The sequence below is a fragment of the Streptomyces sp. NPDC047315 genome, from assembly GCF_040643215.1.
Classification (GTDB): domain Bacteria; phylum Actinomycetota; class Actinomycetes; order Streptomycetales; family Streptomycetaceae; genus Streptomyces.
On sequence record NZ_JBEYTZ010000042.1, the window covers coordinates 1 to 56,452 of the forward strand.

A 56,452-nucleotide genomic window follows, 5' to 3' on the forward strand; every position below is an offset into this window, starting at 1 on the left:
TGCAGGTCGCCGAAGGACTCCACGGCCGCGTCGACCAGCGTCCGGCCGACGGCCAGGTCGGCGACGCTGCCCTCGACGGCCACCGCCTCGCCGCCCGCGGCGGCGATCTCCTTCACCACGCCCTCGGCGTTGGCGAGGTCGTTGACGACGACCTCGGCGCCCTCGCCGGCGAACAGCAACACGTGCTCACGACCTAGTCCGGCGCCGGCGCCGGTGATCACCGCTACACGGCCATCCAGCTGTCCCAGGGGGGTGACCACTTCCTGTCTGACCACGGGGATGCCCTTGATCCCCACGCCGTAGAGCGCCGCCTGGCCGCTGGGCGAGTCGCCGTACACATATCCGGCGCCTGCTGGACGAGGCCGTAGTCGATTCCCGCGTCGTCGACGGCGGCGCAGGCGGTTGGGCAAGGCGTTCGGGCAGCCCGGGAAGAACCCGATGACCGAGAGGCTGGGAACGTGGGCCGACACACGCACACCAACGGCCAGCCGGCGATGTTCGCCCAACGGAGCCCGTCGGCGGGGGGCGGTCGCGGGCTGGTCCTTGCGGACGTCTGGAGCCGGGACGGCCGCCTGTTGGCCAGCGTCGTCCAGGAGACGGCCCTGCGACACAGGTCATGACGAGGGCGCGGAGGCGTGGCCTCGGTTCGTCGGGCCGGTGCGCCCGGCCCGACGAGATCACTGAGCGGCGTAGGCGCCGTCGACATGGTGGGCGCTGCCATGGGTGAAGGATGCGCGGTCCGAAAGGAGGAAGGCGGCCGTCTCGGCGACCTCCTCCGGCAGCCCCAGTCGGCCGGCCGGGTGCAGCCGAATCAGGCGCTTGCGCTGGTTTTCGTCGGCATCGGCAAGCAGGGGGGTGTCGATGAAACCCGGCACGATCGCGTTGATGCGCACTCCGCGCGCCGCGTACTCCAAAGAAGCTGTCTTCGTCAGGCCGATCACCCCGTGCTTGGCCGCAGCGTAGGCGGCCACCCCCGCGAATCCGTTGACCGCGCATGACGAAGCCATGTTGACGATCGCCCCGCCGCCGGATGCGAGGATCGCCGGGAGTTCATGACGCAGGGAATGGAAGACGCCGTCGAGGTTGGTCGCGATGACCCGGTGCCAGGCGTCGGGCGGATAGGTGGCTGTGGGCTCCACCGGGCCGCCGATGCCCGCGTTGTTCACGGCCAGGTGCAGGGCTCCGAGCCGGTCCGCGGTCGACTGGACCGCGGCCTCGACCGATGCCGGGTCGGTGACGTCCAGGGCGACGGCGACGGCGCGGGCGCCCTGTTCGGTCAACTGGTCGGCGGCCCGCTGGGCACCGTCTTCGTCGAGGTCCGCGAGGCTCACGGCGGCGCCGCCGGCGGCCAGGCGGCGGGCGATGGCCAGACCGATGCCGGAGGCGGCTCCGGTGACCAGGGCGACACGGCCCGCGAACTCGGTGGCGTAGTCGGGTGCGGGTTGCATACGGCTCTCCTCATGCGATGCGGTAAGTGGGCGCGGGTGGCCGGAGTCGGGCAGCGCCACTCGGCGGGCCGTGGACCAGGCTCTCCGGTGTGCACGGCGCTGTGGTCGCCGGCGGCGTCAGGCCATGACGTTGACGTCGGGGTCGAGCTTCACGTCCAGCACGAACGGCCCGTCCATCCGCCGGGCCACGTCAGCCACGGCGTCCAGGTCCCGCAGGTCGCGTACGGTCGCGCCGTGTGCCCCCATCGCCTCGGCCAGCGGAACGAACTCGGGCCACGCGGTCAGTGAGCGGGCGGGGTCGACGCCGAAGTGGGCGAGTTTGTAGTGCTCGGCTCCGTACGCTCCGTCGTTCAGGACGACGACCAGCAGGGGCAGCTTCTCCCGGACGGCGGTAGTGAACTCCGCGAGGTTCATCATGAATCCGCCGTCCCCCACGACAGCCACCGTCAGCTCCCCGGGATGGGCCACTGCGGCACCGATCGCGCCCGCGAGCCCGAGCCCGATGGATCCGAAGCCGCCCATCGACGTGAAATGCCGTGCATCGGCGACACGCAGATAGGGCCATACTCCGACCACGAACCGACCGACGTCGCTGACCAGGACTCTTCTGTCCGGCAGGAGTTCGTCCAGTCGCAGCATCGCCGTGCGGACATCCACGGTTCCGTTGCCGGTACGGTCCTGGAACTCCTCTGCCAGCCGGTGCGCGCGCAGACTTCGCCGGACCCTCTCCAGTCGGCCGCGCCCCGGTGCGTGACCGGCGTCGACGAGGGCGGCGTCCAACGCTGCCGCGACGGCCCGTACGTCACCGTGCACCGCCTCGTCGACGCGGGTGTACCAGCCGAAGGCCCCGGGGTCGTCATCGACCTGCACGACCTTCTTGTCCCGAACCAGGTCGCCGCGGACGGTCGTCACCGAGTTGAGACTGGCGCCGAACGCGATCACGCAGTCCGCTTCCGCGATCACGGAGCTCGCGAGGCTGTGGGACAGGTTGCCGAAGAGACCCAGGTCCGCCGGGTGGCCGCGGAAGAAGTCCTTGGCCAGCCCGGTGACGGCCACCGGGGCTGCCAGCCGGTCGGCCAGCGCCTCCAGTTCGGCTCGCGCGCCCGAGGTCACCGCACCGCGCCCGGCGAGCAGCACCGGCCGTCGGGAGGCAGCGATGAGCCCCAGGGCGCCGTCGAGTTGCTCGGGGGCGGGCACCGCCACCGTACGCGCCGTCGGCCGGACGACCGGTGGCTGGGCGCCGATGTCCTCGCGCAGCAGACCGATCGGGACGTCGAGGAGGACCGGGCGGTTCTCCGCGACGATCCTGCGCAGCGCCCGGTCCAGGTCTCGCCGGAGGGAGGCCGGGCCGTGGACCTTCTCGTAACCCGCTTGCGCCATGGCGGCCGTGGCTGCCAGGTCCAGCCGCTGGAAGTGCGTGGGCTCGGGCGGCGTGTCACCCGTGAGCAGCAGGACGCGGCTGCGGCTGCGCACCGCCTCGATCAGTGCGGTGACGGTGTTGGACACCGCCGGTCCATGGGTCACCGACGCGATGCCCACCCGACCGGTCATGCGCGACCAACTGTCCGCCATGCTCACCGCGCCGCCCTCGTGGACGGTGGGCACGAAACGGCCCCCTCGGTCCTCGTAGTCGCAGAGCGCGAGCATGTTGGCGTCGCCCATCAGCCCGAAGACGACGTCCGCGCCGTGGTCGAGCAGTGCGGCGGCGAGCGCCTGGTAGACCTTCATGATGCTGTCCTCGTCTCGTACGGCCGCAGACGGCCTCGCGATGACTCGCCGCGGCGGGTCCGGTGGCGACAACGGCGTCCGGTCCGGGCGGGACCACCGCGCCGTGCCGGCCCCGGAGTCCGGGCACTCCCCGCTCAACGCATGGGATCCACCAGGACCTTCGCGTCTGCGGGCGAGGACGCGAGGCTCTCGAAGACGCCGGGGACATCGGCGAGGCCGACCGTACGGGTGATGAGGGGCGCGACGTCGAACGCTCCCTCCGCCAGTAGTTCGAACGTCTCGGCGAACTCGGCGACGGAGTACATCATCGCGAAACGCAGTTCCAGCTCCTTGAGGACGGCCTGCGCGGGCTCCAGGACGTCGGGGGTCATGCACAGGCCAGCCACGACGATCCTTGACCGGGCCGGGGCGCCTGCGACGATCCGACCGATCACTCCGGGGGCGCCCACGCATTCGAAGGCGACCGTGGGCCGTGCCCGACGCCCGTCCGCGATCGCCGCATCGGCCCAAGCCGCGTACGGGGAGGCCGTGGCCGGATCGACGACGACGTCGGCGCCGAGGGCCTTGGCCAGTGCCCGTCGCTCGGGGGAGAAGTCCGCGGCGATGATCGGCCCGGCACCGCGTGTGCGCAGGACCGCCACGACGGCGAGTCCGATCGGTCCGCACCCGACGACGAGGGGTACGTCCTCTGTGCCGAGATCGCCGCGGGCCACCGCGTGGTGGGCGACGGCGAGCGGTTCGGTGAGCGCGGCGAGCTCGGTCGGCACATGGTCGGGTACCTCTATGAGCAGTTTCTCCGAGAGGACCATGCGCTCCGCGAGACCTCCGGGGGTCTCGGGTCCGGCGAACCCGATCGGGGCGCGGTCGGGCCTGCCGGAGGCGGGCACGCTGACCACCCGGCTGCCCGTGCGGATCCGGCCCGTGGTGCCGGGTCCGTGCGCGATGACCCTGCCGACGAATTCATGGCCCAGGACGATCGGCCGGGTCAGGTCGAAGGCGCCGACGCCGCGCGCGTTGCGCATCGCCTCGTTGAGTTCCTCGCCGTGCCGGACGCAGTGCAGGTCGGTACCGCAGATGCCGCAGGCCAGGACGTCCACGAGGACTTCGCCCTCGGCGGGCACCGGGTCGGGTAGGTCGGTCAGCTCCAGTCGGCCGTCCGTGAGGACGACGGCACGCATGCTCAGCCCGCTTCGACGACGCCCGCGGCGCCTGCAGTGATGTAGCGCAGCTTCACACCCTGTTCGCGGGCGAACTTGGAGAGCCAGTACTGCAGGCTCACGGCGTCGATCACGGAGTGGAACCGACCGTCCTCGGTGAAGTTGACGTTGGCCCCGGTGACCATGACGAGCATCACGGTCTCCTCGGTGTTGTCCTCCGGGGTGTAGAGCGTGTGCACCGAGCCGCCCGGCTCGAAGAGGTAGGAGCCCGCGGTCTGCGGCTGGTCGGGGTACTCCCGGTAGAACCACCGGCCGCGAAGCGTGTACACCTCCGCGGTGCCGGTGTGGTAGTGGATCGGCACGGAGGCTCCCGGCCCCATGTGCACCATCACCACCCAGCGACCGGCCTCCGGATCCAGGCGCAGCAGCCGCACGCTGGTGCCGGGCCCGAAGCCGCTCTCGACCAGCGGAACTTCCTCGGTGTTGAGTGAGAGCAGTTCCGTTTGGGGGAGGGCCAGCAGTGGCAGCCGGGCCCCGCTGCCAGTGGTTGCGAAGTCGGGTGAAGGGACAGTGGACACGGGTGCTCCTTGGGTTCTGGCTGTGCGCGCCGTGGTCCCGCCGGGCCGGGAGCTCCCGGCTGCCGCCGGTGCCACGCCGGCCTCCGCCGAGAGGCCGGCGTGTGCGGGGGACGGGACTGTTCCGCGGTCGCCGAACCGCGGACGCCTCCCATGGTGGAGCGCCGTGCCGCCCCACATCTTGACACCAGACGACAATTATTTGACTCTGGGCGACATGTCGCTGATCCGGGGCGCGTCCTTGCAGGGCTACTCCGAGCTGGTTCGCCTCCTGGGCGCCGATCCACAGCCACTGCTGGAGGCTGCCGGTGTCCCGCCGACAGCCATCGGCGAGGCCGACGCCTTCATCGCCTACCGGGCGCTCATCGACGCCGTGGAGTCGGCGGCACGCGTCACCGGCGCGCTGGACTTCGGGCTACGCCTCGCGTTGCGCCAGGGCATCGAGATCCTCGGGCCGGTCGGCGCCGCCGCACTCAGCGCCCCCACCGTCGCCGACGGGTTGCGCGCCGTGGGGCAGTACCTCGCGGTGTACAGCCCGGCGATCAAGGGACACGTGTCCGCGCCTCCCGACTCACGCCACGCCCGCTTCGAGTTCCGCGTCGTGGGCGAGCGGATGCCCCCGCACCGCCAGGTCACCGAGCTTTCCCTCGGCGTCTCCCTGCGGGTGCTCCAACTGCTGATCGGACCCGACTTCCGGCCGGTGGGTGTCCATCTCGCGCACGACGCGCTGTCTCCCCCCAAGGAGTACGAGAGGTACTTCGACTGCCCGGCGCGGTTCGCCGAGCCCTTCAGCGGTTTCCGTATCCGCCGGGCCGAACTGCGCCGCCCGCTGCACGCCCACGGCGCCGTCCACGACGTCGTGCGGGAGTATCTGAACTCCATCGCGTCGACGGCCGCACGCGGCACGCCGGCCGAAGCCGCCACGGCCCTGGCGCGGCGACTGCTGCCCACCGGGGGACTCTGCCTGGAACTGGTCGCCGCGCACCTGGCAGTCCACCCGCGCACGCTGCAACGCCACCTGGCCGCCGAAGGCGTCTCCTTCGGCGACCTGGTGGACACCGTGCGCAAGGAGGAGGCCGACCGGTACCTGCGGGACACCGACATGCCGCTCAGCCAACTCGCGGGACTGCTCGGCTACAGCGAGCAGAGCGTGCTCACCCGGGCCTGCCGACGCTGGTTCGGGTCCAGCCCAAGGAACCGCCGGCAGGAGCTGCGCCAGCGTTGAACGGGCCGCACGAGCCGCCAGCACACGTGAACAGGTATTCAATTGTGTTTGCGTTTCTCCTGGCTCCTACCTCTTGATGTAGGAGAAGTGCGAGATGCATTATTGGGGCCCCGGTCCCCTCTGCGACGCCGAACGCACAGCTGGACGGGTTCTCCCCCTGCACCGTCATTGCGGCGGCCCGCCGCCGCGGCCGTCGACAACCGCTTTGGTGAGCGGAGCGACTGTGCCACGCGCCACCCAACGATGCTGAGGTGTTCCCATGTCGACCCCCGCTTCCCGACCGTCCGGCACGCCCGCGCCCAAGCCCGCCACTGAGGCGACGGTTCGCGCCCAGCAGGCGTTCGCTGCCGGGCTGCCCTTCGGTGACCTCCGGGACTTCGAGGACGCGGAGCGCGGCTTCCTCGGCACGATCGACCCGCCGGTGATCCACCGTGCCGACGGCCGCCCCATGATCGACCTCTCGCAGTACGCCTTCCTCGCCTCCGACGAGGCGCCGCCCACGGTCAACCCGAGCCTGTGGCGCCACGCCCGCCTCACGGCGCACCACGGGCTGTACAAGGTGATCGACGGCGTCTACCAGATCCGCGGCTTCGACCAGGCCAACATGACGGTCGTCGAGGGCGACACCGGAGTGATCGTGATCGATCCGCTGATCTACGCCGAAACGGCCCGGGCGGCTCTCGACCTGTACTTCGCCCATCGTCCGCGCCGCCCCGTCGTCGCGGTCGTGTACACCCATAGCCACGGCGACCACTTCGGAGGCGTCAAGGGAGTCGTCGACGAAGCCGATGTCGCGGCCCGTCGCGTCACCGTGATCGCACCGGACGGCTTCCTCAAGGAAGCCGTCTCGGAGAACGTCTACGCGGGCAATGCCATGACCCGCCGCGCCCTCTACATGTACGGCCCGGTCCTCGGCCGGGGTCCGCGGGGTCAGGTCAGCGCCGGCCTCACCGCCACCCCGGCCCACGGCGGCACCTTCACCCTCGTACCGCCCACGGACACCGTGCGGGAGACCGGCGAGCGACGCACCGTCGACGGCGTCGAGATGGTCTTCCAGATGGCCAACGGCACCGAGGCACCCTCCGAATTCATGATCCACTTCCCCGGGCTGCGGATGTTCTGTTCGGCGGAGGACGCCGTACACACCATGCACAACCTCTACACCCTGCGCGGCGCCGAAGTCAGGGACGCCTCCGCGTGGTGGAAGAAACTCGACGAATCCATCGAACTGTTCGGCGCCGACACCGACGTGATCATCGCCCAGCACCACTGGCCCCGTTGGGGCAACGCCGATGTGATCGTCTTCCTGGAACGTCAGCGGGACCTCTACAAGTATCTGCACGACCAGTCGCTGCGCCTGGCCAACCACGGCCTGACCATGACGGAACTGGCCGAGCGCGTCGAACTCCCGCCGGCGCTGACGCAGGAATGGCACCTACGAGGGTTCTACGGCACGGTCAACCACAACGCCAAGGCCGTCTATCAGCGCTACCTCGGCTGGTACGACAGCCACCCCGCCCACCTGCACCCTCTCCCCGCCGCACAATCCGCACCCCGCTACGTCGCCGCGATGGGCGGACCGGACGCCCTCCTGACCTCCGCCCGTGAGGCGTTCGACGCCGGGGAGTACCGATGGGTCGCCGAACTCCTGACTCATCTGGTGTTCGCCGAGCCGGACAACGCAGAGGCCCGCCACCTGCAAGCCGACGCCCTGGAGCAGCTCGGCTACCAGGCCGAGAGCGCCGTGTGGCGCAACGAGTACCTGATGGGCGCCCTCGAACTGCGCGAAGGCGTACGCGACCTGGGCGCCGTCAAGCTCACCACCCCGGACGTCCTGGCGGCGATGACGACGGACATGCTCCTCGACTACCTCGGCATCCGACTCGACGGCCCGGCGGCATGGGGGTGCGACAGCTCCTTCGACTGGGTCTTCCGGGAGGCCGACGGCAGCGAGGTCCGCTACGCGGTCCGACTCCGCAACGGCACCCTCGTCCACACCCCCGGCAAGGAGCTGAAGCACCCCGACGCCACGGTCGTCTGGGACCGCGACGCGTTCGAGCGGGTCGTCTTCGCCGACGGAGATCTCGGGACGGAGATCGAGTCCGGCACCGTGCGGGTGGACGGAGACCGGAAGGTCCTGATCGAACTGTTCGACCTGCTCGACGACTTCCCGTTCTGGTTCCCGATCGTCACTCCCTGACGCCGCCACAGTTCTTCCGGTCTCCTACGCGAGCAGTTTGCCGCATCGCGGCGAATCCGGCCCGGTCCTCGCTGCCGCGGCCGGACCGCCGCCGCCCAACCGCCTTCCCGGACCCGCCGAAGCCGTCGGGCCGCCCCCGGAGGATGTCGTGTACCTCACCCAGCCCCTGCACAGAGCTCTCGACCAGTTTCCCCAACGGACCATGACCATCTGCGGCGACCGGACGCGGACCACGCGCGAGGTGGCGGACCGGGTAGCCCGGCTCGCCGGCGCGTTCCGAGCCCTTGGCATCACCGAAGGTGACCGGGTGGGCATGCTCGCCCTCAACTCCGATCGCTACCACGAGTACTTCTACGCCACCTGGTGGACGGGCGGCATCGTCACTCCGCTGAACATCCGCTGGTCACCCGCTGAAATGGCGTACGCCCTGACCGACTCGGGCACAGAGGTCCTACTGGTGGACGACGCCTACGCCCACCTGGCGCCCGAACTGCGTAGACGCTGCCCCGGCCTCCGTACCGTCATCCACTGCGGCGACACCCCGACTCCCAACGACATGCTCTCCTACGAGGACCTCCTCACCACGGCCGACGCCGTCGAGGACGTCCGCCGAGGAGGTGACCAGGTCGCGGCTCTCCTCTACACGGGCGGCACCACCGGGCTCCCAAAGGGCGTCATGGCCACCCATCGTTCCCTGACGACCTCGGCCTTCGGTTCCGTACTCGTCGACGAAGCCGTCGAACGGGGCGGGACAGTCCTGCTGACGGCACCCATGTTCCACGTCGCCGCGTTCCTGAGCTGGTTCTCGCAGTCCCTCATGGGCGGCACCCTGGTCTTCCTGCCCACCTTCACCCCGGACGGGTTCCTCGACGCGGTGCAGCGCCACCACGTGTCCACCACCATCCTGGTACCCGTCATGGTGCAGGCCGTCTGCGAACACCCGGACTTCGCCGCCTACGACACGTCCAGCCTCCGGTCCGTGATCTACGGCGGCGCGGGCAGCCCCGAGGCGCTCCTCCACCAGACGATGGAGGCGTTCCCCCGGGCCCGCTTCACCCAGGGCTACGGCATGACCGAAACCGGGGTCCTGACCATGCTGACACCCGGCGACCACGTGACAGGCGGCTCCCGCCTGCGCTCCGTGGGCCGGGCGACCCCCGCGGTCGAACTGGCCGTCTTGGCCCCCGGCGGAACGCGCCTGCCGCCGGGCGAGGTAGGCGAAGTCGCCGCGCGCGGCGACAACCTGATGCTCGGCTACTGGGGACAACCGGAGGCTACCGCCGAGGCACTGCGCGACGGCTGGATGCACACGGGCGACGGCGGATACCTCGACGAGGACGGCTACCTCTACATCGTCGACCGCCTGAAAGACATGATCATCACAGGAGGTGAGAACGTGTACTCGGCCGAAGTGGAGAACGCCCTGGCATCCCACCCATCGGTCGCCTCCTGCGCCGTCATCGGCGTCCCCGACACACGATGGGGCGAACGCGTCCATGCCGTCGTCGTCCCGCGCCCGGGACAGTCCCCGTCCGCCGACGCCCTGCGCGCCCATGTCAAGACCCTGATCGCCGGATACAAGGCACCCCGCTCCTTCGCCTTCGTCGAATCCCTGCCCCTGACCGCCACGGGCAAGATCCTCAAGCGCTCCTTGCGCCAGGCGCACGGACCGGCATGAACGGGTGGCGACCCAACCCGGGACACCTTGGACCTCCCGCAGGATCGGCGCGCGCGGACGGTAGCCGACCACCGCCCGGCGTTCGCACGCGATGAAGCGGAGCCGGCACGCTACCGGCCCGCGGGCGGTGCGCACCATTCAGTCGGCACGGCTGCGCTTCCGCTCCGCGGTGCCGCCGAAGCGACTCAACAACCCAGGAAGCTCAGCCGCACCTGACGGTCGGCGTTGTCGACGTTCGTGTCGACGAGGCAGACCGACTGCCACGTCCCCAGTTCCAACCGGCCTCCGATCACCGGCAGCGTCGCATGCGGCGGTACCAAGGCCGGGAGGACGTGGTCGCGGCCGTGGCCGGGGGTGCCGTGGCGGTGTTGCCAGCGGTCATCGCTCGGCAGGAGGGTGTGGAGCGCGGCCAGGAGGTCGTCGTCGCTGCCCGCGCCCGTCTCGATGACCGCGATGCCCGCCGTGGCGTGCGGGACGAAGACGTTCAGCAGGCCGTCGCGGCCGTTCGCGGACTGTTGGAGGAAGCGTTCACAGGCGGCGGTCAGGTCGGTGACCGTCTCGGTCGAGCCGGTGGTGATCTGGAGCGTCGTCGTGCTGAAGGATCCGGGCATGGGGTCATTGTCCCCGGCCGGTCGGCGGGAAGAATCCCGCCGGGCCGCTAGTTGGTAGAAGCATGAACAACTTCGGGGCGCGGGACGTGGACGTGGTCGTCGTCGGCGCCGGACAGGCGGGGCTGTCCGGCGCCTTTCATCTGCGGCGCGTCGGGCTGGTGCCCGGGCGGGACTTCGTGGTGTTCGACCACTCCCCCGAGCCCGGTGGGGCCTGGCAGTTCCGTTGGCCGTCCCTGACGTACGGCAAGGTGCACGGCATGCACGCGCTGCCGGGGATGGAGCTGACCGGTGCGGACGACGCGCGGCCGTCGTCCGAGGTGATCGGCGAGTACTTCGCGGCGTACGAGGAGCGGTTCGACCTGCGGGTGCAGCGGCCCGTGGACGTGGCGGCCGTGCGGGCGGACGAGGGGGGCCGGCTGCTGGTGGAGACCTCGGCGGGGAACTGGTCCGCGCGGGCGCTGATCAATGCGACGGGCACGTGGGACCGGCCGTTCTGGCCGCGTTACCGGGGGCAGGAGTCCTTCCGCGGGCGGCAGTTGCACACGGCCGACTATCCGGGGCCGAAGGAGTTCGCCGGGCTGCGGGTGGTCGTGGTCGGCGGCGGGGCGTCGGGGACGCAGCACCTGTTGGAGATCGCCGAGCACGCCGCGGAGACGACCTGGGTGACCCGCCGGCCGCCGGTCTTCCGCGAGGGGCCGTTCGACGAGAACGTGGGGCGGGCCGTGGTGGCGAAGGTGGACGAGCGGGTGCGGCTCGGGCTGCCGCCGCAGAGCGTGGTGTCGGTGACGGGGCTGCCGCTCAACGACGCGCTGCGGGCCGCGCGCGAGCGCGGGATCCTGGACCGGTTGCCGATGTTCGACCGGATCACGCCGACCGGTGTGGCCTGGGACGACGGTCGTACGGTGGACGCCGACGTGATCCTGTGGGCCACCGGCTTCCGCGCGGTGCTCGACCACCTGGCGCCGCTGCGGCTGCGCGAGCCGGGCGGCGGGATCGCGATGGACGGTACGCGTGCCGTACGGGACGAGCGCGTCCATCTCGTCGGCTACGGGCCGTCGGCCTCGACGATCGGCGCCAACCGGGCGGGGCGCGCCGCGGTGCGGGAGATCAAGGAGCTGTTGGAGCGGGCGCCGGCGCTGGTGTAGCGCGTACCGCCCGCCCTCACGAAGCGACCGGAGCGACCGGAGCAGCCGGAGCGACCGAACGCGCGTCGCGGCGGACCAGTTCCGCGTAGCGTCCGTCGAGCGCGAGGAGTGCGTCGTGGCCTCCGCGCTCCGCGATCCGGCCGCCGTCCAGGACCACGATCTCGTCCGCGTCCCGGACGGTGGACAGCCGGTGCGCGATGGTGATCGTGGTGCGGCCCGCCGAGAGCGCGTCGATGGCTTCCTGGACCGCTTGCTCGGTACGGGTGTCCAGCGCGCTGGTCGCCTCGTCGAGGATCAGCACCGGGGGGTCGCGCAGGATGGTGCGGGCGATGGCCAGGCGCTGCTTCTCCCCGCCGGAGAAGCGGTATCCGCGCTCGCCGACCACCGTGTCGTAGCCCTCGGGGAGCGCGGCGATGTGGTCGTGGATCTGGGCCGCCCGGGCCGCCTGCTCGATCTCCGCGTCCGTGGCGTCCGGTTTGGCGAAGCGCAGGTTGTCGGCGACGGAGGCGTGGAAGAGGTACGTCTCCTGCGAGACCACGCCCACCGCGCGGGCCAGGGTGTCGAAGTCCAGGTCGCGGACGTCGACCCCGTCGAGGGTGACGCGACCGCCGGTGACGTCGTACAGCCGGGGCACCAGATAGCTGAGCGTGGACTTGCCGGAGCCGGTGGGGCCGACGACGGCCAGGCTGCCGCCCGCCGGGACGCTCACGTCGACCCCGTCGAGGGTGAGCGCCGACTGCTGGGGGTCGTACGCGAAGTCGACGCCCTCGAAGCGCACCTCGCCGCGGACCCGCGCCAGCCGCACGGGCTCGGCGGGCTCGGTGATGTCGACGGGCAGGTCGAGGTATTCGAAGATGCGCTGGAACAGGGCGAGGGAGGTCTGGATGTCGACGCCGGTGGACAGCAGGCTGACCGCGGGCCGGAACAGGCCCTGCTGGAGGGTGACGAAGGCGACCAGGGTGCCCAGGGAGATCGTCGCCCCGCCTTGCAGGGCGAAGCCGGCGGCCCAGTAGATCAGGGCGGGCATCGCGGCCATGACGATGCCGATGGTCGACATCCGCCACCGGCCGGCGAGGCTGGCGCGCACTTCGAGGTCGACCAGGCGCTCGGACTCCGCAGCGAAGGAGCGGGTGAGGGAGTCGGCTCGGCCCATGGTGCGGCCCAGCAGGATGCCGCTCACGGAGAGGGATTCGGTGACGGTGGCGGCCATGGCCGCCATCTGCTTCTGCCGCTGGGTGGTGATCTTCTTGCGCTCGCGGCCGACCCGGCGGCTGATCCAGACGAAGACCGGCAGCATCAGCAGCGAGACGAGGGTCAGCCGCCAGTCCAGGGCGAGCATGGCGACGACGGTGGCGACCACGGCCGTGAGGTTGGAGACCAGGGAGGTGGCGGTGGAGGTGACCGTCGCCTGCATACCGCCGATGTCGTTGGCTATCCGGGACTGGACCTCGCCCGTGCGCGTGCGCGTGAAGAACGCCAGCGGCATGCGCTGGAGCTGGGCGTAGACCGCGGTGCGCAGATCGTGCATGACGCGCTGGCCGACCGTGGTCGATATCAGGGTCTGCAGGACGCCGAAGACGCTGGTCAGCACCGCGATGAGGATCATGCCGAGGGCCAGCAGGGTGAGCAGGCCGGTACGCCCCTGGGGGATCGCGGTGTCCAGGATCGCCTTCAGCAGGAACGGGGAGGCGACGGAGACCAGGGACGCCGCGCCGACGAGCAGCCCGACGAGGGCGAGCCGGCCGCGGTAGGGCGCAAAGAGCCGGAGGATCCGCCGCACCTGCGCGGGCGGCTGCTCCGACTGCTTGTCCGGTGGCGTCCAGGTGATCGTTTCGGGGCGCATGGTCTCCTTCGCGGGTGCGCGGGTGCGCTGGTCGTCTGGGTGGCGGGTCGTGGGCTCCGGGCCTTCCTCTCCTCGATAGCCCCGCGGGCGCGCGTGCGCGCGACCGACCTTTGCGAGCGTAGCTCACTGTTACCTATGTACACAATGAATTAGGTCCTGTTATTGTTCCCGCATGACCACCCCCGATCCGGACGGCCTGCTGGCCGAGCAGTTGCTACGGCTCAGCAGACGGCTCCACCGCAGCCAGCAGCGGCATCTGGACGGGGCCGGGATCACCATCACGCCGGCGCAGTCCCGGCTGCTGCGGGTGCTCTCGCACTACGACGAGCCGCCCCGGATGTCCGATCTCGCCGACCGGCTGGAGGTGGTGCCGCGCGCCATCACCAGTCTGGTGGACGGACTGGAGGCGAGCGGTCGGGTCCGTCGCGCCCCCGACCCGAAGAACCGCCGGGTGATCCGCATCGAGCTCACGGACACCGGCCGCACCACCCTTGGGGCGCTGCACGCGGTGCGCCGCGCCGCCGCGGAGGACATCCTCGCCCCCTTGAGCGCCGAACAGCGCACGGCGTTCGGCGGACTGCTGTCGACGCTCGTCGACGGCGCGGGGCGACAGGACTGCTGACGCCCGGCCCACAAGACGCACACGCCATGGCCGCGCCGAGAGGCCGAGAGAGCGTGCACCGAGAGAACGACAGACCAGCTGAGCCCAGAGGGGACCGTCGACCATGCCGGACCTGCCGAACCGCCCGCGGACGGCGCACCCGTCGCGCCGAGCACCACATCTGCCCCGGCTGCCGCAGCTGCCGCTGCTGGAGCCCGACCCCGCCGCGCTGAGGCCGCACGAGCGACGTACGCCCGCGGCCGACCGGGTCCCCGACGACCTCGCCCACGGCGCCGACGAGCGCCTGCGCGACGACCTGACCCGGCTGCTCGGCGCCGACAAGACAGACGAGACCGACAAGGCCAGCAAGGCCGACAACGTGCTGTGGAAGGTCTCCGACCTGGTGAAGTACGCGTCGGACGCCAGCCCGTACCGCTTCCTGCCCCGGGTGGTCGTGATCGCCGAGGACGTCGCCGACGTCTCCGCCGTCCTCGCGTACGCCCGCGCCGAGGGCCGCAACGTCGTCTTCCGCGCCGCCGGCACCTCGCTCAACGGCCAGGCCCAGGGCGAGGACATCTTGGTGGACGTGCGCCGCCACTGGGCGGGCGTCGAGGTGCTGGACGACGGCGCGCGCGCCCGCATCCGCCCCGGCACCACGGTCTTCCGCGCCAACGCCGCCCTCGCCCGGCACGGCCGGGTGCTCGGCCCCGACCCGGCCAGCTCCATCGCCTGCACCATCGGCGGCGTGGTGGCCAACAACGCGTCCGGCATGACCGCGGGCACCACCCGCAACTCCTACCGCACCGTCGCGTCGCTCACCTTCGTCCTGCCGTCCGGGACGGTCGTGGACACCGCGGCCCCGGACGCGGACGAACTCCTGGCGCGCGCCGAGCCGGAGCTGTGCGAGCAGCTGCTGGCCCTGAAGGCGGAGATCGAGGCCGACGCCGGGCTGACCGCCCGCATCCGCGCCAAGTACGAGATCAAGAACACCAACGGCTACCGCCTGGACGCCTTCCTCGACGGCCGCACCCCGGTGGAGGTCCTGCGCGGTCTGTTGGTCGGTTCCGAAGGCACCTTCGGCTTCATCTCCGAGGTCGTCTTCGACACCCTGCCGCTGGACCGCGAGGTCTCCACGGCGCTGTTGTTCTTCCCTTCCCTGACCGCCGCCGCGGCTGCCGTCCCCCTCTTCAACGAAGCGGGCGCGCTCGCCGTCGAGCTGATGGACGGCAACACCCTGCGCGCCTCCGTGAGCGTGGCCGGCGTTCCCGGCGACTGGGCGCGGCTGCCGAAGGAGGCCGCGGCCCTCCTGGTGGAGTTCCGCGCGCCGGACCGGGCGCGGCAGGAGGCGTACGAACGGGCCGCGGCCCGTGTCGCCGAGGGGCTGGAGCTGATCGCGCCGGTGCCCTCGGTGCACAACGAGTTCACCCGGGACGCCGCCACGATCGCCGGCTACTGGAAGGCCCGCAAGGCGTTCGTGACCGCGGTCGGCGGCGCGCGCCCGGCCGGTACGACCCTGATCACGGAGGACTTCGCGGTGCCGCCGGGGCGGCTCGCCGAGGCGTGCGAGGCCCTGCTCGAACTCCAGACGCGGCACGGGTTCGACGCCGCCGTGGCCGGTCACGCCGCCCACGGGAACCTCCACTTCCTCCTCGCCTTCGACGCCGGCCGCCCCGCGGACGTGGAGCGCTACGCCGCCTTCATGGACGACTTCTGCCGGCTGACGGTGGAGCGGTTCGACGGCTCCCTGAAGGCGGAGCACGCCACCGGCCGCAACATCGCCCCGTTCCTGGAACTGGAGTGGGGCCCGCGCGCCACCGAGCTGATGTGGCGTACGAAGCAGGTCATCGACCCCGACGGGGTCCTGGCGCCGCGGGTCGTGCTCGACCGGGACCCCCGGGCGCACCTGCGCGGGCTGAAGACGATCCCGCGCGTGGAGGACGTCGCCGACCCCTGCATCGAGTGCGGCTTCTGCGAACCGACCTGCCCGAGCCAGGACCTGACCACCACGCCCCGCCAGCGGATCGTGCTGCGGCGCGAGATGATGCGCCAGCCCGAGGGCGCGCCCGTCGAGGACGCGTTGCTCGCCTCGTACGGCTACGACGCGGTCGACACCTGCGCCGGCGACTCCACCTGCAAGCTCGCCTGTCCCGTCGGCATCGACACCGGCGCGCTGATGAAGGACATGCGCCATCGCCGCCACTCGGCGCGCGAGGAGCGGATCGCGGCGCTCACCGCCCGGCACTTCGCCGCGGTGGAGACCTCGGCGCGGCTCGCGCTGGCCGCCGCCGAGCGGGTCGGCGACCGGTTCGGCGACCGGCTGCTGTCGTCGGTGACGGGGCTGGCGCGCAGGGCGGTGCGGCCCGACCTCGTTCCGCAGTGGCTGCCCCAGATCCCGGGGCCGGCGGCCCGCGAACTGCCCCGCACCCGGCGCTCGGAGGCGTCCGCGGTGTACTACCCGGCGTGCGTCAACCGCATCTTCGGCGGCCCCGGCGAGCAGCGCGGACCGGCCCGCGACGGCGCCTCCCGCGGCCCGTCGCTGCCGCAGGCCGTGGTCGCGCTCTCGGCCCGCGCCGGCAAGCCGGTGTGGATCCCCGAGGACGTCACGGGCACCTGCTGCGCCACGATCTGGCACTCCAAGGGGTACGAGGAGGGCAATCGGCTGATGGCCAACCGGATCGTGGAGGCCGCCTGGGGCTGGACCGCCGGGGGCACCCTGCCGCTGGTCGTGGACGCCTCGTCCTGCACGCTGGGCATCGCCCACGAGGTCGTGCCGTACCTCACCGACGACAATCGGGAGCTGCACCGGGAGCTGACCGTGGTCGACTCCCTGGTGTGGGCGGCCGACCACCTGCTGCCGCACCTCACCGTGGTCCGCAAGGCCGGCTCCGCGGTCGTCCACCCCACCTGCTCGATGGAACACCTGGGCGACACCGCGCAGTTGCGCGCTCTCGCCGAGGCGTGCGCCGAGGAGGTCGTGGTCCCGGACGACGCGGGGTGCTGCGCCTTCGCCGGTGACCGGGGCATGCTCCACGAGGAGCTGACGGAGTCGGCGACGGCCAAGGAGGCGGCCGAGGTGACGTCCCGGCACTTCGACGCGCACCTGAGCGCCAACCGCATGTGCGAGATCGGCATGGACCGGGCGACCGGCCGTTCGTACTACTCGGTGCTGTTGGAGCTGGAGCGCGCCACCCGGGGCGGCGGCGGTGCATGAGGCAGCGGCGTACGACACCGGCCGCGAGACCGGCGGCACCGGCCGGAAGGGCGTGACCGCACGGGTCGAAAGGCGCAGGGCACGGGCCGGAAGGGCGTACCGCACGCGTCGGAAAGATGAGTATCCGTACTCTGACGGCCGGCCCCGGCCCGCTCGGACACTGAGTGCATGGCCAAACGAACGCACCTCATCCGCCATCTGTTGACGACCCTGGCGCTCGCCGGTGCGGCGGCGGCTGCGTGGGCCGCCTGGCTGGGCTGGGACCAGCAGCGCGACCAGCACGCCGACGGGTACACGACCGGCCCGTACGAAGCGTGGCAGGTGGTCGGGCTCGTCTTCACGCTGCTGGCGCCGGTGTACTGGGCGGCTGCGCGGGCGTACGTGCCGGCGGCGGTGCTCGGCACCACCGCGGGGCTGACCGTCGCCGCCTACTACGACTGGTCGGACGACGCGAGCGGGCTCTTCGTCATCGGCGTCGGCATGATCATGCTGGGGACGCTGGCCGCGACCGGGTTGGTCTCAAGCCTGGTCAGCACCTGGAAGCCGCGGGCCCGGGTGGAGTTGCCCGGGCACTGAGCAGAAAAGCGCCCGTCCGGCACCGAGTCGACGGCGGTCGAAGCGCCACCCCGGCGGGGCGGGGCGCTTCGACCGCCGTCGCAGGTTCTGACGTATCCACGCGTACCCACGACGCACCCCTTGTGTGCCCGCGCATGGTCCGTCGAGCGCCCACCCGCACCAGACGCCCTCTTGCGCATCAATGACCCCACCATCCATCGTGCTCACCGAGGTTCAACATCAGCCGCGCACCATCAGCTCCCCCAGGAGGCTCGGTGAACGACGCAGCCACACAGAACCACGGCGCCTCAGAAGGCGACGACAACGATGTCTCCCCCAGCCGGCGTTCCGTCCTGCGGACGACGGCCGGGGTCGCCGGGGCCGGGCTCACGCTCGGCGCCGTCGGAGCAGCGCCGGCCTCGGCGGCGGACACCGCCGTGCCCGGCGCGCCGAAGGACTCCGCTCCCCCGCGCAAGGGCCCCACGATGGCGGGCGTCCCCTTCGAACGGCGCAGTACCGTACGGGTCGGGATCATCGGCCTCGGCAACCGGGGCACCAGCATGCTCGGGGTCTTCCTCGCCCAGCAGGGCGTACGGATCGTCGCCCTGTGCGAGCCGGTGCGGGCCAAGGCCGAACGCGCCGCAGCGAAGGTGGTGGCCGCCGGCCAGCCCGCCCCCGCGATCTACGCGAAGGACGAGGACGACTACCGCCGGCTCTGCGAGCGCGGCGACCTCGACCTGGTCTACGTGGCCACGCCCTGGGAGACCCACTTCGCGATGGCCAAGGCCGCGATGCTGGGCGGCAAGCACGTCGGCGTGGAGTGTCCCGTCGCGATGCGCCTGGACGAACTGTGGGCGCTCGTCGACCTGTCCGAACGCACCCGGCGCCACTGCATGCAGCTGGAGAACTGCTGTTACGGCAGGAACGAGCTCAGAGTGCTGCGGATGGCGCACGCGGGCCTGTTCGGCGAGCTGCTGCACACCGCCGGCGCGTACAACCACGACCTGCGCGACCTGCTGTTCGACCCGGACTACTACGAGGGCCCCTGGCGGCGGAAGTGGCACACCCGGCTGCGCGGCGACCTCTATCCGAACCACGCCTTCGGCCCGGTCGCCAACTACCTGGACGTCAACCGCGGCGACCGTGCGGTGAGCATCGTCAGCTTCGGCACCCCGGCGCTCGGCCTCGCCGAGTACCGCGCGGCGAACATGCCCCCGGGCGACCCGAGCTTCAAGGAGTCGTACACCTCCGCCGACCGCACCTTCAGCATGGTCCGCACCGCGAAGGGGCGGGTGATCCGGCTGGAGCACGACGTGTCCACCCCGCACCCGTACAGCCGGATCAACAGCCTCGGCGGCACCAAGGGCGTCTTCGAGGACTATCCGGCGCGGATCTATCTGGAGCCCGACCACAGCAACCATCAATGGGGGGATTTCGGCCGGTACGCCGACTGGGACCACTGGCTGTGGAAGGAGCATGCGAACCCGCCCGGCGGGCACGGCGGGATGGACTACCTGATGGTGTTCCGGTTGATGCAGTGCATGCGGCTCGGTCTCGTGCCTGACTTCGACGTGTACGACGCGGCGACCTGGACGGCGCCCGTTCCGCTCAGCCATGCGTCAATCAGGGCGCAGGGCGCTCCCCAGGAGATCCCCGACTTCACCCGGGGCGAGTGGCGCAAGGCCCGATCGGGAATGGATTCGGCCAAACCCGTGGAGTGAGGGAACAGCCACCGATGACGGCCCGCACCGCGCCGGTCGCGGGCCGTCCGACCCGTTCCGACGGGCCCTGACGCACCCTTGACGCCCGCTCTGACCTGGCCGACTGCAATTGGTCATACAAAAGGTCCGCAGGCCGCCCGAAAACCGATTGCGCAATGGGGCCGCGGGGAGCGAACCTGTCACGGTTTGCGCCAACTTTCGATTCGTGCTGGGACGCCATGCAGATCCAAGACCTTCCGTACAAAGATCCCGGCGATCCCGACATACGGTCCGGTACGCGCTTCATGGTCTGGCTCTTCAGGAACCAGCTGGACGGCCAGGCCAAAGCGCTGGGCTGGGGTCTGCTGAACCAGCTCTGCATCGCCGCGCTCTCCGTCGGGACGGGCTTCGCCGTGCAGGCGGTGGTCGACGGGGACGGCACGAAGCTGCTGTACGCCGGCGGGCTGATCGCCCTGCTCGGCGTCGGCATCGCCCTCGGCGACACCATGCTGCACCGCTCCGCGGTCACCAACTGGATCACCGCCGCGGCGCGGGTGCAGCAGCTGCTGGCCCGCAAGACCGCGGAGCTGGGCTCGGTGCTGACCCGCCGCGTCGCGGCCGGCGAAGTGGTCGCGGTCTCCACCGGTGACGTGGAGAAGATCGGCTGGTTCGTGGAGGCGTTCTCCCGGTTCGCCGCCGCCGCGACGACGCTGGTCGTGGTCACCGCCGGGCTGTTGGCCTACCAGCCCGCGCTGGGCGTCGTCGTCGCCATCGGCTATCCGGTGCTCGCGCTGGCCGTGCTGCCGCTGCTGCCGCACGCCAGCCGGCGCGCCGACCTCCAGCGCGAGAAGGCCGGCTACGCCACCGAGCTGGCCTCCGACACTGTCGCCGGGCTGCGCGTACTGCGCGGCATCGGCGGTGAGGAGCTCTTCCTCGGCCGCTACCGCAGGGCCTCCCAGGAGGTGCGCCGGGCCGCGGTGCGCACCGCGCGCATGTGGTCCGTGATCTCCATGGTCCAGGTGCTGCTGCCGGGTGCGCTGATGCTGACGGTCGTGGCGTACGGCGCCAAGCTCGCCCTCGACGGGAAGATCGCCGTCGGCGAGCTGGTCACGGTGTACAGCGCGGTCCTGCTGACCATGCACCCGCTGCGCAACATCGAGGAGATCGCCCTGGCGTACTCCTACTCGAAACCGTCGGCGAAGCGGGCCGCCCGGGTGCTGGCCCTGAGCCGTACGCACACCACCGACGCGGCTCCCGCCGGGGCGGACCGGGACCTGCCCACCGGTGACCTGCACGACCCCCACACGGGCCTGGTCGCCCCCAAGGGACTGCTGACGGCGGTCGTCTGCGGCGACCCGGACGCGGCCGGAGCGCTCGCGGACCGGCTCGGCGGCCACCCGGTCTCCGAGGAGGCGCCCTCGTCCGACGAGGACGCTCCCGCCGTGCGGGCTCCGGCGTCCGTCCTGCTCGGCGGCGTCCCGCTGGACGGGCTGCCGCTGGAGGAGGCGCGCACCGCCGTCCTGGTCCAGGACAAGGACCCGGTGCTGCTCTCCGGCACCCTGCGTGAGCTGCTGGAGGTCCCCGCCTCCGGTCAGGTCTCCGCTGCGGACGCGCTGGAGGCCGCGCAGTGCGCCGACGTCCTCAACGCGCTGGCGCAGGCGTCCGCCGGCACGGCCGGCGGGGGCGACCCGATGGAGACCCCGATCACCGAGCGGGGTCGCTCCCTCTCCGGCGGGCAGCGCCAGCGCCTGGCCCTGGCGCGTTCGCTGGTGACCGACCCCGAGGTGCTGGTGCTCGACGAGCCGACGTCGGCCGTCGACTCGCACACGGAGGCGCGGATCGCGGCCGGTGTGAAGCGGCTGCGCGAGGGCCGCACGACGGTGGTCTTCGCCTCGTCGCCGCTGCTGCTGGACCTGGCGGACCGCGTCGTCCTGGTGGACGGCGACGACGTGGCCGCCGTGGGCACCCACCGCGAACTGATGCGCAGCGAGCCGCGCTACCGGGCCGTCGTCGCCCGGGAGACCAGCGACGAGGTCGAGCGGAAGCTGACGGAACGACCGGCCGCCGCGGGACCCGCCTGAGCCCGACGTCGTCCCCTCCCCCACCTCCCCCACACCCCCTGTTCCCCACCACACCAAGCACGCGATCTTTGGAGGAGCGACGATGTTCCGGGTGAAGCCGCCGGCGTACGATCCGGCGGCCCCCGAGTCGGCGACGACGCTGCCGGTCGGCAGCAGCGCGACCGTACGGGCCTATGTGCGCATGCTGCTACAGCGGCACCGGCGCGCCTTCGCCGTGTTGATCACGGTGCAGGCGGTCGCGGTGATCGCCTCCATGGTGGGTCCCTATCTCCTGGGCTCCGTCGTGGACCGGCTCGACGACGGAGCCCGCGAACTCCACCTGGAGCGCACGGTCGCGGTGTTCGCGATCGCGCTGCTGCTCCAGGCGCTGTTCGTGCGCACCGTGGCGCTGCGCGGGGTGATGCTCGGCGAGGAGATGCTGGCCGATCTGCGCGAGGACTTCCTCGTGCGGTCGGTGCGGCTGCCCCCGGGCGTGTTGGAGCGCGCCGGCACCGGTGACCTGCTCTCCCGCATCACCACCGACATCGACCGGCTCGCGAACGCGATGCGGGAGGCGGTGCCGCAGCTCGCCATCGGCGTGGTGTGGGCCGGGCTGCTGCTGGTGGGCCTCACGGTCACCGCGCCGCCGCTGGCGCTCGCGGTCGTCGTCGCCGCGCCGCTGCTGATCGTCGCCTGTCGCTGGTACTTCCGCCGGGCGCCGGCCGCCTACCGGGCCGAGGCCGCGGGGTACGCGGCGGTCGCCGCCTCCCTCGCGGAGACCGTCGACGCGGGCCGCACGGTGGAGGCGCACCGCCTCGGCCGCCGCCGGGTGACCCAGTCGGACCGGCGGATCAAGGAGTGGACCGCCTGGGAGCAGTACACGATGTACCTGCGCTCGGTGCTGTTCCCCGCGGTCAACGCGACGCACACCACGGTGCTGGGTTCGGTGCTGCTGATCGGCGGCTTCTTCGTCCTCCAGGGCTGGCTCGACATCGGCCAGCTGACCACGGGCGCGCTGCTGGCGCAGATGCTGGTGGAGCCGGTGGGGATCGTGCTGCGCTGGTACGACGAACTCCAGGTGGCCCAGGTGTCGCTGGCGCGGCTGGTGGGCGTGCGGGAGATCGAGCCGGACGCCGGCGACGACCGCATCCGCCCCGAGGGCCGCGCGGTCCGCGCCGACGAGGTGCGGTTCGGCTACCGGGAGGGCGTGGACGTGCTGCACGACGTGACGCTGTCGGTGGAGCCGGGCAGCCGGGTCGCGCTGGTGGGCCCGTCGGGCGCCGGCAAGTCGACCCTGGGCCGGCTGCTGGCGGGGATCTACGGGCCGCGGACGGGCCGGGTGGCGCTCGGCGACGCGGAGCTGTCGCAGATGCCGGCCGAGCGGGTCCGCGAGCACGTGGCGCTGGTCAACCAGGAACACCACGTCTTCGTGGGCACCCTGCGGGACAACCTGCGGCTCGCGCGCACCGACGCCGACGACCCGGAGCTGTGGTCGGCGCTCGGCGCAGTCGACGCCGAAGCCTGGGCCAGGGCGCTGGAGGACGGCCTCGACTCGGAGGTCGGCTCGGGCGGTTTCGCGCTGACCCCGGCGCAGGCGCAGCAGATCGCGCTGGCCCGGCTGGTGCTGGCGGATCCGCACACGCTGGTGCTGGACGAGGCGACCTCGCTGCTCGATCCGCGGGCGGCGCGCCATCTGGAGCGCTCGCTCTCCCGGGTCCTCGAGGGCCGTACGGTCGTGGCGATCGCCCACCGGCTGCACACCGCGCACGACGCGGACGTGATCGCCGTGGTGGAGGACGGTCGGATCAGCGAGTTGGGTCACCACGACGAGTTGGTGGCGGCCGGTGGCGCGTACGCGGCGCTGTGGCGCTCCTGGCACGGCTGACCGAACCGTCGTACGCATGCACGTACGACGACGGCACGGCCCCGGCGCCTGAGCGGTAGGCGCCGGGGCCGTGCCGTGTGCGGCGCAGGCCTGGTGGGGCTCCGGCGTGCGCTGGGCGCGGCGTGCTCAGGCGCCGACGAGCTCCGCCTTGTTCATGGCGAGGACCACCCGGTCCTGTGCGTCCTGCTGCCCGCCGTCCTCGGTCGCGAACTGCGCCGCGCCGCCGATGAGGAAGCCGCCGATCAGCACGGGGGCCACCTCGCCTGCTGCGGCGCGCGGCGCGCCGTCCGGCACGACCATCTTGGCGAGCTGTCCCGCGCCGCCGATCAGGAAGGCGGAGGCAGCGATGCCGCTGAGGGCCAGGGCGAGGCGGCGACGGCGCATGGGCACTCCCGGGTGGGCGGGCCGCCCGACGGGCGGCGGCGGCTGGAGGCACGGTACGGCCCCGGGCCCGCGCGCACCAGCCCTGTGTACGCCCGGCGGGGCTCCGTGGCGAAGCGGTGACGCCCCCGTGCCCGGACCGGAACGCTCCGCATCGCCGCGCGGCGCGCGGCCGTCAGATCACGTTGAGCGCGGCGGCCCCGCCGACTCCCCCGAGGAGCATGAAGACCGGCATCAGCACCTTGATCTCCACCCAGCTCCCGGCGCGGAACCGCAGCGCCTTCGGCGGCCCGATGGGGTACCAGCGCTTGCTGCCGACCGGGATCGGCCACAGGATCGGGCAGCCGGAGACGGTGAGGGAGTCGCCGATGTCGTGCACGATCGCGCCGAGGACGATCGGCAGCCCGAGCCACAGGTACTCCTGGCCCGGGGCGGTGAACAGCCAGTCGGAGCCGTTGCCCGGCTTGTCGAGGACGCCGGCGAGGATCCAGGCGCTGGTGGCGCCCAGCAGCCACACCAGGACGTCGCTGGAGACCCGCGCCGCCCGCCACAGCAGCCCCTCGACCGCGAGCACCAGGTGGACGAAGAGGATCGCGAGGACGGCCCACCGGCCGCCGGTCACGGCCAGCGCGGAGGCGCCGCCGCCGATCAGGACCGCCCAGAGCCAGGTGTGGGTCAGCGTGCGGTGGCCGCCGGTGCGCCGCTTGTCGCCGGGCTTCTTGGTGGCCTGGTAGACGGCGTACGAGAGCTTGTCGACGATCTCGCACAGGGCCCGGGACACCGGGCCGAAGGACCGCGATATCGTCGCCGCCTTGTGGTCGAGGTCGGGCGCGAGCGCCGCCCCGGCGCAGATCAGCGCGCCGACCACGAGCACCGGCCAGGGCATGGGGTGGCCGGCCGCGGCGGTCGCCGCGCCCACCCCGAGCCAAGCCGCCGCCCCGGAGAGTGAGTGCGCCGGTCCCATCATGGTGTGATCCCCGCCCCGTGGCCGCACGCGCACCCGGTGGCCCGCGTCCGGCTGTCGCTGTTGTGGTGAAGCCAGTTGACGCGTCAGCGTACCTTTCGTGATCTTCCGATCGCCGGGCGGATCCCGAACCGGGGTGAAGGCGCGACCCGAAGGCAGGCAAGATGGGGGGCGTGACCCTTATCGATCAGATGCCGCCGGACGCCGACCCCGATGCCCTCTTCGAGTCCTTCTCATCCTGGGCCGAGGGCCGGGGCATCTCGCTCTACCCGGCGCAGGAGGAAGCGCTGATCGAGGTGGTCTCGGGCGCCAACGTCATCCTGTCCACGCCCACCGGCTCGGGTAAGTCCATGGTGGCGGCGGGCGCGCACTTCACCGCACTCGCCCGGGACGAGGTCACCTTCTACACCGCGCCGATCAAGGCGCTGGTGTCGGAGAAGTTCTTCGACCTGTGCAAGATCTTCGGCACGGAGAACGTCGGCATGCTCACCGGCGACGCGTCCGTGAACGCGGACGCCCCGGTGATCTGCTGCACCGCCGAGGTGCTGGCCTCCATCGCCCTGCGCGACGGCAAGAACGCCGACATCGGCCAGGTCGTGATGGACGAGTTCCACTTCTACGCGGAGCCGGACCGCGGCTGGGCGTGGCAGATCCCGCTCCTTGAGCTGCCGCAGGCGCAGTTCGTGCTGATGTCGGCGACCCTCGGCGACGTCTCCCGCTTCGAGCAGGACCTGACCCGCCGCACCGGCCGCCCCACCGCGGTCGTCCGCTCGGCGACCCGCCCCGTCCCGCTGTCGTACGAGTACCGGCGCACCCCGATCACGGAGACCCTCACCGAACTGTTGGAGACCCGGCAGGCGCCGGTGTACATCGTGCACTTCACGCAGGCCGCGGCGGTGGAGCGGGCGCAGTCGCTGATGAGCATCAACATGTGCTCGCGCGAGGAGAAGGAGCAGATCGCCGCGCTGATCGGGAACTTCCGCTTCACCACCAAGTTCGGCCGCAACCTGTCGCGCTACGTCCGCCACGGCATCGGCGTGCACCACGCCGGCATGCTGCCGAAGTACCGGCGCCTGGTGGAGAAGCTGGCGCAGGCGGGCCTGCTGAAGGTGATCTGCGGTACGGACACCCTCGGCGTGGGGGTGAACGTCCCCATCCGCACGGTGCTGTTCACCGCGCTGACGAAGTACGACGGCAGTCGGGTGCGCACCCTGCGGGCGCGGGAGTTCCACCAGATCGCGGGCCGCGCCGGGCGCGCCGGCTTCGACACCTCCGGTCTGGTCGTGGCCCAGGCGCCGGAGCACGTGATCGAGAACGAGAAGGCCCTCGCGAAGGCCGGCGACGATCCGAAGAAGCGCCGCAAGGTGGTCCGCAAGAAGGCCCCGGAGGGCTTCGTCGCCTGGTCGGACACCACGTTCGAGAAGCTGATCGACTCCGAGCCGGAGCCGCTGACCAGCCGGTTCAACGTCACGCACACCATGCTGCTGTCGGTGATCGCCCGCCCGGGCAACGCCTTCGAGGCGATGCGCCACCTGCTGGAGGACAACCACGAGCCGCGCCGCAACCAGCTCCGACACATCCGCCGCGCCATCGCGATCTACCGGTCGCTGCTGGACGGCGGGGTGGTGGAGCGGCTGCCGGAGCCGGACGCGCAGGGCCGCATCGTGCGGCTGACCGTCGACCTCCAGCAGGACTTCGCGCTCAACCAGCCGCTGTCCACCTTCGCACTGGCCTCCTTCGAGCTGCTGGACCCGGCGTCGCCGTCGTACGCGCTCGACATGGTCTCGGTCGTGGAGTCCACCCTGGACGACCCGCGGCAGATCCTCGCCGCCCAGCAGAACAAGGCGCGCGGCGAGGCGGTGGCCGCGATGAAGGCGGACGGCGTCGAGTACGAGGAGCGGATGGAGCGGCTCCAGGAGGTGACGTACCCCAAGCCCCTGGAAGAGCTGCTGTGGCACGCGTACAACGTGTACCGCAAGAGCCACCCGTGGGTCGGTGACCACCCCGTCTCCCCCAAGTCCGTCATCCGTGACATGTACGAGCGGGCGCTGTCCTTCACCGAGTTCACCTCGTTCTACGAGCTGGCGCGGACCGAGGGCATCGTGCTGCGCTATCTGGCCGGCGCCTACAAGGCGCTGGAGCACACCATCCCGGACGACCTGAAGTCCGAGGACCTCCAGGACCTGATCGCCTGGCTCGGCGAGATGGTGCGCCAGGTGGACTCCAGCCTCCTCGACGAGTGGGAGCAGCTGGCCAATCCGGAGGTGGAGACCGCCGAGGAGGCCCAGGAGAAGGCCGACCAGGTCCGGCCGGTCACCGCGAACGCCCGGGCGTTTCGGGTGCTGGTGCGCAACGCCATGTTCCGACGGGTGGAGCTGGCGGCCCTGGACAAGGTGGGCGACCTGGGCGAGTTGGACGCCGACTCGGGCTGGGACGCGGACGCCTGGGGGGAGGCGATGGACGCGTACTGGGACGAGTACGAGGAGCTGGGCACCGGGCCCGACGCCCGCGGCCCCAAGCTGCTGCTCATCGAGGAGGACGAGCCGCACGGCCTGTGGCGGGTGCGGCAGGTCTTCGCCGACCCGAACGGCGACCACGACTGGGGCATCAGTGCGGAGGTGGACCTCGCCGCGTCCGACGAAGAGGGCCGGGCGGTCGTGCGCGTCACGTCCGTCGGCCAGCTGTGAGGGGCTGACGGCGATGGGAGAGGTGCGATGACGAACCCGGCGGAACGCCTGGTCGACCTGCTCGACCTGGAGCGGATCGAGGTGAACATCTTCCGCGGGCTGAGTCCGAACGAGTCCCTGCAACGGGTCTTCGGCGGTCAGGTCGCGGGGCAGGCGCTGGTGGCGGCGGGCCGCACCACGGACGGGGAGCGCCCGGTGCACTCCCTGCACGCCTACTTCCTGCGCCCCGGCCGGCCCGGGGTGCCGATCGTGTACCAGGTCGAACGGGTCCGCGACGGCAGGTCGTTCACCACCCGCCGGGTCACCGCGGTGCAGGAGGGTCGGACGATCTTCAATCTGACGGCCTCCTTCCACCGGCCCGAGGAGGGCAGCATCGAGCACCAGCTGCCGCCCCGGCTGGACTTCCCCGACCCGGAGACCCTGCCGCGGCTGCCGGACGAGATCCGGGCCCACCTGGGCACGCTGCCCGAGGCGCTGGAGCGGATGGCCCGCCGTCAGCCGTTCGACATCCGCTACACCGAGCGGCTGCGCTGGAGCCCGGCGGAGGTCGAGCAGAAGGAGTCCGATCCGCGCAGCGCGGTGTGGATGCGCGCGGTGGGGCCGCTGGGGGACGACCCCCTGGTGCACACCTGTGCGCTGACGTACGCCAGCGACATGACGCTGCTGGACGCGGTGCGCATCCCGATCGAGCCGCTGTGGGGCGCTCGGGGCTTCGACATGGCTTCGCTGGATCACGCCATGTGGTTCCACCGCCCCTTCCGGGCGGACGAGTGGTTCCTGTACGACCAGGAGTCCCCGATCGCGACGGGCGGCCGGGGGCTGGCCCGTGGCCGCATCTACAACCGGGCGGGCGAACTGCTCGTGTCGGTGGTGCAGGAGGGGCTGTTCCGCCCGCTGGACCGCTGAGCGGTCCAGCACCCGAAGACCTGAGGAGACGAAGCATGACCACGTTGCACGACATTGCGCTCCAGACGCTGACCGGTGAGCCCACGTCCCTGGGCGCGTACCGGGGTTCGCTCGTCCTGGTGGTGAACGTGGCCTCGCAGTGCGGTCTGACGCCGCAGTACGCGGGGCTGGAACGGCTGCAGAAGCAGTACGGCGACCGGGGCTTCACCGTCGTCGGCGTGCCGTGCAACCAGTTCGGCGGGCAGGAGCCGGGCAGCGCGGAGGAGATCGGCACGTTCTGCTCGGCGACGTACGGGGTCAGCTTCCCCATGCTGGCGAAGGCGGAGGTGAACGGGGCGGGGCGGCATCCGCTGTACGCGGAGCTCACGCAGGTGCGGGATGAGCAGGGCGAGGCGGGTGACGTCCAGTGGAACTTCGAGAAGTTCCTCCTGGACGGGGAGGGTGCGGTGGTCGCCCGCTTCCGCCCCCGTACGGAGCCGGAGTCCCCCGAGGTCCTCGCGGCGATCACCTCCCGCCTCCCCGAGTAGCCTTCCCCGTCCGCGGGCGCCCGCGCCTCCGCTGCGCGGTGCGGAGCCTGGCCTTCGCGCCGTTTCCCTGCGGGAGCGTTGGTCTCCGCGGGTCCACTGTGGCTTTTCGCGCAGTTCCGCCCCCCATGCCCAGAGGGCATGGGGGGACCCCAGCGCCCCTGTTTCGCTGCCCCGTCACCTCCTCTGCGGGCCGGAGGCGGAGGTCTTTTAGGGGCGCGGGGAACTGCGCGAACAAGCACCACCGGGCGGCAGAGACCAACGCTCCCGCGAGGGAACGGCGAGGGTGTCCAGGGGCGCGGGGTGCCCCCGCAAAGAGCTAGGCCGTGTCCGACAAATCCCGTCTGGGCCGCGGCACCCGCCCTCAGGGGCGGACGACGCTATTTGTCAGACACGACCTAGCGGATGGGAACGCCGGAGAGGGCGCGGGCGATGACCAGGCGTTGGATTTCGCTCGTGCCCTCGAAGATCGTGTAGATCGCCGCATCGCGGTGCATACGCTCCACAGGGTACTCCCGGGTGAACCCGTTGCCGCCCAGGATCTGCACCGCCTGCGCCGTGACCCGCTTCGCGACCTCGCTCGCGTACAGCTTCGACATCGAGCCCTCCGCCGCCGTGAACGGCTTGCCCGTCGCCGCCATCCACGACGCCCGCCACACCAGCAGCCGCGCCGCGTCGATCTGGGTGCGCATGTCCGCCAGTTGGAAGGCGACGCCCTGGTTGTCGATGACGGGGCGGCCGAACTGGGTTCGGGTCTTCGCGTAGTCGAGGGCGACTTCGTACGCGGCGCGGGCGGTGCCGACCGCCATCGCGCCGACGGCCGGCCGGGACGCCTCGAACGTCGCCATCGCCGCGTTCTTCACCCGCTCGCCCTCGCCCGCCCCCGCGTCCTTCGCCCGCTCCCGGGCGCGGGCGAGCCGCTCGTCCAGCTTCTCCTTTCCGCCCAGCAGGCAGTGGCCGGGGACCCGTACGCCGTCGAGGACCACCTCCGCGGTGTGGGAGGCGCGGATGCCGTGCTTCTTGAACTTCTGGCCCTGGGTGAGGCCGGGGGTGTTCGGGGGGACGATGAAGGAGGCGTGGCCCTTGGTGCCGAGTTCCGGGTCGACGACCGCCACGACGACGTGGACATTGGCGATGCCGCCGTTGGTGGCCCAGGTCTTGGTGCCGTCGAGCACCCACTCGTCGGTGGCACCGTCGTACACGGCGCGGGTGCGCATCGCCCCGACGTCGGAGCCTGCGTCGGGCTCGGAGGAGCAGAACGCGGCCAGCTTGACGTCGTCGACGTCGCCGTACATCTGGGGGATCCAGGTGCCGATCTGCTCCTCGGTGCCGTTGGCGAGGACGCCGACCGCGGCGAGCCCGGTGCCGACGATGGACAGGGCGATGCCGGCGTCGCCCCAGAACAGCTCCTCCATGGCCAGCGGGATGCCGAGCCCGGTGGGGTCGAAGAACTGCTGGGCGTAGAAGTCCAGCGAGTAGATGCCGACCTTGGCCGCCTCCTGGATCACCGGCCAGGGGGTCTCCTCACGCTCGTCCCACTCGGCGGCGGCCGGGCGGATCACGTCCGAGGCGAAGCCGTTCAGCCAGTCGCGAACCTGCTTCTGTTCGTCGTTGAGCTCAAATGCGAACTCGGCCATGTCCCCTCCAGGAATGCGAACGCCTGCCGCACGTTACTTGCGGTAACCGCAGTCTGTTACCGGGTAGTAGAGCATGTCAACCGGTCCCGGTCGCGAACACCGCGGGCGTGCGGGGGTGTTAGTTTGCGCAAAGCGTGACGCAATTGGCTCGGGCGGGGAGATCGACGATGGAGACCACACAGCAGTCGACGGAGCAGGACCGGTCGGCCGAACGGCGCCGGCGCGAGCTGCTGGAGGCGGCGGACCGGGTGGTGCTCCGGGACGGCCCCGGCGCGTCCATGAACGCGATCGCCGCGGAGGCCGGCATCACCAAGCCGATCCTCTACCGGCACTTCGGCGACAAGGGCGGCCTCTACCGGGCACTGGCCAAGCGGCACACGGACGCGCTGCTGGCCTCCCTGCGCGCGGCGCTCGACGCGCCGGCGGACCGGCGCGAGCGGGTGGAGGCGACGTTGGACACCTATCTGGCCGCGATCGAATCCCGCCCCCAGGTGTACCGCTTCCTGATGCACCCGGCCGACGACCCCGCGGACGCCCCGCACCCCCTCAGCAGCGCCGGCGCCGAGCACGCACCGGGCGCCGAGGCACGCTTCGACGTCGGTCGGCACTCCGCGCCGCTGCTGCGGCGGCTCGGCGAGGAGTTGGCCCAGGTCATCCACGACCGCGTGGACCTCGGCCCGGACTCCGAGCGGCTGGCCCGCGTCTGGGGCCACGGCATCGTCGGCATGATGCACGCCGCCGGTGACTGGTGGCTCGGCGAGCGCCCCTGCTCCCGCGCCGAGTTGGTCACCGGCCTCGCGGACCTGCTGTGGGGCAGACTCGCCGCCGCCTCCGACCGCGCGGGCGGCCCCGGCTTCTGACCGCTCCGTGACGCTACGACCAGGCCGCCCGCGTCGCCGCCCGCAGCAGCCGGCGGTGGCGCCAGCCCGTGAGGCGGTCGGCGTACACGACCCCGTCGAGGTGGTCCGTCTCGTGCTGCAGGCAGCGGGCGAAGAAGCCGGTGCCGGTGACCCGGACGGGCTCGCCCGACGCCGTCGTGCCCTCGACGACGGCCCGGTCGTACCGCTCCGTCCCCGCCTCCAGGCCCGGCAGGGACAGACAGCCCTCGGGGCCGCGCACCTCCACCCCGTCGGCCGCCACCAACCGGGGGTTCACCAGGTGCCCGAGGTGGCGCACGTCATCGTCGTCCGGACAGTCGTACACGAACACCCGCAGCCCCACACCCACCTGATTGGCCGCCAACCCCACCCCGTGCGCCGCGTACATCGTGGCGAACAGGTCCTCCACGAGCCCGTGCAACTCGGGGCCGAAGTCGGTGACGGGCTCGCAGGGGGCGTGCAGGACCGGATCGCCGAGCAGGCTCAGGGGCCGTACGCGTCCGGAACTGCCGGGGATCGGCCGGTTTCGCATGCGCGCAAGCGTACGTTCCGGTCGGAGTGCACGTCCGCCGCGGTGCCGCGGTACAGGTGCCGGCCCGGACCTGGATAGGCTGGGGGCGACCGATGCAAGGAGGATCAAGGACGATGTCCAGCAACTCGGAGCCACTGACGCCTCGCGCCAAGCTCGCCGTGACAGCGGGCAAGGCAGCGGCGGCGGTGTCACGCGCGGCGGGACGCGGTAGCGGTTCGGTGATCGGCGGCCGGGTGGCGCTCAAACTCGACCCCGACCTGCTCGGGCGGCTGGCGCAGCACCTGGACGTCGTCCTCGTGTCGGCCACGAACGGGAAGACCACCACCACCCGACTGATCGCCGAGGCCCTGCGGGCTGCGGGCCCGGTCGTCTCCAACGCTCTCGGCGCCAACATGCCCGCCGGCATCACCTCCGCGCTCGCGGGCGGCTCCGACGCCAAGTTCGGCGTGATCGAGGTGGACGAGAAGTACCTGTCGGGCGTGGCGCGCGACGTCACCCCGAAGGCGGTTGCCCTGCTGAACCTCTCGCGCGACCAGTTGGACCGCGCGGCGGAGACCCGGATGCTCGCGGAGAAGTGGCGCGAGGGCCTGGCGGGCACCAAGGCCACCGTGATCGCCAACGCCGACGACCCGCTGGTGGTGTGGGCCGCCTCCTCCTCCCCGCACGTCGTCTGGGTCGCCGCGGGCCAGGAGTGGAAGGACGACGCCTGGTCCTGCCCGTCCTGCGGCGGTGTGATGCAGCGCCCCGGCGACGACTGGTTCTGCGGCGAGTGCGGCTTCCGCCGGCCCGCGCCGAGCTGGGTCCTCAGCGGTGACCACGTCCTCGACCCGCACGGCTCCGCCTGGCCGATCCACCTCCAGCTGCCCGGCCGCGCCAACAAGGCGAACGCCGCCACCTCCGCCGCCGTCGCCGCCTGCTTCGGCGTGCCGCCGCAGGTCGCGCTGGAGCGGATGTACCAGGTCCAGGCCGTCGCCGGCCGCTACGACGTGGTGCACTTCGAGAACCGCGAGCTGCGGCTGCTGCTCGCGAAGAACCCGGCCGGCTGGCTGGAGACGTTCTCCCTGATCGACCCGCCGCCGACCCCGGTGATCCTCGCGGTGAACGCCCGCGGCGCCGACGGCACCGACACCTCCTGGCTCTGGGACGTCGACTACACCCGGCTCACCGGCCACCCGATCATGGTCATCGGTGACCGCCGGCTCGACCTCGCGGTGCGGCTGGAGGTCGCGGGCCAGGACTTCCGGGTCTGCGACACCGTCGACCAGGCGGTCGCGATGGCGCCGCCCGGACGGATCGAGCTGATCGGGAACTACACCGCCTTCCAGGACGTCCGCCGCCGCGTCGGCAACTGATCCGGACCCCTCCCAAGGCAGCACTGCGACGACTGAGAAAGGCTTTTCGAGCATGGCCGACAGCAGCCTGCGGCTGGTCTGGGTCTACCCGGACCTGCTGTCCACCTACGGCGACCAGGGCAACGCGCTGGTCGTGGAGCGCCGGGCCCGCCAGCGCGGGTTGGACGTGATGCGCATCGACGTCCGCAGCGACCAGCCGATCCCGACGTCCGGCGACATCTACCTGATCGGCGGCGGCGAGGACCGCCCCCAGCGGCTGGCCTCCGAGCGGCTGCGCCGCGACGGCGGCCTCAACCGGGCCGCGGAGAACGGCGCCATCATCTTCTCGGTCTGCGCCGGGTACCAGATCCTCGGCCACGAGTTCATCAACGACCTCGGACAGCGGGAGCCGGGCCTCGGTCTGATCGACGTGGTCTCCACCCGCGGCGAGGGCGAGCGCTGCGTGGGCGACGTCCTCGCGGACATCGACCCCCGCCTCGGGCTGCCGCAGCTCACCGGGTTCGAGAACCACCAGGGCGTCACCCACCTCGGCCCCACCGCCCGCCCCTTCGCACGGACGATCCTCGGCCGGGGCAACGGCACGGGCGACGGCACGGAGGGCGCGTACAACGAGACCGTCTTCGGCACGTACATGCACGGCCCCGTGATGGCCCGCAACCCGCAGATCGCGGACCTGCTGCTGAAGCTGGCGCTGGACGTGAACGCGCTGCCGTCGGTGGACGACCGCTGGTACGAGGCACTGCGCAACGAGCGGATCACCACGGCGACCCAGCAGCCGGCGTAGTTCCTCTGCGTCTGGCCCCGGCCGCCGTTTCCCTGCGGGAGCGTTGGTCCCTGCGGCCCGGTGGTGAGCTTGTCGCGCAGTTCCCCGCGCCCCTCACCTCCCTGCCCTGCAGGTGACCGACAAGGTCAGCGAAACAGGGGTGCCGGGGGTCCCCCACGCCCTCTGGGCGTAGGTGGGGGTGCCCCCGTGCCCGCAGGGAGACGGCGGCTCCGCCCACACGCCCGGGACTTCGCGGACACGACTTAGGGCCTGGACCGGGGGCGTCCCATCTGCCGGACGCCCCATTCGTTCCGGGGCGCCGTGCGCCGGTAGGGTGAGCGTCGATCAAACCGGACGACGTGGTCCGGGTGTCGGCCCACGTTGCAAAGGTAATTCGGGCAATGCGCATTGGTGTGCTCACCTCCGGCGGCGACTGCCCCGGTCTGAACGCCGTCATCCGTTCCGTCGTGCACCGTGCGGTCGTCGACCACGGTGACGAGGTCATCGGCTTCCACGACGGGTGGAAGGGCCTCCTGGAGTGCGACTACCGCAAGCTCGACCTGGACGCGGTGGGCGGCATCCTGGCGCGCGGCGGCACGATCCTCGGCTCGTCCCGGGTGCGGCCCGAGCATCTGCGTGACGGGGTGGAGCGGGCCAAGGGCCACTGCGCCGACCTCGGTCTCGACGCCGTGATCCCGATCGGCGGCGAGGGCACGCTGAAGGCGGCCCACCTGCTGTCCGAGGGCGGCCTGCCGATCGTCGGCGTCCCGAAGACGATCGACAACGACATCGCGGCCACCGACGTGACCTTCGGCTTCGACACCGCCGTGGGCGTGGCGACCGAGGCCCTGGACCGGCTGAAGACGACCGCCGAGTCGCACCAGCGGGTGCTGATCGTCGAGGTCATGGGCCGGCACACCGGCTGGATCGCCCTGCACTCCGGCATGGCCGCCGGCGCGCACGCCGTCGTGGTGCCCGAGCGCCCCTTCGACATCGAGGAGCTCAGCCGCCGGGTCGGCGCGCGGTTCGAGGCCGGCAAGCGGTTCGCGATCGTCGTCGTCGCGGAGGGCGCCAAGCCCCGCGAGGGCACGATGGCGTGGGACGAGGGCGGCAAGGACGTCTACGGCCACGAGCGCTTCGCCGGCGTCGCCCGGCAGCTGTCGACGGAGCTGGAGCGGCGACTGGGCAAGGAGGCGCGGCCGGTGATCCTCGGCCACGTCCAGCGCGGCGGCACCCCGACGGCGTACGACCGGGTGCTCGCGACCCGGTTCGGCTGGCACGCGGTGGAGGCGGCGCACCGCGGGGAGTTCGGCATGATGACCGCGCTGCGCGGCACCGACATCACCATGGTGCCGCTGGGGCGGGCCGTGGAGACGCTGAAGACCGTTCCGCAGGAGCGGTACGCCGAGGCGGAGTGCGTCCTGTAGGCGCTGGGAGCAGCCCGACGCTCCGTGGAACCGCCCCCGGCCGAAGTCCCGGCCGGGGGCGGTTCTACTCTGGTTCGGCAAGCGCACCACCTGGATGTATGCACGAATCGGGAGCCGTCTGATGGATCACAGCGGGCACGGCACGTCGATGGACCTGCCGCCGTTCACGCTGGAGCGGGGACTGGAGCTCTCTCCCGAACCGTTCTTCCTGGTCGGCAGCCTCTTGGCGCTGGCGCTCTACGGCTGGGGCGTGGTGCGCCTGGTGCGGCGCGGGGACGCCTGGCCGGTGGGTCGCACGGTCTTCTTCGTGCTCGGCGTGCTCACGGTACTGGTGGCCATGTGCACCAAGCTCAACGACTACGGCATGGTCATGTTTAGCGTGCACATGGTGCAGCACATGATCATCAGCATGGTGTCGCCCATCCTGCTGCTGCTGGGCGCGCCGGTGACGCTGGCGCTGCGGGCGCTGCCGGTGGCGGGCCGGGGTCGGACCGGGCCGCGCGAGCTGCTGCTGGCGCTGCTGCACAGCCGGTACATGCGGGTCGTGACGCACCCCGTCTTCACCATCCCGATCTTCATCGCGAGCCTGTACGGCCTGTACTTCACCCCGCTCTTCGACACGCTGATGGGGTCGAAGGCGGGGCACATCGGGATGATGGTGCACTTCCTCGCCGTGGGCCTGGTCTTCTTCTGGCCGATCATGGGTGTGGACCCGGGTCCGCACCGGCCGGGCTACGTGATGCGGATGTTGGAGCTGTTCGCGGGGATGCCGTTCCACGCCTTCTTCGGGATCGCCCTGATGATGGCGAGCTCCCCGATGGTCGAGGCGTACGAGAACCCGCCGGCCTCGCTCGGCATCGACGTGCTCGCGGACCAGAGCGCGGCGGGCGGCATCGCGTGGGCGTTCAGCGAGATCCCGTCGGTGCTGGTGCTGATCGCGCTGGTGTACCAGTGGTACCGCTCGGACCAGCGGCAGGCGCGGCGCACGGACCGGGCGGCCGACCGCGACGGCGACAAGGAGCTGGCGGCGTACAACGCCTACCTCGCCTCGCTGCACGCCCGCGGCGAGCGGCGGCCCGCCGGGCGGTAGCGCTCGACGCGGGTGTCGGGTGACGATGGCCCTACGTCGTCGTCCAGGGAGGCCCGCATGTCCGGTGCCACGAGAACGATGGGTGTGCTCACCGTGTCGACCGTGGTGGTCGTGACCGCCTACACGGTGGCGCTCGGCAGCAACGGCTGGCTCTGGTTCGGCTGCGTGGTGCTCACGCTGCTGACCGTCGGCGTGGTCGCCGCGCGCGGCAACTGATCGGCCGAAACGATCCGCCGGATCCATCCGGTCACGCTCGGATCGCTCGACCGGGCGTTCCCCGCCGCGGCGTCGGCGCCCGGCAGGGGCGCGCGGGCGCGCTGCGGCGGCCTCGGGGTACGGGCGTAGCGGCGTACGTGCTCGGTCTGCTTCACCCGTCGGGTGAACCAGATGACCTTCCCGCCGTCCGTGCCGCAGGTGCCCCAGCTGTCGGCGAGGTGTGCGACGGCGGCGAGCCCGCCCTTCGTCGGGCAGGAGCTGGTCATCCGGGGCAGCCGCGGGTCGCGGTCGGCCACCGAGGTGATCAGGTGCCGGCCGGTCCAGCGCAGCTCGATCTCGCACGTCCGGTCGCCCGGGACGTGCCGGACGACGTTCTGCATCAGGGCGTCGACGGCCCGGCACACGGGCAGGACGTGGGCTTCCAGGTCCCAGTGCCGCAGGTGCGCCGCGAGAATCCGGCGGACCTGGGGGATCCGCTCCAAGGTTGCCTGCACTTCCATGGTGTAGCGGCAGGCGGCCTGATTGTGCATGGCCATGGCTCCTCACCGCGCCGGGCCGGGCTCTCCAACGCCGGGACCCCCGAGTGACGGAGAGTGCACACCTGACGCTTCTGGGTCACTGCCCAGGGTGACCCCCGGGGCCGTTCGCCGCAACACGTCCCCTTCGTCCCGGCGGGTGGCGCAGGAGGGCCGACCGGAGTCGTGGACGGTTACCCGGCGCCGGTGCGCACACATAAGATGACCGCGGTCCCGCTGCCCGTACGACGCCTCCAGGGACGGCCGAGTCCGGCTCCGCACCGCCCGTCCCTCCCGTGAAGGAGCACCCCGCCGTGTTCTACAACGTGCTCAAGTACGTCTTCCTGGGGCCGCTGCTGCGGTTGCTGTTCCGCCCCCGCATCGAGGGCCTGGAGCACGTCCCCGAAGAGGGCGCGGCGATCGTCGCCGGGAACCACCTGTCGTTCTCCGACCACTTCCTGATGCCGGCGATCCTCAAGCGGCGCATCACCTTCCTGGCGAAGGCGGAGTACTTCACCGGACCCGGCCTGAAGGGGCGGCTGACCGCCGCGTTCTTCCACAGCGTGGGGCAGATCCCGGTGGACCGCTCGGGCAAGGAGGCGGGCCAGGCCGCGATCCGGGAGGGCCTCGGGGTGCTGAGCAAGGGCGAGCTGCTGGGGATCTATCCGGAGGGCACCCGTTCGCACGACGGGCGTCTTTACAAAGGCAAGGTCGGCGTGGCGGTGATGGCGCTGCGGGCCGGGGTGCCCGTGGTCCCCTGCGCGATGGTGGGCACCTTCGAGATCCAGCCGCCGGGCCAGAGGCTGCCGAAGGTCCGCAGGGTCACGGTCCGCTTCGGGGAGCCGTTGGACTTCTCGCGCTACGCGGGGATGGAGGGCGAGAAGGCGGTGCTGCGGGCGATCACCGACGAGATCATGTACGCCGTCCTCGGGCTGTCCGGGCAGGAGTACGTGGACCGGTACGCGGCCGACGTGAAGGCGGAGCTGGAAGAGGCGAAGAAGGCCGGCCGCCGCACGACGTGATCGCGCACGCGGCGTTTTGCGTGGGGCGGCCGGCCGTGATCCGACCGCCCCACGGCCGTGTTCAGGTCCGCAAAGGAGCAGGCGTCACGGCTTCGGCACCGCGTGCGGATCGCAGGTGACGTTGCGGTCGTCCAGGGCCCCGCTCAGCAGGTAGGCGTCTACGCGCTGGTTGACGCAGGCGTTGGCGATGCCGGTGACGCCGTGCGAGCCGGCGTTCTTCTCCATGATCAGCCGCGAGCCCTTCAGCCGCTTGTGCAGCTCGTAGGCGCCGCCGACCGGGGTGGCGGCGTCCCGCTCGGCCTGCACGATCAGCACGCCCGGCAGCCCCTTGCCGGACTTCACGTCCACGGCCGGCCCCTGCCGGGTCGACCAGGTGGCGCACGGCAGGTTCATCCAGGCGTTCGCCCAGGTCATGAACGGGTAGTCACGGTGCAGCCGGGTGTTGTCGCGGTCCCAGCGCCGCCAGTCGGTGGGCCACTTTGCGTCGGCGCACTCGACGGCGGTGTAGACGGCGTTGCCGTTCTCGGCGCGGGCGTTGCCCTCGGTGTCCGACAGGTCCGGTGCGGCGGCGTCGACGAGCGCCTGCACGTCACCGGCGACGTACTTGCTCCAGATCCGCGCCACGGGCGCCCAGGAGGAGTCGTAGTACGGCGCACTCTGGAAGAAGCTGGTCAGCTCGGCCGGTCCGACGACCCCGCCGAGCGGCGCCTTCTTCGCGGCGGCGCGCAGCTTCTGCCACTGCGCCTCGACCTTCGCCGGGGTGTCGCCGATCTTGTACGTGGCGTCGTTCGCGGCGACCCACGCCTTCCAGTCGTTCCAACGCATCTCGAAGGCGACGTCCTGGTCCAGGTTGGCCTGGTACCAGATCTTCTGCCGGGACGGGTTGACCACGGAGTCGACGACCATCCGGCGGACGTGGCCGGGGAAGAGGGTCGCGTAGACGCCGCCGAGGTAGGTGCCGTAGGAGACGCCGAGGAAGTTCAGCTTCCGCTCACCCAGCGCCGCGCGCAGCACGTCGAGGTCGCGGGCGGTGTTCGCGGTGGTCATGTGCGGCAGCATCCAGCCGCTGCGCTCGGCGCAGCCGTCCGCGTACTCGGCGGCGAGCTTGCGCTGGGCCCGCTTGTCGGCCTCGCTGTCGGGTACCGGGTCGGCCTTGGGCGCCTTCACGAACTCCTGGGGGTCGACGCAGGAGATCGGGGTGGAGCGGCCGACGCCGCGCGGGTCGAAGCCCACGAAGTCGTACGCCTTGGCGACGTTCGCCCAGATCGGGTTCTTGCCGGTGACCCGGGTGGGGAAGCGCAGTCCGGAGCCGCCGGGGCCGCCGGGGTTGTAGAACAGGGCGCCCTGGCGTTCGGCGGGGGTGCCGGTGTTGCCGATCCGGTCGACGGTGATCGTGATCTGTCGGCCGTTGGGGCGCTGGTAGTCGAGCGGCACGGTGACGGTGCCGCACTGGATCGGCTTGGGGAGCCCCCAGTCGGCGGGACAGTCCGCCCACGTCACGCCCTTGTGGGCGGCCCGTTCGGCGGCGATCTTCACCCCGCGCTCCTCCAGGACGCCGCCGCGACCGCTGCTCGCGCTGGCGGTGGGGGCGGCTATGGCTCCTGCGATGAGGGTGCCCGCCATCAGAGTGCCGGCCGAGCCGAGCACCGCTGTGCGTCTCACGTGGAACTCCCCTTCTGTCGTCGAGTCTCCGGGGGATCCTTCCGTCTGAGGGGGCACCGGGAACAGGTCGTACGCATGTTCTTTGCCGAACCAATAACCGGTGTGCCGAGTCCCGCTCAGCGGTGCGGCGCTGACGGGTCGTTGCGCGCGCCCGATCTGGTCAGCCGCGGTCTTCGGTCCGCTGGGCGGCGTCCAGGGCCTCCCGCAGCAGCCGGGCGTCCGGTGCGACGGCGGTGACGAGGGCAGCCGGGCCGGCGAGCGGGGTGAGGACGGCGGTGTCCCCGAGGACGCGGGGGCGCGCCGGCTCCGTCTCGTAGTCGGGGTCGACGATCAGGAGTTGGCCCACGGCCCGGTGGCCGCCGAGGACTGCGCCGCCGTCCCAGCCGCCGGGGGCGCCGGGACCGTACCGGGCTTCCTGGTCGAGCACGGTGCGTCCGGCGCGCCGGACGGTGAGCCGGCTCCACACCGTGCCGGGCTCCTCCCGGTGGCGGCCGAGCACCTGTTCTTCGCGTAGGACGAGCCGGGCGGTGGGGGCGAGTTCGACGTGGGTGACGGTGCGCAGGTCGCTGCCGCGGACGCAGATGACGGGCTCGGGCAGCCAGTGCAGGCGGGCGCCGTCGGCGACGGTGAGCCGTACGTCGTAGTGCGCGGGCGCGCCGGTGGGGCCGGGCAGGGAGATCGTCGCGGCGGCCGAGCCGACCTCCAGCCGGGCGCCGTCGCGCACCTCCGTCTCGACGGCGAGCCGGTCGCCGCCGAGTGGAGCGCTCATCGCGCCGACGACGACGACCCGCTGCCGTCCCGGGGTCCGCGGTCGGGTGCGGCGCGGGGCCAGCGGCCCGCCGCCGGTGAGGAGGGGCAGCCCGGTCCGGTCGGCGACGATGCGGGCCGTCGCCCGGACGCTCACGCGGTCCAGTCGGCGAGCCGGGCGCGCACCCAGTCGGCGACCGGCCGCACTCCGTCGGGCTCGCGCAGGGAGACGAGGACGACGGGGAGTTCGCCGCGCTGTCGGCGGGCGTCGTCGGCCATCCGGCTCAGGTCGGAGCCGACGAACGGGGCGAGGTCGGTCTTGTTGACGACGAGCAGGTCAGCGGTGGTGACGCCGGGGCCGCCCTTGCGGGGGATGTCGTCGCCGCCGGCGACGTCGATGACGAAGACCTGGGCGTCCACCAGTCCGCGGGAGAAGGTGGCGGTCAGGTTGTCGCCGCCGGATTCGATGAGGATCAGGTCGAGTGGGCCGACGGCGTCCTCCAGGTCCTCGACGGCTTCGAGGTTGGCGGAGATGTCGTCGCGGATAGCGGTGTGCGGGCAGGCGCCGGTCTCCACGGCCTGGATGCGCTCGGGCGGCAGCACCGCGGCGCGTAGCAGGAAGTCGGCGTCCTCCCGGGTGTAGATGTCGTTGGTGACGACGGCGATGGAGTGCCGCTCGCGCAGGGCGCCGCACAGCGCGGCGACCATCGCGGTCTTCCCGGAGCCGACGGGTCCGCCGAGGCCGATCCGCAGGGCGCGCCGGTTGCCGTCGGGGCGTCGGGCGTCGGCGCTGACTGCGGCTGCGTGGTCGTGGTGGTGGGTGTCGAGGTGCACGGGCGGCGCTCCTGTGGTGGTGACGGGCGGGGCGTTGTGGGTCAGGAGGCGAAGAGGCGTACGGGCCAGGTCGCGTGCTGCTGCGCGGTGACGTCGAGCAGCGGTGCGGAAGCGGCGGGCAGCGCGTCGATCCCACGGCGGGCCGCCGCGCAGGCGCGGGCCGCGACGTCGTCCGCCTCGGGCGCCAGCCGGGCCAGCACCGCCGTCGCCTCGAAGGGGTCGAGTCCCAGCAGGCGTACGGCCGCGGTGGCGGGCCCGCTGACGGTCTCGTACGCGACGGCGCCGGCGGCGTCCTCGGGCCCGATGCCGGCGCTGAGCGCCAGCACGCCGAAGACCACCGGCTGGTGCGCGCCGCGGGGGCGGGCCGCGGCGAGCGCGTCGAGGCGCGGGCCCGGCCAGGTGGCGCGCCCGGCCCGCAGCAGTTGCCGGCCCAGTTTGCGTGCGGCGGCGCGCAGCGCGGGGGACGGCGTGCGGGCGTCGGCGGCGTCGTCGAGTGCGAGGGGGTCGTGGTCGAGCGCGGCTGCGGCGGCGATGGCGGCGGAGGTCAGCCCGGTCGTGTGCAGCCGGCCGCGGCAGAACGCGGCCAGGGACGGTGCGTCGTGGATGCGTCCGGCGCGTACGGCGGCTTCGGCGCCGCCGGAGTGGGCGTGTCCGCCGGCGGGGAAGCGCCCGTCGGCGAGGACGAGGAGGGCAGCCCGGCTCATCGCGGCCTCAGAAGAGGAAGTATCGCTGGGCCATGGGCAGTTCCGCGGCCGGTTCGGGCTCGATCCGTTCGCCGTCGACGGTGACGTCGAAGGTGTCGGGGTCGACGACGACCCGGGGCAGGGCGTCGTTCTCGCGCATCGCGGCCTTGGTGAGGCGTCGGGTGCCCTCGATGGGCACGAAGGGCTTGTGGAGGGCGAGCCGTTCGGGCAGTCCGGCCGCGATCGCGTCGTGGGAGGTGAAGGTGATCGAGCCGGTGGAGCCGGCCCGGCCCAGGGCGCCGAACATGGGCCGGGGCAGTACGGGTTGGGGGGTGGGGATCGACGCGTTGGCGTCGCCCATCTGCGCGTACGCGATCTGGCCGCCCTTGAGCACGAGGAGCGGCTTGACGCCGAAGAACGCCGGCTCCCACAGCACCAGGTCGGCGAGCTTGCCGGGCTCGACGGAGCCGATCTCGGCGGCCATGCCCTGGGCGATCGCGGGGTTGACGGTGTATTTGGCGACGTAGCGACGGACCCGGTGGTTGTCGGCGGGTCCGTCGCCGGGCAGCGGGCCGCGCCGCTTCTTCATCACGTGCGCGGTCTGCCAGGTCCGCAACACGACCTCCCCGATGCGCCCCATGGCCTGGGAGTCGGAGGAGATGATCGAGATCGCGCCCAGGTCGTGCAGGACGTCCTCCGCGGCGATGGTGGTGGGGCGGATGCGGGACTCGGCGAAGGCGAGGTCCTCGGGCACGGCCGGGTTGAGGTGGTGGCAGACCATCAGCATGTCCAGGTGCTCGTCGACGGTGTTGACGGTGTGCGGCCTGGTCGGATTGGTGGAGCTGGGCAGGACGTGGGGCTCGCCGACCACGGTGATGATGTCGGGGGCGTGCCCTCCCCCGGCGCCTTCGGTGTGGTATGCGTGGATGGTGCGGCCGGCGACGGCGGCGAGGGTGTCCTGGACGAAGCCGGCTTCGTTGAGGGTGTCGGTGTGGATGGCGAGTTGGGCCCCGCTCTCCTCGCAGACGTCGAGGCAGGCGTCGATGACGGCCGGGGTGGCGCCCCAGTCCTCGTGGATCTTGAAGCCCACGGCGCCGCCGCGCAGTTGGGAGCGCATGGCCTCGCGCGAAGTGGTGTTGCCCTTGCCGAGCAGTCCGATGTTCACCGGCAGTCCGTCCAGCGCCTCGAACATCCTGCTCAGGTGCCAGGGTCCGGGGGTGACGGTGGTCGCCTTGCTGCCCTCGGCCGGTCCGGTGCCGCCGCCGACGAGGGTGGTGACCCCGGTGGCCAGCGCCTGGTGGACGAGGGTGGGCGAGATGAAGTGGACGTGGGCGTCGACGGCGCCGGCGGTGACGATGCGTCCGTTGCCCGCGATGACCTCGGTCTCGGGGCCGATCACCAACTGGGGGTGGACGCCGTCCATGGTGTCGGGGTTCCCGGCCTTGCCCAGTGCGGCGATCCGGCCGTCCCGGATGCCGATGTCCGCCTTGACGACGCCCCAGTGGTCGATGACGAGCGCCCCGGTGACGACGGTGTCGGGCGCGCCTTCGGCGCGGGTGGTGCGAGCCTGCCCCATGGACTCGCGGATCACCTTGCCGCCGCCGAACACGGCCTCGTCGCCGGCGCGTCCGGGGCCTCCGCTCAGGTCCTGCTCGACCTCGACGAAGAGGTCGGTGTCGGCGAGCCGCACCCGGTCGCCGGTCGTCGGGCCGAAGAGGTCCGCGTACGCCCGTCTGCTCAGCTCAGCCACGGTCGGCTCCGCCCTCGGCGTCCAGGGCGCCGCCGGCCGCGCCGCGCAGCCCCGGCACGGTCCGGGCGCCGGCGATCGGCACGAGTTCCACGTCGAGGGGGATCCCGGGCTCGAAGCGGACGGCGGTGCCGGCGGCGATGTTCAGGCGCCGGCCCCAGGCGGCGGCCCGGTCGAACTCCAGCCCGGGGTTGGCCTCGGCGAAGTGGTAGTGGGAGCCGACCTGTACGGGTCGGTCGGCGGTGTTGACGACGGTGGTGCGGGTGGTCTCGCGCCCTTCGTTGATGCGGACGGGCGCGTCGGCGGGGCGCAGCTCTCCGGGGATCATCGGCGTGCCTCAGCCGATCGGGTCGTGGACGGTGACGAGCTTGGTGCCGTCCGGGAAGGTGGCTTCGACCTGGACGTCGTGGATCATCTCCGGGACGCCCTCCATCACCTCGGCGCGGGCCAGGACCTGACGTCCCGACGCCATCAACTCCACGACGCTGCGCCCGTCGCGGGCGCCTTCGAGGACGTGGGCGGTGATCAGGGCGACGGACTCGGGGTGGTTGAGCAGCACTCCGCGGGCGCGCCGCTGCTCCGCCACGTCGGCGGCGACGTGGATGAGCAGCCGTTCCTGCTCGTGCGGGGAGAGTTGCACGGTGCCACCTCACTCGTGGGAGCGGGCCTTCGGGGCGGGCCCCGGGGCCGTCGGGAGGTGAACACGTTAAGACGGCGCCTTTTCGGGCGCGTTAACCAGCGTTACGGGCAGGTGCACGCTCCATCGACATCAGCGCCCGCAGTCCGTCCTCCAGCGCCTCGACGCTGACGTTGCCGAAGAGCGCCTGCTGGACGAAGAACCCCTGGGCGGTGGCGATCAGGGTGCGGGCGACGTGGTCGGCGTCGGCGTCGCCGGACATCCATCCGCGGGTGCGGTACGCCTCGACGAGTTGCGCCCAGGCCGCGCGCAGCGTGCCGTACCCGTCGTCGAGCACGGTCGCGAGCCGTTCGTCGCGCAGGGTCTCGCTCCACACCTGGACGATGAGCCGGGCCAGCGCCTGCTCGTCCGCTCCGTGGAAGCGTTCGCGCAGCACCCGGCGCAGGACGCGGCCGATGAGGACGTCCGGGGTGGGCGGCGGATCGCTGCGGGCCGCGTCAAAGAAGGCGGCCCTGACCCCGTCGAACACCTCGTTGGCGATGGCCTCGATCAGCTCGTCCTTGCTGCGGAAGTAGCGGTACACGGCGCCGGCGGACAGGCCGACCTCGCCGAGGACGTCCTGCATCGAGGTGGCGTGGAAGCCGTTGCGGGCGAAGCAGCGCGCGGCGCCGTCGAGGATCTGGCGACGCCGGGCGTCGAGGTGCTGTTGGGAGACGCGGGCCATGCCGCCAACCTAAAACGAACATTCATTCTTGACAAGGCGACCCTGCCGGAGGACGCTGGGGAAAACGCAAAACGAACGATCCTTCTTTTTAGTGCGCGGGCTGTCGCCCGTACGCCCCTTGGCCTTCCGCACGCCCAGAAGCGAGGAACCCCGTGTCCAGCACCCCTCCCGCCATAGCCCCGTCCCAGCTGCCCCCACCCCGGGGCGCAGGCCCGAGCCCGGTGCGGCGCGCGGTCGCCGTGCTGCTCCTGGTGCCGGTGCTGGTCGCGGCGGCGCTCTGGGCCTTCGCCTGGCCCGGCGCCCGCACCGCGCCGCGCGATCTGCCCCTGGGCGTCGCCGGCCCGGCCGCGGCGGTCGAGCCGATCGCCCGGTCGCTGGAGCAGCGGGAGGGCGCCTTCGACCTGCACCGCTACGGGGACGAGGCCGCGGCGCGGGCCGCGATCGAGGACCGGAAGGTGTACGGAGCGGTCGTCGCCACGCCGGACGGGCCACGGCTGTTGACCGCTTCGGCGGCGAGCCCGGTGGTCGCCGGACTGCTGCGGGAGGCCGTCGAGGGCGGGGCGCCCGACGGGCGTCAGGTGCCGGTGACCGACGTCGTCCCCGCGCCGAGCGCGGATCCGCGCGGCGGCGTGCTGGCGGCGACCGCGCTGCCGCTCACCCTCGCCGGGATCGCGTCCGGCGCCATGGTCACGGTCTTGCGGCTACGGCGGGGGCGGGCGGCCGTGACCCTCGCCGGCGCCGCGGCGCTCGCCGCGCTCACGGCGACCGTCCTCGCACACGACTGGCTCAACGTCCTGACCGGGTCCTGGTGGGGCGAGGTGGGGGCGCTGGCCCTGACGGTCTTCACCGTCGGCGCGTGCACCGCGGGCCTCGCCGCGCTCGCCGGCCCCGCGGGGATGGCGCTCAGCAGTGCGCTGATGGTGCTGATCGGCAATCCGTTCTCGGGCGCGGCGAGCGCTCCGGAGCTACTGCCGGAGCCGGCCGGGCTCATCGGGCAGTGGCTGCCGCCGGGGGCCGGCTCCCAACTGCTGCGCTCGCAGGCGTACTTCGACGGCAGCGGCAGCGGGGGCGAAGTCCTGGTGCTGTGCCTGTGGGCGGGGCTGGGGCTCGCCGCCGTCCTCCTCGCCCGACGCCCGGCGGACGAGAGGGGCGCCGCGGTCGCGTCGCCCGGGTGATCAGCCCCCGGCGCCGGGAGGGCGGTGCTCGGCCGTCAGCCCGAAGCGTCCCCGCTCGGCGCCGCCGGCCGCGGTGGACCCGAGCGAGGACACCGAGCTGATCACCTGCTCGTCGACGGCGGCGGACCGGTCGAGCTCTTCGAGCCGTGCGAGGTCGTCCGCGCTGACCAGCGCCACGAGGGGCTTGCCGTGGCGGGTGACCACGACGCGCTCACCGCCGTACACCACGCGGTTGATCAGTTCGGCCAGCTCAGCGCGGGCTTGCGTCACCGGAATCTCGTAGGCCATGCCCTTCAGCTTAGTGCGCGCCCCCGTCTTCCTCTCGGCTCGCAAGCCGGCCCCGGACGCCGTGACGGCGTGCTCGCTCAGCGCGTAAAGGCGCCCTGACCTGGGAATCCGCCCCCACTTCGGACGTTGTTGCCGCTCCACACCCCCCGATGGGTTCTGTACGTCCTGTACATTTCTTACGGAAGCACGGCCGGGGGTCCTCCATGGGGCGCGCCCGCCGAGGACCGAGGAGAGGTACGCCATGAAGCAGCCCGCCGCCCGTTACGTCCTGCCGCAGTTCACCGAGCGCACCGCGCACGGGAACCGCACCCTCGACCCCTATGCCAAGCTGCTCGAAGAGCGGATCGTCTTCCTCGGGACGCCGGTGGACGACACCGCGGCGAACGACGTGATCACCCAGCTGCTGTATCTGGAGTACGCGGCGCCGGAGCGCCAGATCTCGCTGTACATCAACTCCCCCGGCGGCTCGCTCAGCGCCATGTCCGCGATCTACGACACGATGCAGGTGATCACCTGCGACATCGAGACCACCTGCATCGGGCAGGCGGTCTCGACCGCGGCGCTGCTGCTGGCCGCCGGCGCGCCCGGCAAGCGCCTGGCGCTGCCGGGCGCGCGGATCGTGCTCCAGCAGCCCGGGCTCGACGAGCCGGCCCGGGGCATGCCGTCGGACCTGGAGATCGAGGCGCGGGAGATCCTCCGGCTGCGCGACCTGATGGTGGAGCTGTTCGCCCGGCACACCGATCGCAGCGCCGAGCGGATCGCCGCCGACCTGGAGCGCGACACCTTCCTGGACTCGGCGGCGGCCCGGGAGTACGGGCTGGTGGACCATGTGATCGGCAGCCGCAAGTCCTCGCTGACCGGCCGCGGCTGACGGAGGGCGCACCGTGCTCCGTCCCGAACTGCCGCCGCTGCCGGCGCTGACCCGCGCCGAGGCCGATCTCGTCGACGGCTATCTGCGCGTCGTGGACCTGGTGGGACGCATCAACCCCAGCCGCGGCGACCTCACTTACTCCTCCCTGCGCGCTGCCCAGGCGCTGGTCGCGCAGGCGATCGCAGTCAAGGACGCGCTGGCGCTGATGCACGAGCGCGGGGAGGACGCCCTGCACGCGGCCACCCTCGCCCGGGCCTTGCGGGTGCTCGACGGCGAGCGGCGCGCGCTGCGGGTCACCATCCCCGCCGATCCCGCCCCGTGACGGCCCGTCAACGACGCGTCAACCGCCATCCGGGTCCCCGCCGGGATACCTCGTTTGATGTAGTCGCGGGTTCGCCGGCCGATACGCTCAAGTTGCGCAGGACGACGATCCCTCTAGCGGAATGTCCTATTCCAGCGCTGGTGCGGGCCTCCCCCGGCGTCCACGCCCAGCGGGAAAGTGCGACACGTCCACCTGAATGGCGCATTCGTGTTGAAACTCACATATCGCCGTTTTGACTCGGAAATCCGGCATCGCGTGGGACAAGATCCCTGGGACGACAAGCCCCCGTCACCTCGGCGGGGCGGTCCGGACGGACGCCGAGTCCTGCCGCCGTTCCGGATGACTGGTCGACAGGAGTGCTTCGGCAGGAGTGGAGGACCCGAGCAGTACGGGACGGCCGGCTCGCCGGACGTTCCTCGGGGTGAAGCCGCGCCAGCGGCCGGGCACCTTCGTCCGCCCGAACCCGACAGGTCACCCTTCACAGGCGGCTGACGAAGGGTTGCGCATGACTGCGCAGATGAACGTCCCGTTCCTGATCGGCCGGGCGGGTGCGGTGTCCGCCCTGACCCTCGCCGCACTCGGTGGCTCGATGCTCGTACCGGGCGGCACGTCCGAGGCCCAGGCAGCAACGGCCCACGCGGGCAAGGCACTCAAGGTGGCCGCGGGCAAGAAGGGCTCGCCCTACCGGTACGGCGCGGTGGGGCCGCGGCGCTTCGACTGTTCCGGGTTGACGCTCTATTCGTACAAGAAGGCGGGCAAGAAGCTGCCCCGGACCGCGCAGCAGCAGTACAACTCCACGCGGCGGGTCTCGACCGCCAACAGAAAGGCGGGGGACCTCGTCTTCTTCCACTCCGGACGGAGCGTCTACCACGTCGGCATCTACGCCGGGAAGGGAAAGATCTGGCATTCGCCCAAGCGGGGTTCCTGGGTGAAGCTGGACAAGATCTGGAGCAGGAGCGTCTCGTACGGCCGGGTCCGCTGACGTAGCTCCATCCCGTCCGCCGACTCTTCCAGTACGCCGACTCTTCCGTCCGCCGGCTCTTCCAGTGCGTCGGCCTTCTGGACTGCCGGTGCCCGTCGGGTCAGTCGGCCCGGCGGGCGGGCGGCCAGGGCAGGGTGATCCAGACCGTCTTCCCGCCGTCCTCGGTCGGCGTGACGGTCAGTCGGCCGCCGCTGTGCGCCGTGAGGCTGCGGATGATGACCATCCCGCGGCCGTTGTCCTGGCGCACGGCGGCGGGCAGCCGCTGGGGCCACCTCGGATGACTGTCCGTCACTCCGAGGCGCAGTTCCTCGTCCCGCTCCAGCAGCACGTCCACCCGGAAGGTGGGCGACTGGTCGAAGGTGTGCTGCACGGCGTTGGTGGTGAGTTCGGAGACGATCAACCGGATCGTGTCCAGGGCGTCCGACTCCGCGGGAAGGCCCCAGCCCGTGACGGCGCCGGTGACGAATCTGCGCGCCACGGAGACCGACGCGGGCTCGCTCGGCAGGGTGATGGCGGCTTCCTGGAGGTCTGCCATGGCGACGTCGTCCCTTTCCCACCGAGGCCGTGCTCCGACTTCACAGCCGATGGCTGCGCGGACGGCCGCGGACAGTGCTTCGCGCGCCACACTGCCATTCATCGCGGCGCCGGGTGAGGCGATCCGCCAAGATGCGCAGCGTTACGTCGCTCGAAGCGGTGAACTCTATGACGCAAGGCCGTTTTGGGACACTCCTCGCGCACCGGGCGGTGCCGTGTGCAGCACGATCTGCACCGCTGTCTCGATCTGCTGCTGCGTCAGGTCGGCGCGGGCGGTCAGCCGGAGCCGGGAGATGCCGTCCGGCACCGAGGGCGGGCGGAAGCAACCCACCCTCAGCCCCGCGGCGCGGCAGTCGGCGGCCCAGCGCAGCGCCGCTTCCGGCGCGGGCGCCCGGACGGACACCACGGCGGCGTCGGGCCGCACTGCCGTCAGGCCCCCCGCGGTCAGTCGCTCGTACAGCTCCGTGGCGGCCGTGCGCACCCGATCGGCGCGCCCCGGTTCGTCGCGTAGCAGCCGTAGGGAGGCGAGGGCCGCGCCCGCCGCGGCGGGTGCGAGGCCGGTGTCGAAGATGACCGTACGGGCCGTGTTGACCAGGTGGTCGATGACCCGGGCGGGGCCGAGGACCGCGCCGCCCTGGCTGCCGAGGGACTTGGAGAGCGTGACGGTGGCCACCACGCCGCGGGCGCCGGCGATCCCGGCCGCGTGGACGGCACCGCGCCCGCCGTCGCCGAGGACGCCGAAGCCGTGCGCGTCGTCCACCAGCAGGGCCGCGCCCCGGCGCGCGCAGACGGCGGCGAGTTCGGCCAGCGGCGCCGCGTCGCCGTCCACGGAGAAGACGGAGTCGGTGACGGCGACGGCCGGGCGCCCCGGGTGGGCGTCCAGGGCCTTGCCGACCGCTTCGGGGTCGGCGTGCGCGCTGATCGCGGTCTCGGCCCGGGACAGTCGGCAGCCGTCCACGATGGAGGCGTGGTTGCCGGCGTCCGAGACGATCAGTCCGTCGCGCACGGACAGCGCGGTGACGGCCGCCAGGTTGGCGGCGTACCCGGAGGCCACCACCAGGGCGGACTCGAAGCCGCAGAAGGCGGCGAGCTCCCGTTCGAGTTCGGCGTGCAGGGCGGTGCTGCCGGTGACGAGGCGGGATCCGGTGGAGCCGGCGCCCCAGCGGCGGGCGGCCTCCGCGGCGGCTTCGGTGATCTGCGGGTGGCGGGTGAGTCCGAGGTAGTCGTTGCCGGCGAGGTCAAGCAGGTCGCCGTCGGCGGGGCGGGGGCTGAGCGTGCGTACGAGACCGGCCCGCTCCCGGTCGCGGGCCGCGTCGTCGAGCCAGTGGAAGGGGTCTGGGTGCAAGGCTTTCGGCTCCTCGTACGGCTCGTGGCGCAGGCCGCGCTTTTGTAGGCAGCTCACAGACCCTAATAGCCGGCGCCCGGGTAACCCATGTGGTCATACACACACTTCGTCGAGGCGCTGTTGTGAGGTTTCGACTTTCCCCGGGGGAGTTCGGTAGGCCAGGATCGGCGCCATGGACCTTCTGGACACGCTGGTGGAGAAGGGGCTGCGGCGCGAGCTGCCGACCCGGGAAGAAGCGCTCGCCGTCCTGGCGACCTCCGACGACGACGTGCTCGACCTGGTGGCCGCGGCGGGCCGGGTGCGCCGCAAGTGGTTCGGCCGCCGGGTGAAGCTCAACTACCTCGTCAACCTCAAGTCGGGCCTGTGCCCCGAGGACTGTTCGTACTGCTCGCAGCGGCTCGGTTCCACGGCGGGCATCTTGAAGTACACCTGGCTGAAGCCGGACGAGGCGTCCGAGGTGGCCGCCGCGGGGGTCGCGGGCGGCGCGAAGCGGGTGTGCCTGGTGGCCAGCGGTCGCGGGCCGACGGACCGGGACGTCGACCGGGTGTCGAAGACGATCGAGGCGATCAAGGAGCAGAACGAGGACGTGGAGGTGTGCGCCTGCCTCGGGCTGCTCTCCTCGGGGCAGGCGGAGCGGCTGCGCGCGGCAGGCGCCGATGCGTACAACCACAACCTCAACACGTCCGAGGGGACGTACGGGCAGATCACCACCACCCACACCTACGAGGACCGGGTGGACACCGTGCAGCAGGCGCAGGCCGCCGGTCTGTCGGCGTGCTCGGGGCTGATCGCGGGCATGGGCGAGAGCGACGAGGACCTGGTGGACGTGGTGTTCGCGCTGCGGGCGCTGGACCCGGACTCCGTGCCGGTGAACTTCCTCATCCCCTTCGAGGGCACCCCGCTGGCGAAGGAGTGGCACCTCACCCCGCAGCGGTGCCTGCGGATCCTCGCGATGGTGCGGTTCGTCTGCCCGGACGTGGAGGTGCGGCTGTCGGGCGGGCGCGAGATCCATCTGCGCACCCTGCAGCCGCTCGCGCTGCACGTGGTGAACTCCATCTTCCTCGGCGACTACCTGACCAGCGAGGGGCAGGCGGGCCAGACGGACCTCGACATGATCGCGGACGCCGGCTTCGAGGTGGAGGGCGCGGGCACGACGACGCTGCCGGCGCACCGGGCGGGCGGCGGCTGCGGTTCGCCGTGCGCCGCCCCTGAGGCGTCGGACGCGTCAGAGGCGTCGGAGGCTTCGGACGGGGAGCCGGGCGCGGGCCAGCGCACGGACGCCGGGCGCCCGGACCTGGTGGCGGTGCGCCGCCGGGGCGCTGGCACCGAGGTGGCCCCCAATGCCTGAGGCCGCGCCCCCCGCGGACGTCGCCGCGTTGCTGGCGCTGGACCGGGCCCACGTGTGGCATCCGTACGGGCCGATGCCCGGCCGCACGGACCCGCTGGTCGTGGAGTCCGCCGCGGGCGTACGGCTGCGGCTGGCGACGCCGGTGCACGGGCACCGCGAGGTCGTCGACGGCATGTCGTCCTGGTGGTCCGCGCTGCACGGCTACAACCACCCCGTGCTCAACGAGGCGGCGCGCGGGCAGTTGGAGCGGATGAGCCACGTGATGTTCGGCGGGCTCACGCACGAGCCCGCCGTACGGCTGGCCGAGCGGCTGGTGCAGATCACCCCGGAACCGCTGCAGCACGTCTTCCTCAGCGACTCGGGCTCGGTCTCCGTCGAGGTCGCGGTGAAGATGTGCCTCCAGTACTGGCGCTCCACCGGCGACCGGGCGAAGCGACGGCTGATGACCTGGCGCGGCGGCTACCACGGCGACACCTGGCAGCCGATGTCGGTGTGCGACCCCGACGGCGGCATGCACGCGCTGTGGAGCGGGGTGCTGCCCGAACAGGTCTTCGCGGACGCGCCCCCGACGGCGTACGAGCAGGGGTACGCGGACCACCTGCGGGAGCTGGTGGCCCGGCACGCCCATGAGCTCGCTGCGGTGATCGTGGAGCCGGTGGTGCAGAACGCCGGCGGGATGCGCTTCCACTCCCCCGCGTACCTGCGGGTGCTGCGCGAGGCGTGCGACGAGCACGGCGTCCTCCTCGTCTTCGACGAGATCGCCACCGGCTTCGGTCGCACCGGCACGCTCTTCGCCGCCGAGCACGCCGGGGTCAGCCCCGATGTGATGTGCCTCGGCAAGGCGCTGACCGGCGGCTACCTCTCCATGGCGGCTACGTTGTGCACGACGCGGGTGGCCGAGGGCATATCGCGGGGCGAGGTGCCGGTCCTCGCCCACGGTCCGACGTTCATGGCCAATCCGCTCGCCGCGTCCGTGGCCCTGGCCTCCGTCGACCTCCTGCTGTCGCAGGACTGGACGCGGGAGGTGCGGCGGATCGGGTCCGCGCTGAGCCGGGGGCTCGCCCCGGCTGCGGCGCTGCCCGGGGTGGTCGACGTGCGCGTCCTCGGCGCGATCGGGGTCGTACAGCTCGATCACGACGTGGACATGGCGGCAGCGACGGACGCGGCGCTGCGGCACGGTGTGTGGCTGCGGCCGTTCCGGGACCTGGTGTACGTGATGCCGCCGTTCGTGATGGGCGAGGAGGATCTGGCGACGCTCTGCGGTGCGGTGCTGGCTGCGGCATCGGCGTCGAAGGCGGCGGTGGCGGGCGTGCCCGCGCGATGAGCCGCCCCTTCTGCCTTGCCCCGGCAGGCGCGTGAGCACCGTGACACGCGTGCGTTGATGGCGTCTGCGGCCGGGTGCGCGCTGCGCACGCAGTTCAGGCCGCTTGCCCTGCGGGCACGGGGGGGACCCCCAGCGCCCCTAGAACCCTCGTCCCGCAGGTAGGACGACGGGGGCAGCGAATCAGGTGGCCCTGGGGGTCCCACCACGCCCTTCGGGCGTAGGGGGCGGAACTGCGCGACAAGCCACCCACCGGCCGGTAGGGACCGACGCTCCCGCAGAGCCACGGCGGCTATGTCAAAAGGCGCAAGGAAGCGCAGACGAGACCTGACGGCCACGCCGTCGGCGCGGCGAGCGGTGGGGAAGAAGAGGAGCGGAACGCATGAACGTCATCGTGGTCTCGGGCACCGGGACGGAGATCGGCAAGACCGTCATCACCGCGGCGATCGCGGCGAACGCCCGCAAGCGCGGCCGGAGTGTCGCCGTGGTGAAACCGGCCCAGACGGGCGTGCGCGTCGACGAGCCGGGTGACGTCGGCGAGGTGGCGCGGCTCGTGGGCGACGTGTCCACCCTGGAACTGGCCCGCTATCCGGAGCCGTTGGCTCCGGCGACCGCCGCGCACCGGGTCGGTGCCGCGCCGGTACGGCCGCAGGACGTGGCGGACGCGGTCGAGAAGGCCGCCACGGAACACGATCTGGTGCTGGTGGAGGGCGCGGGCGGGCTGCTGGTGCACTTCGACGGGGCCGGCGGCACCCTCGCGGACGCAGCACGGCTGCTGGGCGCACCGGTCCTCGTCGTCGTACCGCCCGGGCTCGGCACGCTCAACGGCGCCGCGCTGACGGCCGAGGCGCTGCGCGCCCGGGACGTGCGCCAACTCGGCGTGGTCGTGGGCAGTTGGCCCGCCGAGCCCGACCTCGCGGCGCGGTGCAACCTCACGGACCTGCCGACGGTGGCGGGGGCGCCGCTGCTCGGGGCCGTGCCCGAGGGCGCGGGCGGGCTCGCCCCCGACCTGTTCCGGGCCCGGGCCACCGACTGGCTGGCGCCGCCGCTCGGCGGCCGTTGGGACGCGGCGGCGTTCACCGCGTCGGCGGCGCCCCCGCCACCCGGGCGCACGCCCCTGCGCTAGGTCGTGTCCGCACAGTCCGGCGCGGCCCGTCCGGCGGTGCCGCCGTCTTGGCGGGCGCGCTGGCGCCGTGGTGCGTGTGCGGTCATGACGTCTGCGGCCCGCAGGGAAACGGCGGCTACGTCAAAAGACGCAGCAACGCGCGCGGGACCTTGCGGACACGACGTAGGCGGTGTCCCGGGCCCGGTCGCGGGGGAGAATGGCCGTGACGCACCGCCCCTTTCGAGGAGGCCCGTGATGCCCAGGCCCCAGCCGAACCCGCCGCGCGATGCGGTCCACCACCCGGTCTTCGCCCGCTTCTACGCCCGGTTCAGCGTGGCCGCCGACGAGCGGGCGGGGGTGGGCACCCACCGGGGCGAGCTGCTCGCCGGCGCGTCGGGGCGGGTGATCGAGATCGGGGCGGGCAACGGCCTGAACTTCCCGCACTACCCGTCGGCGGTCTCCGAGGTCGTGGCCATCGAGCCGGAAGGCACGCTGCGGACGCTGGCGCGCCGGGCGGCCCGCCGGGCGGAGGTCCCGGTCGACGTGGTCCCGGGTGCGGCGGAGGCGCTGCCGGTGAAGTCGGAGGCGTTCGACGTCGCGGTCGTATCGCTGGTGCTGTGTTCCGTACGGGACCTGCCGCGCTCGTTGCGGGAGATCCTGCGGGTGCTGCGCCCCGGTGGCGAGCTGCGGTTCTTCGAGCACGTCCGGGCGCCGACGCCGGGGATGGCCCGGGCGCAGCGGGCCCTGGACCGTACGGTGTGGCCCTGGCTGTTCGGCGGCTGCCACACCGCTCGGGACACCCTGGCCGCGATCGAGGCGGCCGGTTTCGACCTGGGCGTGCACAGACGGCTGAGGGTGCCGGAGCGCGGTCTTCAGGTGCCGTCGTCGCCGTGTGTGATCGGGGTGGCCCGCAAGCCCTTCGCGGCCCCGGACTGACCGCGGCCGACCGCGCCCCTCCAGCCAACGACCGACTCGGAGCGTGCAGGATGACGGGACAGGCCAGGCCCTTCCGCTTCTCGGTGGGCATGGTGACCGCGCCGACGGACGGCCATGAGTGGCGCCGCCGGTGCCGGCGTGCCGAAGAGCTCGGTTACGACGTCATCCAGCTGCCGGACCACCTCGGGATGGCGGCCCCCTTCCCGGCCCTGGTGGCCGCAGCCTCCGTGACGGAGCGCGCCCGGCTCGGCACCTACGTCCTCAACGCCGGTTTCTGGAACCCGGCGCTCTTGGCGCGCGAGGTGGCGACGGTGGACGCGCTCACCGACGGCCGTTTGGAGCTCGGTCTGGGCGCGGGGTACGCACGGGCGGAGCACGAGCGGGCGGGGCTGGCATTCCTCGGCCCCGGCGGCCGGGTGGACCGGCTGCGCCGCACCGTCGAGGAGGTGTTGCGGCTCCTCGCGGACGAGGGGCACGCCCCCGCCGTCACCGGGCGCCCCTGTCCGCCGCTGTTGGTGGCCGGCAGCGGCGACCGCGTCCTGACCCTGGCCGCCGAGTGCGCGCAGAGCGTCGGCTTCGTCGCCGGGCGCGACACTCCGGACGGCCCGCAGCTGCTGGACGCGGCCGAGTTGGAGGAGCGGGTCGAGTTCTTCCGCGGGGCCGCGGGCGACCGGG

At 72.2% G+C, this 56,452-nt stretch carries 52 protein-coding genes and 1 riboswitch (1 of these 53 cut by a window edge); of the genes, 29 read left to right on the plus strand and 23 right to left on the minus strand.

Annotated features, from left to right (window positions below):
* Positions 1–338: SDR family NAD(P)-dependent oxidoreductase (locus ABZ842_RS33835; protein ID WP_361545791.1), on the minus strand; the 338-nt coding region annotated here is incomplete at its 3' end.
* A gap of 120 nt (positions 339–458) precedes the next feature.
* Here ABZ842_RS33835 and ABZ842_RS33840 point away from each other — a divergent pair.
* The gene (locus ABZ842_RS33840; RefSeq protein ID WP_361545794.1) at positions 459–620 is read left to right on the plus strand and encodes a hypothetical protein; all 162 of its coding nucleotides are present in this window, start codon (positions 459–461) and stop codon (positions 618–620) included.
* A gap of 57 nt (positions 621–677) precedes the next feature.
* On the opposite strand, the gene ABZ842_RS33845 is transcribed toward ABZ842_RS33840, so the two are convergent.
* The 4 genes from ABZ842_RS33845 to ABZ842_RS33860 all read right to left on the minus strand — a co-directional run bounded on the left by ABZ842_RS33845 (position 678) and on the right by ABZ842_RS33860 (position 4,911).
* On the minus strand, positions 678–1,448 hold the full coding sequence (locus tag ABZ842_RS33845; protein ID WP_361545797.1) for an SDR family NAD(P)-dependent oxidoreductase: 771 nt from the start codon (positions 1,446–1,448) through the stop codon (positions 678–680).
* Positions 1,449–1,565: 117 nt separating this feature from the next.
* Positions 1,566–3,176 (minus strand): thiamine pyrophosphate-binding protein, encoded by a 1,611-nt coding sequence (locus ABZ842_RS33850; RefSeq protein ID WP_361545799.1) that lies wholly within the window; start codon positions 3,174–3,176, stop codon positions 1,566–1,568.
* Positions 3,177–3,310: 134 nt separating this feature from the next.
* The gene (locus ABZ842_RS33855) at positions 3,311–4,354 is read right to left on the minus strand and encodes a zinc-binding dehydrogenase (protein ID WP_361545802.1); all 1,044 of its coding nucleotides are present in this window, start codon (positions 4,352–4,354) and stop codon (positions 3,311–3,313) included.
* A 2-nt stretch (positions 4,355–4,356) separates the two neighbouring features.
* On the minus strand, positions 4,357–4,911 hold the full coding sequence (locus tag ABZ842_RS33860) for a 2,4'-dihydroxyacetophenone dioxygenase family protein (RefSeq protein WP_361545805.1): 555 nt from the start codon (positions 4,909–4,911) through the stop codon (positions 4,357–4,359).
* A 163-nt stretch (positions 4,912–5,074) separates the two neighbouring features.
* On the opposite strand from ABZ842_RS33860, the gene ABZ842_RS33865 reads away from it, so the two are divergent.
* The 3 genes from ABZ842_RS33865 (at position 5,075) to ABZ842_RS33875 (ending at position 10,011) form a co-directional block, all read left to right on the plus strand.
* Positions 5,075–6,133, plus strand: a complete 1,059-nt coding sequence (locus ABZ842_RS33865; protein ID WP_361545808.1) for an AraC family transcriptional regulator — start codon at positions 5,075–5,077, stop codon at positions 6,131–6,133.
* 259 nt (positions 6,134–6,392) lie between these two features.
* Positions 6,393–8,333: an alkyl sulfatase dimerization domain-containing protein gene (locus ABZ842_RS33870; protein ID WP_361545811.1), complete on the plus strand. Its 1,941-nt coding sequence runs from the start codon at positions 6,393–6,395 to the stop codon at positions 8,331–8,333.
* 148 nt (positions 8,334–8,481) lie between these two features.
* Positions 8,482–10,011, plus strand: a complete 1,530-nt coding sequence (locus ABZ842_RS33875; protein ID WP_361545814.1) for a long-chain fatty acid--CoA ligase — start codon at positions 8,482–8,484, stop codon at positions 10,009–10,011.
* A gap of 185 nt (positions 10,012–10,196) precedes the next feature.
* Here the strand turns inward: ABZ842_RS33875 and ABZ842_RS33880 are convergent, their stop codons facing one another.
* Positions 10,197–10,622: a secondary thiamine-phosphate synthase enzyme YjbQ gene (locus ABZ842_RS33880; protein WP_361545817.1), complete on the minus strand. Its 426-nt coding sequence runs from the start codon at positions 10,620–10,622 to the stop codon at positions 10,197–10,199.
* A 62-nt stretch (positions 10,623–10,684) separates the two neighbouring features.
* Between ABZ842_RS33880 and ABZ842_RS33885 the strand changes: the two genes are divergently transcribed.
* A complete protein-coding gene (locus ABZ842_RS33885) occupies positions 10,685–11,767 on the plus strand; it encodes an NAD(P)-binding domain-containing protein (RefSeq protein ID WP_361545820.1) in 1,083 nt (360 codons plus the stop codon).
* A gap of 16 nt (positions 11,768–11,783) precedes the next feature.
* On the opposite strand, the gene ABZ842_RS33890 is transcribed toward ABZ842_RS33885, so the two are convergent.
* Positions 11,784–13,610 (minus strand): ABC transporter ATP-binding protein, encoded by a 1,827-nt coding sequence (locus ABZ842_RS33890; protein ID WP_361545822.1) that lies wholly within the window; start codon positions 13,608–13,610, stop codon positions 11,784–11,786.
* A gap of 172 nt (positions 13,611–13,782) precedes the next feature.
* On the opposite strand from ABZ842_RS33890, the gene ABZ842_RS33895 reads away from it, so the two are divergent.
* The 6 genes from ABZ842_RS33895 to ABZ842_RS33920 all read left to right on the plus strand — a co-directional run bounded on the left by ABZ842_RS33895 (position 13,783) and on the right by ABZ842_RS33920 (position 23,622).
* Positions 13,783–14,232, plus strand: coding sequence for a MarR family transcriptional regulator (locus ABZ842_RS33895; RefSeq protein ID WP_361545825.1), 450 nt, complete (start codon positions 13,783–13,785; stop codon positions 14,230–14,232).
* Between the two features lie 178 nt (positions 14,233–14,410).
* Positions 14,411–17,422, plus strand: a complete 3,012-nt coding sequence (locus ABZ842_RS33900) for an FAD-binding and (Fe-S)-binding domain-containing protein (RefSeq protein ID WP_361545953.1) — start codon at positions 14,411–14,413, stop codon at positions 17,420–17,422.
* A gap of 168 nt (positions 17,423–17,590) precedes the next feature.
* Entirely contained in the window at positions 17,591–17,998 is a 408-nt protein-coding gene (locus tag ABZ842_RS33905) for a hypothetical protein (RefSeq protein ID WP_361545828.1), read from the plus strand.
* Positions 17,999–18,252: 254 nt separating this feature from the next.
* Complete coding sequence (locus ABZ842_RS33910; protein ID WP_361545831.1) at positions 18,253–19,698, plus strand: Gfo/Idh/MocA family oxidoreductase; 1,446 nt, start codon at positions 18,253–18,255, stop codon at positions 19,696–19,698.
* A 218-nt stretch (positions 19,699–19,916) separates the two neighbouring features.
* Positions 19,917–21,758 carry an ABC transporter ATP-binding protein gene (locus ABZ842_RS33915; RefSeq protein ID WP_361545834.1) on the plus strand — a complete coding sequence of 614 codons (1,842 nt, stop codon included), beginning with the start codon at positions 19,917–19,919 and terminating at the stop codon, positions 21,756–21,758.
* Between the two features lie 82 nt (positions 21,759–21,840).
* Positions 21,841–23,622 carry an ABC transporter ATP-binding protein gene (locus ABZ842_RS33920; protein ID WP_361545837.1) on the plus strand — a complete coding sequence of 594 codons (1,782 nt, stop codon included), beginning with the start codon at positions 21,841–21,843 and terminating at the stop codon, positions 23,620–23,622.
* Between the two features lie 126 nt (positions 23,623–23,748).
* On the opposite strand, the gene ABZ842_RS33925 is transcribed toward ABZ842_RS33920, so the two are convergent.
* Positions 23,749–24,006 carry a hypothetical protein gene (locus ABZ842_RS33925; protein ID WP_361545840.1) on the minus strand — a complete coding sequence of 86 codons (258 nt, stop codon included), beginning with the start codon at positions 24,004–24,006 and terminating at the stop codon, positions 23,749–23,751.
* 172 nt (positions 24,007–24,178) lie between these two features.
* Positions 24,179–24,970: a metal-dependent hydrolase gene (locus tag ABZ842_RS33930; RefSeq protein ID WP_361545843.1), complete on the minus strand. Its 792-nt coding sequence runs from the start codon at positions 24,968–24,970 to the stop codon at positions 24,179–24,181.
* A gap of 170 nt (positions 24,971–25,140) precedes the next feature.
* On the opposite strand from ABZ842_RS33930, the gene ABZ842_RS33935 reads away from it, so the two are divergent.
* From ABZ842_RS33935 to ABZ842_RS33945, 3 genes are read left to right on the plus strand one after another with little or no spacing between them, the layout of a single operon-like run.
* Positions 25,141–27,654 carry a DUF3516 domain-containing protein gene (locus ABZ842_RS33935; protein WP_361545846.1) on the plus strand — a complete coding sequence of 838 codons (2,514 nt, stop codon included), beginning with the start codon at positions 25,141–25,143 and terminating at the stop codon, positions 27,652–27,654.
* A gap of 27 nt (positions 27,655–27,681) precedes the next feature.
* Positions 27,682–28,560, plus strand: coding sequence for an acyl-CoA thioesterase II (locus tag ABZ842_RS33940; protein ID WP_361545849.1), 879 nt, complete (start codon positions 27,682–27,684; stop codon positions 28,558–28,560).
* 35 nt (positions 28,561–28,595) lie between these two features.
* Positions 28,596–29,087, plus strand: coding sequence for a glutathione peroxidase (locus tag ABZ842_RS33945; protein WP_361545852.1), 492 nt, complete (start codon positions 28,596–28,598; stop codon positions 29,085–29,087).
* Positions 29,088–29,482: 395 nt separating this feature from the next.
* On the opposite strand, the gene ABZ842_RS33950 is transcribed toward ABZ842_RS33945, so the two are convergent.
* Positions 29,483–30,721, minus strand: a complete 1,239-nt coding sequence (locus ABZ842_RS33950; RefSeq protein ID WP_361545855.1) for an acyl-CoA dehydrogenase family protein — start codon at positions 30,719–30,721, stop codon at positions 29,483–29,485.
* 167 nt (positions 30,722–30,888) lie between these two features.
* Here ABZ842_RS33950 and ABZ842_RS33955 point away from each other — a divergent pair, with 167 nt between their 5' ends.
* A complete protein-coding gene (locus ABZ842_RS33955) occupies positions 30,889–31,581 on the plus strand; it encodes a TetR family transcriptional regulator (RefSeq protein WP_361545858.1) in 693 nt (230 codons plus the stop codon).
* Between the two features lie 13 nt (positions 31,582–31,594).
* Here ABZ842_RS33955 and def read toward each other — a convergent pair whose 3' ends face one another.
* Positions 31,595–32,131: a peptide deformylase gene (gene def / locus ABZ842_RS33960; RefSeq protein ID WP_361545861.1), complete on the minus strand. Its 537-nt coding sequence runs from the start codon at positions 32,129–32,131 to the stop codon at positions 31,595–31,597.
* 113 nt (positions 32,132–32,244) lie between these two features.
* Here def and ABZ842_RS33965 point away from each other — a divergent pair, with 113 nt between their 5' ends.
* The 4 genes from ABZ842_RS33965 to ABZ842_RS33980 all read left to right on the plus strand — a co-directional run bounded on the left by ABZ842_RS33965 (position 32,245) and on the right by ABZ842_RS33980 (position 36,763).
* Positions 32,245–33,483 carry a MurT ligase domain-containing protein gene (locus ABZ842_RS33965; protein WP_361545864.1) on the plus strand — a complete coding sequence of 413 codons (1,239 nt, stop codon included), beginning with the start codon at positions 32,245–32,247 and terminating at the stop codon, positions 33,481–33,483.
* A gap of 52 nt (positions 33,484–33,535) precedes the next feature.
* On the plus strand, positions 33,536–34,267 hold the full coding sequence (locus tag ABZ842_RS33970; RefSeq protein ID WP_361545866.1) for a glutamine amidotransferase: 732 nt from the start codon (positions 33,536–33,538) through the stop codon (positions 34,265–34,267).
* Positions 34,268–34,647: 380 nt separating this feature from the next.
* Positions 34,648–35,673, plus strand: a complete 1,026-nt coding sequence (locus ABZ842_RS33975) for a 6-phosphofructokinase (protein WP_361545869.1) — start codon at positions 34,648–34,650, stop codon at positions 35,671–35,673.
* A gap of 121 nt (positions 35,674–35,794) precedes the next feature.
* Positions 35,795–36,763, plus strand: coding sequence for a cytochrome c oxidase assembly protein (locus tag ABZ842_RS33980; RefSeq protein ID WP_361545871.1), 969 nt, complete (start codon positions 35,795–35,797; stop codon positions 36,761–36,763).
* A gap of 119 nt (positions 36,764–36,882) precedes the next feature.
* On the opposite strand, the gene ABZ842_RS33985 is transcribed toward ABZ842_RS33980, so the two are convergent.
* Complete coding sequence (locus tag ABZ842_RS33985; protein WP_361545874.1) at positions 36,883–37,515, minus strand: ATP-binding protein; 633 nt, start codon at positions 37,513–37,515, stop codon at positions 36,883–36,885.
* Between the two features lie 293 nt (positions 37,516–37,808).
* Here ABZ842_RS33985 and ABZ842_RS33990 point away from each other — a divergent pair, with 293 nt between their 5' ends.
* Positions 37,809–38,516 (plus strand): lysophospholipid acyltransferase family protein, encoded by a 708-nt coding sequence (locus tag ABZ842_RS33990; RefSeq protein ID WP_361545877.1) that lies wholly within the window; start codon positions 37,809–37,811, stop codon positions 38,514–38,516.
* An 84-nt stretch (positions 38,517–38,600) separates the two neighbouring features.
* Here the strand turns inward: ABZ842_RS33990 and ABZ842_RS33995 are convergent, their stop codons facing one another.
* From ABZ842_RS33995 to ABZ842_RS34030, 8 genes are all read right to left on the minus strand, one after another.
* Positions 38,601–40,139 (minus strand): alpha/beta hydrolase, encoded by a 1,539-nt coding sequence (locus ABZ842_RS33995; protein WP_361545956.1) that lies wholly within the window; start codon positions 40,137–40,139, stop codon positions 38,601–38,603.
* Positions 40,140–40,338: 199 nt separating this feature from the next.
* Positions 40,339–41,082 (minus strand): urease accessory protein UreD, encoded by a 744-nt coding sequence (locus tag ABZ842_RS34000; RefSeq protein ID WP_361545880.1) that lies wholly within the window; start codon positions 41,080–41,082, stop codon positions 40,339–40,341.
* Positions 41,079–41,759, minus strand: a complete 681-nt coding sequence (ureG, locus tag ABZ842_RS34005) for an urease accessory protein UreG (RefSeq protein WP_361545883.1) — start codon at positions 41,757–41,759, stop codon at positions 41,079–41,081. Before ureG ends, ABZ842_RS34000 begins: the two co-directional genes overlap by 4 nt.
* A gap of 41 nt (positions 41,760–41,800) precedes the next feature.
* Positions 41,801–42,463 (minus strand): urease accessory UreF family protein, encoded by a 663-nt coding sequence (locus tag ABZ842_RS34010; RefSeq protein WP_361545886.1) that lies wholly within the window; start codon positions 42,461–42,463, stop codon positions 41,801–41,803.
* A 7-nt stretch (positions 42,464–42,470) separates the two neighbouring features.
* Positions 42,471–44,192, minus strand: a complete 1,722-nt coding sequence (locus tag ABZ842_RS34015; RefSeq protein ID WP_361545889.1) for an urease subunit alpha — start codon at positions 44,190–44,192, stop codon at positions 42,471–42,473.
* A complete protein-coding gene (locus tag ABZ842_RS34020; protein WP_361545892.1) occupies positions 44,185–44,517 on the minus strand; it encodes an urease subunit beta in 333 nt (110 codons plus the stop codon). The genes ABZ842_RS34015 and ABZ842_RS34020 overlap by 8 nt, the downstream gene beginning before the upstream one ends.
* 9 nt (positions 44,518–44,526) lie before the next feature.
* Positions 44,527–44,829, minus strand: coding sequence for an urease subunit gamma (locus tag ABZ842_RS34025; protein ID WP_361545895.1), 303 nt, complete (start codon positions 44,827–44,829; stop codon positions 44,527–44,529).
* 91 nt (positions 44,830–44,920) lie between these two features.
* Positions 44,921–45,550 carry a TetR/AcrR family transcriptional regulator gene (locus ABZ842_RS34030; protein ID WP_361545897.1) on the minus strand — a complete coding sequence of 210 codons (630 nt, stop codon included), beginning with the start codon at positions 45,548–45,550 and terminating at the stop codon, positions 44,921–44,923.
* Positions 45,551–45,738: 188 nt separating this feature from the next.
* On the opposite strand from ABZ842_RS34030, the gene ABZ842_RS34035 reads away from it, so the two are divergent.
* The gene (locus tag ABZ842_RS34035) at positions 45,739–46,725 is read left to right on the plus strand and encodes an ABC transporter permease (RefSeq protein ID WP_361545959.1); all 987 of its coding nucleotides are present in this window, start codon (positions 45,739–45,741) and stop codon (positions 46,723–46,725) included.
* On the opposite strand, the gene ABZ842_RS34040 is transcribed toward ABZ842_RS34035, so the two are convergent.
* Complete coding sequence (locus ABZ842_RS34040; protein WP_361545900.1) at positions 46,726–47,013, minus strand: type II toxin-antitoxin system Phd/YefM family antitoxin; 288 nt, start codon at positions 47,011–47,013, stop codon at positions 46,726–46,728.
* Positions 47,014–47,254: 241 nt separating this feature from the next.
* Here ABZ842_RS34040 and ABZ842_RS34045 point away from each other — a divergent pair, with 241 nt between their 5' ends.
* From ABZ842_RS34045 to ABZ842_RS34055, 3 genes are all read left to right on the plus strand, one after another.
* On the plus strand, positions 47,255–47,884 hold the full coding sequence (locus tag ABZ842_RS34045) for an ATP-dependent Clp protease proteolytic subunit (protein WP_361545903.1): 630 nt from the start codon (positions 47,255–47,257) through the stop codon (positions 47,882–47,884).
* Positions 47,885–47,897: 13 nt separating this feature from the next.
* Positions 47,898–48,206: a hypothetical protein gene (locus ABZ842_RS34050; RefSeq protein WP_361545906.1), complete on the plus strand. Its 309-nt coding sequence runs from the start codon at positions 47,898–47,900 to the stop codon at positions 48,204–48,206.
* Between the two features lie 347 nt (positions 48,207–48,553).
* Positions 48,554–48,708: riboswitch (cyclic di-AMP (ydaO/yuaA leader) on the plus strand.
* A gap of 3 nt (positions 48,709–48,711) precedes the next feature.
* Entirely contained in the window at positions 48,712–49,188 is a 477-nt protein-coding gene (locus ABZ842_RS34055) for a C40 family peptidase (protein WP_361545909.1), read from the plus strand.
* Positions 49,189–49,288: 100 nt separating this feature from the next.
* Here ABZ842_RS34055 and ABZ842_RS34060 read toward each other — a convergent pair whose 3' ends face one another.
* Both ABZ842_RS34060 and ABZ842_RS34065 read right to left on the minus strand, forming a co-directional pair.
* The gene (locus tag ABZ842_RS34060) at positions 49,289–49,723 is read right to left on the minus strand and encodes an ATP-binding protein (RefSeq protein WP_361545912.1); all 435 of its coding nucleotides are present in this window, start codon (positions 49,721–49,723) and stop codon (positions 49,289–49,291) included.
* 165 nt (positions 49,724–49,888) lie between these two features.
* Complete coding sequence (locus ABZ842_RS34065; RefSeq protein ID WP_361545915.1) at positions 49,889–51,067, minus strand: 8-amino-7-oxononanoate synthase; 1,179 nt, start codon at positions 51,065–51,067, stop codon at positions 49,889–49,891.
* A gap of 172 nt (positions 51,068–51,239) precedes the next feature.
* Here ABZ842_RS34065 and bioB point away from each other — a divergent pair, with 172 nt between their 5' ends.
* The 5 genes from bioB to ABZ842_RS34090 all read left to right on the plus strand — a co-directional run.
* Complete coding sequence (gene bioB / locus ABZ842_RS34070) at positions 51,240–52,415, plus strand: biotin synthase BioB (RefSeq protein ID WP_361545918.1); 1,176 nt, start codon at positions 51,240–51,242, stop codon at positions 52,413–52,415.
* Positions 52,408–53,739: an adenosylmethionine--8-amino-7-oxononanoate transaminase gene (locus tag ABZ842_RS34075; RefSeq protein ID WP_361545921.1), complete on the plus strand. Its 1,332-nt coding sequence runs from the start codon at positions 52,408–52,410 to the stop codon at positions 53,737–53,739. The genes bioB and ABZ842_RS34075 overlap by 8 nt, the downstream gene beginning before the upstream one ends.
* Positions 53,740–54,118: 379 nt before the next feature.
* Positions 54,119–54,862, plus strand: coding sequence for a dethiobiotin synthase (gene bioD / locus ABZ842_RS34080; protein WP_361545924.1), 744 nt, complete (start codon positions 54,119–54,121; stop codon positions 54,860–54,862).
* A gap of 234 nt (positions 54,863–55,096) precedes the next feature.
* Positions 55,097–55,777 (plus strand): class I SAM-dependent methyltransferase, encoded by a 681-nt coding sequence (locus tag ABZ842_RS34085; protein ID WP_361545927.1) that lies wholly within the window; start codon positions 55,097–55,099, stop codon positions 55,775–55,777.
* Positions 55,778–55,827: 50 nt separating this feature from the next.
* Positions 55,828–56,452, plus strand: the 5' portion of a protein-coding gene (locus ABZ842_RS34090) for a TIGR03621 family F420-dependent LLM class oxidoreductase (protein ID WP_361545930.1). Its footprint extends 275 nt past the window's final position; the window shows 625 of its 900 coding nt (coding positions 1–625); it begins with the start codon at positions 55,828–55,830; its stop codon lies beyond the right edge, outside the window.

Excerpts from the sequence above, each read along its gene's own strand:
- ABZ842_RS33925 (WP_361545840.1), bottom strand. The coding sequence starts at position 24,006 with ATGCGCCGTCGCCGCCTCGCCCTGGCCCTCAGCGGCATCGCTGCCTCC.
- ABZ842_RS33995 (WP_361545956.1), bottom strand. The coding sequence starts at position 40,139 with ATGGCGGGCACCCTCATCGCAGGAGCCATAGCCGCCCCCACCGCCAGC.
- ABZ842_RS34030 (WP_361545897.1), bottom strand. The coding sequence starts at position 45,550 with ATGGCCCGCGTCTCCCAACAGCACCTCGACGCCCGGCGTCGCCAGATC.
- bioD (WP_361545924.1), top strand. The coding sequence starts at position 54,119 with ATGAACGTCATCGTGGTCTCGGGCACCGGGACGGAGATCGGCAAGACC.
- ABZ842_RS33965 (WP_361545864.1), top strand. The coding sequence starts at position 32,245 with ATGTCCAGCAACTCGGAGCCACTGACGCCTCGCGCCAAGCTCGCCGTG.
- ABZ842_RS33970 (WP_361545866.1), top strand. The coding sequence starts at position 33,536 with ATGGCCGACAGCAGCCTGCGGCTGGTCTGGGTCTACCCGGACCTGCTG.
- ABZ842_RS34020 (WP_361545892.1), bottom strand. The coding sequence starts at position 44,517 with ATGATCCCCGGAGAGCTGCGCCCCGCCGACGCGCCCGTCCGCATCAAC.
- ABZ842_RS33885 (WP_361545820.1), top strand. The coding sequence starts at position 10,685 with ATGAACAACTTCGGGGCGCGGGACGTGGACGTGGTCGTCGTCGGCGCC.
- ABZ842_RS33955 (WP_361545858.1), top strand. The coding sequence starts at position 30,889 with ATGGAGACCACACAGCAGTCGACGGAGCAGGACCGGTCGGCCGAACGG.
- ABZ842_RS33945 (WP_361545852.1), top strand. The coding sequence starts at position 28,596 with ATGACCACGTTGCACGACATTGCGCTCCAGACGCTGACCGGTGAGCCC.
- ABZ842_RS33845 (WP_361545797.1), bottom strand. The coding sequence starts at position 1,448 with ATGCAACCCGCACCCGACTACGCCACCGAGTTCGCGGGCCGTGTCGCC.
- def (WP_361545861.1), bottom strand. The coding sequence starts at position 32,131 with ATGCGAAACCGGCCGATCCCCGGCAGTTCCGGACGCGTACGGCCCCTG.
- ABZ842_RS34075 (WP_361545921.1), top strand. The coding sequence starts at position 52,408 with ATGCCTGAGGCCGCGCCCCCCGCGGACGTCGCCGCGTTGCTGGCGCTG.
- ABZ842_RS34010 (WP_361545886.1), bottom strand. The coding sequence starts at position 42,463 with ATGAGCCGGGCTGCCCTCCTCGTCCTCGCCGACGGGCGCTTCCCCGCC.
- ABZ842_RS33890 (WP_361545822.1), bottom strand. The coding sequence starts at position 13,610 with ATGCGCCCCGAAACGATCACCTGGACGCCACCGGACAAGCAGTCGGAG.
- ABZ842_RS33975 (WP_361545869.1), top strand. The coding sequence starts at position 34,648 with ATGCGCATTGGTGTGCTCACCTCCGGCGGCGACTGCCCCGGTCTGAAC.
- ABZ842_RS33855 (WP_361545802.1), bottom strand. The coding sequence starts at position 4,354 with ATGCGTGCCGTCGTCCTCACGGACGGCCGACTGGAGCTGACCGACCTA.
- ABZ842_RS34085 (WP_361545927.1), top strand. The coding sequence starts at position 55,097 with ATGCCCAGGCCCCAGCCGAACCCGCCGCGCGATGCGGTCCACCACCCG.
- ABZ842_RS34040 (WP_361545900.1), bottom strand. The coding sequence starts at position 47,013 with ATGGCCTACGAGATTCCGGTGACGCAAGCCCGCGCTGAGCTGGCCGAA.
- ABZ842_RS34055 (WP_361545909.1), top strand. The coding sequence starts at position 48,712 with ATGACTGCGCAGATGAACGTCCCGTTCCTGATCGGCCGGGCGGGTGCG.
- ABZ842_RS33880 (WP_361545817.1), bottom strand. The coding sequence starts at position 10,622 with ATGCCCGGATCCTTCAGCACGACGACGCTCCAGATCACCACCGGCTCG.
- bioB (WP_361545918.1), top strand. The coding sequence starts at position 51,240 with ATGGACCTTCTGGACACGCTGGTGGAGAAGGGGCTGCGGCGCGAGCTG.
- ABZ842_RS33980 (WP_361545871.1), top strand. The coding sequence starts at position 35,795 with ATGGATCACAGCGGGCACGGCACGTCGATGGACCTGCCGCCGTTCACG.
- ABZ842_RS33930 (WP_361545843.1), bottom strand. The coding sequence starts at position 24,970 with ATGATGGGACCGGCGCACTCACTCTCCGGGGCGGCGGCTTGGCTCGGG.
- ABZ842_RS33870 (WP_361545811.1), top strand. The coding sequence starts at position 6,393 with ATGTCGACCCCCGCTTCCCGACCGTCCGGCACGCCCGCGCCCAAGCCC.
- ABZ842_RS33905 (WP_361545828.1), top strand. The coding sequence starts at position 17,591 with ATGGCCAAACGAACGCACCTCATCCGCCATCTGTTGACGACCCTGGCG.
- ABZ842_RS33920 (WP_361545837.1), top strand. The coding sequence starts at position 21,841 with ATGTTCCGGGTGAAGCCGCCGGCGTACGATCCGGCGGCCCCCGAGTCG.
- ABZ842_RS33895 (WP_361545825.1), top strand. The coding sequence starts at position 13,783 with ATGACCACCCCCGATCCGGACGGCCTGCTGGCCGAGCAGTTGCTACGG.
- ABZ842_RS34045 (WP_361545903.1), top strand. The coding sequence starts at position 47,255 with ATGAAGCAGCCCGCCGCCCGTTACGTCCTGCCGCAGTTCACCGAGCGC.
- ABZ842_RS33940 (WP_361545849.1), top strand. The coding sequence starts at position 27,682 with ATGACGAACCCGGCGGAACGCCTGGTCGACCTGCTCGACCTGGAGCGG.
- ABZ842_RS33950 (WP_361545855.1), bottom strand. The coding sequence starts at position 30,721 with ATGGCCGAGTTCGCATTTGAGCTCAACGACGAACAGAAGCAGGTTCGC.
- ABZ842_RS34060 (WP_361545912.1), bottom strand. The coding sequence starts at position 49,723 with ATGGCAGACCTCCAGGAAGCCGCCATCACCCTGCCGAGCGAGCCCGCG.
- ABZ842_RS33985 (WP_361545874.1), bottom strand. The coding sequence starts at position 37,515 with ATGGCCATGCACAATCAGGCCGCCTGCCGCTACACCATGGAAGTGCAG.
- ABZ842_RS33915 (WP_361545834.1), top strand. The coding sequence starts at position 19,917 with ATGCAGATCCAAGACCTTCCGTACAAAGATCCCGGCGATCCCGACATA.
- ABZ842_RS33850 (WP_361545799.1), bottom strand. The coding sequence starts at position 3,176 with ATGAAGGTCTACCAGGCGCTCGCCGCCGCACTGCTCGACCACGGCGCG.